Annotated in this window: 47 protein-coding genes, 1 tRNA gene, 1 pseudogene and 1 riboswitch (2 of these 50 only partly in view); of the genes and pseudogenes, 21 read left to right on the forward strand and 28 right to left on the reverse strand. The window is 62.6% G+C overall.

The window, feature by feature from the left end:
• The 4 genes from ACQZAB_RS07910 to ACQZAB_RS07925 all read left to right on the forward strand — a co-directional run.
• A protein-coding gene (locus ACQZAB_RS07910; protein ID WP_428388674.1) for an LEPR-XLL domain-containing protein crosses the window boundary here: on the forward strand, window positions 1-2,870 show its 3' portion. It extends 1,150 nt beyond the left edge of the window; 2,870 of the gene's 4,020 nt are visible here — the last part of the coding sequence; its start codon lies beyond the left edge, outside the window; the stop codon is at window positions 2,868-2,870.
• 92 nt (window positions 2,871-2,962) lie between these two features.
• Window positions 2,963-4,846, forward strand: a complete 1,884-nt coding sequence (locus ACQZAB_RS07915; protein WP_428388676.1) for an efflux RND transporter periplasmic adaptor subunit — start codon at window positions 2,963-2,965, stop codon at window positions 4,844-4,846.
• A 13-nt stretch (window positions 4,847-4,859) separates the two neighbouring features.
• Window positions 4,860-7,061 (forward strand): hypothetical protein, encoded by a 2,202-nt coding sequence (locus tag ACQZAB_RS07920; RefSeq protein ID WP_428388678.1) that lies wholly within the window; start codon window positions 4,860-4,862, stop codon window positions 7,059-7,061.
• Complete coding sequence (locus ACQZAB_RS07925; protein WP_428388679.1) at window positions 7,058-9,070, forward strand: helicase-related protein; 2,013 nt, start codon at window positions 7,058-7,060, stop codon at window positions 9,068-9,070. Before ACQZAB_RS07920 ends, ACQZAB_RS07925 begins: the two co-directional genes overlap by 4 nt.
• 12 nt (window positions 9,071-9,082) lie before the next feature.
• Here the strand turns inward: ACQZAB_RS07925 and ACQZAB_RS07930 are convergent, their stop codons facing one another.
• On the reverse strand, window positions 9,083-9,979 hold the full coding sequence (locus ACQZAB_RS07930; protein ID WP_428388681.1) for an efflux RND transporter periplasmic adaptor subunit: 897 nt from the start codon (window positions 9,977-9,979) through the stop codon (window positions 9,083-9,085).
• A 63-nt stretch (window positions 9,980-10,042) separates the two neighbouring features.
• On the opposite strand from ACQZAB_RS07930, the gene ruvA reads away from it, so the two are divergent.
• Window positions 10,043-10,675: a Holliday junction branch migration protein RuvA gene (gene ruvA, locus ACQZAB_RS07935; protein ID WP_428388682.1), complete on the forward strand. Its 633-nt coding sequence runs from the start codon at window positions 10,043-10,045 to the stop codon at window positions 10,673-10,675.
• On the opposite strand, the gene ACQZAB_RS07940 is transcribed toward ruvA, so the two are convergent.
• The 7 genes from ACQZAB_RS07940 to ACQZAB_RS07970 all read right to left on the reverse strand — a co-directional run bounded on the left by ACQZAB_RS07940 (window position 10,660) and on the right by ACQZAB_RS07970 (window position 18,409).
• Window positions 10,660-11,166: a DUF4405 domain-containing protein gene (locus ACQZAB_RS07940; RefSeq protein ID WP_428388684.1), complete on the reverse strand. Its 507-nt coding sequence runs from the start codon at window positions 11,164-11,166 to the stop codon at window positions 10,660-10,662. The two genes, ruvA and ACQZAB_RS07940, sit on opposite strands and share 16 nt — an antisense overlap.
• Window positions 11,167-11,250: 84 nt before the next feature.
• Window positions 11,251-12,249, reverse strand: coding sequence for a thioredoxin-disulfide reductase (gene trxB / locus ACQZAB_RS07945; RefSeq protein ID WP_428388686.1), 999 nt, complete (start codon window positions 12,247-12,249; stop codon window positions 11,251-11,253).
• A 62-nt stretch (window positions 12,250-12,311) separates the two neighbouring features.
• Window positions 12,312-15,215, reverse strand: coding sequence for a beta strand repeat-containing protein (locus tag ACQZAB_RS07950; protein WP_428388688.1), 2,904 nt, complete (start codon window positions 15,213-15,215; stop codon window positions 12,312-12,314).
• Between the two features lie 156 nt (window positions 15,216-15,371).
• Window positions 15,372-15,593 carry a hypothetical protein gene (locus tag ACQZAB_RS07955; protein WP_428388689.1) on the reverse strand — a complete coding sequence of 74 codons (222 nt, stop codon included), beginning with the start codon at window positions 15,591-15,593 and terminating at the stop codon, window positions 15,372-15,374.
• A 5-nt stretch (window positions 15,594-15,598) separates the two neighbouring features.
• The gene (locus tag ACQZAB_RS07960; RefSeq protein ID WP_428390147.1) at window positions 15,599-16,411 is read right to left on the reverse strand and encodes a type II secretion system protein; all 813 of its coding nucleotides are present in this window, start codon (window positions 16,409-16,411) and stop codon (window positions 15,599-15,601) included.
• Window positions 16,411-18,147, reverse strand: a complete 1,737-nt coding sequence (locus ACQZAB_RS07965; RefSeq protein WP_428388690.1) for a DUF4465 domain-containing protein — start codon at window positions 18,145-18,147, stop codon at window positions 16,411-16,413. The genes ACQZAB_RS07960 and ACQZAB_RS07965 overlap by 1 nt, the downstream gene beginning before the upstream one ends.
• Window positions 18,140-18,409 (reverse strand): hypothetical protein, encoded by a 270-nt coding sequence (locus tag ACQZAB_RS07970; RefSeq protein ID WP_428388692.1) that lies wholly within the window; start codon window positions 18,407-18,409, stop codon window positions 18,140-18,142. Before ACQZAB_RS07970 ends, ACQZAB_RS07965 begins: the two co-directional genes overlap by 8 nt.
• A gap of 206 nt (window positions 18,410-18,615) precedes the next feature.
• Window positions 18,616-18,887: riboswitch (cobalamin riboswitch) on the reverse strand.
• Between the two features lie 136 nt (window positions 18,888-19,023).
• Between ACQZAB_RS07970 and ACQZAB_RS07975 the strand changes: the two genes are divergently transcribed.
• Together ACQZAB_RS07975 and ACQZAB_RS07980 are read left to right on the forward strand one after the other, a co-directional pair.
• Window positions 19,024-19,095: transfer RNA gene (locus tag ACQZAB_RS07975), tRNA-Gly, on the forward strand.
• 235 nt (window positions 19,096-19,330) lie between these two features.
• A complete protein-coding gene (locus ACQZAB_RS07980; protein WP_428388694.1) occupies window positions 19,331-21,253 on the forward strand; it encodes a DUF4914 family protein in 1,923 nt (640 codons plus the stop codon).
• Window positions 21,254-21,352: 99 nt separating this feature from the next.
• On the opposite strand, the gene ACQZAB_RS07985 is transcribed toward ACQZAB_RS07980, so the two are convergent.
• Window positions 21,353-21,727 carry an RNA recognition motif domain-containing protein gene (locus ACQZAB_RS07985; protein ID WP_428388696.1) on the reverse strand — a complete coding sequence of 125 codons (375 nt, stop codon included), beginning with the start codon at window positions 21,725-21,727 and terminating at the stop codon, window positions 21,353-21,355.
• A 392-nt stretch (window positions 21,728-22,119) separates the two neighbouring features.
• Between ACQZAB_RS07985 and secE the strand changes: the two genes are divergently transcribed.
• The 4 genes from secE to rmuC all read left to right on the forward strand — a co-directional run bounded on the left by secE (window position 22,120) and on the right by rmuC (window position 25,316).
• Window positions 22,120-22,521 (forward strand): preprotein translocase subunit SecE, encoded by a 402-nt coding sequence (gene secE, locus ACQZAB_RS07990; RefSeq protein WP_428388698.1) that lies wholly within the window; start codon window positions 22,120-22,122, stop codon window positions 22,519-22,521.
• 52 nt (window positions 22,522-22,573) lie between these two features.
• On the forward strand, window positions 22,574-23,272 hold the full coding sequence (gene nusG / locus ACQZAB_RS07995) for a transcription termination/antitermination protein NusG (RefSeq protein ID WP_428388699.1): 699 nt from the start codon (window positions 22,574-22,576) through the stop codon (window positions 23,270-23,272).
• Window positions 23,273-23,517: 245 nt separating this feature from the next.
• Window positions 23,518-23,871, forward strand: a complete 354-nt coding sequence (locus tag ACQZAB_RS08000) for a hypothetical protein (protein WP_428388701.1) — start codon at window positions 23,518-23,520, stop codon at window positions 23,869-23,871.
• 74 nt (window positions 23,872-23,945) lie between these two features.
• The gene (rmuC, locus tag ACQZAB_RS08005; RefSeq protein WP_428388703.1) at window positions 23,946-25,316 is read left to right on the forward strand and encodes a DNA recombination protein RmuC; all 1,371 of its coding nucleotides are present in this window, start codon (window positions 23,946-23,948) and stop codon (window positions 25,314-25,316) included.
• Here the strand turns inward: rmuC and ACQZAB_RS08010 are convergent.
• Window positions 25,313-25,597 (reverse strand): hypothetical protein, encoded by a 285-nt coding sequence (locus ACQZAB_RS08010; RefSeq protein ID WP_428388704.1) that lies wholly within the window; start codon window positions 25,595-25,597, stop codon window positions 25,313-25,315. The two genes, rmuC and ACQZAB_RS08010, sit on opposite strands and share 4 nt — an antisense overlap.
• A 95-nt stretch (window positions 25,598-25,692) precedes the next feature.
• Here ACQZAB_RS08010 and ACQZAB_RS08015 point away from each other — a divergent pair, with 95 nt between their 5' ends.
• Complete coding sequence (locus ACQZAB_RS08015; protein ID WP_428388706.1) at window positions 25,693-25,929, forward strand: hypothetical protein; 237 nt, start codon at window positions 25,693-25,695, stop codon at window positions 25,927-25,929.
• A gap of 57 nt (window positions 25,930-25,986) precedes the next feature.
• Window positions 25,987-27,276: an ABC transporter permease gene (locus tag ACQZAB_RS08020; RefSeq protein WP_428388708.1), complete on the forward strand. Its 1,290-nt coding sequence runs from the start codon at window positions 25,987-25,989 to the stop codon at window positions 27,274-27,276.
• 113 nt (window positions 27,277-27,389) lie between these two features.
• Here the strand turns inward: ACQZAB_RS08020 and ACQZAB_RS08025 are convergent, their stop codons facing one another.
• The 16 genes and pseudogenes from ACQZAB_RS08025 to ACQZAB_RS08100 form a co-directional block, all read right to left on the reverse strand.
• A complete protein-coding gene (locus tag ACQZAB_RS08025; RefSeq protein WP_428388710.1) occupies window positions 27,390-27,866 on the reverse strand; it encodes a hypothetical protein in 477 nt (158 codons plus the stop codon).
• A gap of 603 nt (window positions 27,867-28,469) precedes the next feature.
• A complete protein-coding gene (locus ACQZAB_RS08030) occupies window positions 28,470-28,793 on the reverse strand; it encodes a transposase (protein WP_428388712.1) in 324 nt (107 codons plus the stop codon).
• Window positions 28,732-29,370, reverse strand: a complete 639-nt coding sequence (locus ACQZAB_RS08035; RefSeq protein WP_428388715.1) for a lamin tail domain-containing protein — start codon at window positions 29,368-29,370, stop codon at window positions 28,732-28,734. The genes ACQZAB_RS08030 and ACQZAB_RS08035 overlap by 62 nt, the downstream gene beginning before the upstream one ends.
• A 65-nt stretch (window positions 29,371-29,435) precedes the next feature.
• Window positions 29,436-30,980: an NADP-dependent phosphogluconate dehydrogenase gene (gene gndA, locus ACQZAB_RS08040; RefSeq protein WP_428388717.1), complete on the reverse strand. Its 1,545-nt coding sequence runs from the start codon at window positions 30,978-30,980 to the stop codon at window positions 29,436-29,438.
• A 169-nt stretch (window positions 30,981-31,149) separates the two neighbouring features.
• The gene (locus ACQZAB_RS08045) at window positions 31,150-33,210 is read right to left on the reverse strand and encodes a DUF5009 domain-containing protein (RefSeq protein WP_428388719.1); all 2,061 of its coding nucleotides are present in this window, start codon (window positions 33,208-33,210) and stop codon (window positions 31,150-31,152) included.
• On the reverse strand, window positions 33,194-33,889 hold the full coding sequence (locus ACQZAB_RS08050; RefSeq protein ID WP_428388721.1) for an ABC transporter ATP-binding protein: 696 nt from the start codon (window positions 33,887-33,889) through the stop codon (window positions 33,194-33,196). The genes ACQZAB_RS08045 and ACQZAB_RS08050 overlap by 17 nt, the downstream gene beginning before the upstream one ends.
• Window positions 33,882-35,624 carry an FtsX-like permease family protein gene (locus tag ACQZAB_RS08055; protein ID WP_428388723.1) on the reverse strand — a complete coding sequence of 581 codons (1,743 nt, stop codon included), beginning with the start codon at window positions 35,622-35,624 and terminating at the stop codon, window positions 33,882-33,884. Before ACQZAB_RS08055 ends, ACQZAB_RS08050 begins: the two co-directional genes overlap by 8 nt.
• A gap of 1 nt (window position 35,625) precedes the next feature.
• Complete coding sequence (gene lysS, locus ACQZAB_RS08060) at window positions 35,626-37,245, reverse strand: lysine--tRNA ligase (protein WP_428388725.1); 1,620 nt, start codon at window positions 37,243-37,245, stop codon at window positions 35,626-35,628.
• A gap of 213 nt (window positions 37,246-37,458) precedes the next feature.
• A pseudogene (gene rplS, locus ACQZAB_RS08065) lies at window positions 37,459-37,806 on the reverse strand (50S ribosomal protein L19); the annotation flags it as partial.
• Between the two features lie 103 nt (window positions 37,807-37,909).
• The gene (trmD, locus tag ACQZAB_RS08070; protein WP_428388727.1) at window positions 37,910-39,142 is read right to left on the reverse strand and encodes a tRNA (guanosine(37)-N1)-methyltransferase TrmD; all 1,233 of its coding nucleotides are present in this window, start codon (window positions 39,140-39,142) and stop codon (window positions 37,910-37,912) included.
• 187 nt (window positions 39,143-39,329) lie between these two features.
• Window positions 39,330-39,605, reverse strand: a complete 276-nt coding sequence (gene rpsP, locus ACQZAB_RS08075) for a 30S ribosomal protein S16 (RefSeq protein ID WP_428388729.1) — start codon at window positions 39,603-39,605, stop codon at window positions 39,330-39,332.
• 104 nt (window positions 39,606-39,709) lie between these two features.
• On the reverse strand, window positions 39,710-40,759 hold the full coding sequence (locus tag ACQZAB_RS08080) for an ABC transporter ATP-binding protein (protein ID WP_428388731.1): 1,050 nt from the start codon (window positions 40,757-40,759) through the stop codon (window positions 39,710-39,712).
• 234 nt (window positions 40,760-40,993) lie between these two features.
• On the reverse strand, window positions 40,994-42,565 hold the full coding sequence (locus ACQZAB_RS08085) for a trypsin-like peptidase domain-containing protein (RefSeq protein WP_428388733.1): 1,572 nt from the start codon (window positions 42,563-42,565) through the stop codon (window positions 40,994-40,996).
• Between the two features lie 76 nt (window positions 42,566-42,641).
• Window positions 42,642-43,478, reverse strand: a complete 837-nt coding sequence (locus ACQZAB_RS08090) for a 3-methyl-2-oxobutanoate hydroxymethyltransferase (protein ID WP_428388735.1) — start codon at window positions 43,476-43,478, stop codon at window positions 42,642-42,644.
• Between the two features lie 37 nt (window positions 43,479-43,515).
• Complete coding sequence (locus tag ACQZAB_RS08095) at window positions 43,516-45,369, reverse strand: ABC transporter ATP-binding protein (protein ID WP_428388737.1); 1,854 nt, start codon at window positions 45,367-45,369, stop codon at window positions 43,516-43,518.
• Window positions 45,366-47,261, reverse strand: coding sequence for an ABC transporter ATP-binding protein (locus ACQZAB_RS08100; RefSeq protein ID WP_428388739.1), 1,896 nt, complete (start codon window positions 47,259-47,261; stop codon window positions 45,366-45,368). Before ACQZAB_RS08100 ends, ACQZAB_RS08095 begins: the two co-directional genes overlap by 4 nt.
• 106 nt (window positions 47,262-47,367) lie before the next feature.
• Between ACQZAB_RS08100 and ACQZAB_RS08105 the strand changes: the two genes are divergently transcribed.
• The 3 genes from ACQZAB_RS08105 to ACQZAB_RS08115 all read left to right on the forward strand — a co-directional run bounded on the left by ACQZAB_RS08105 (window position 47,368) and on the right by ACQZAB_RS08115 (window position 49,697).
• The gene (locus tag ACQZAB_RS08105) at window positions 47,368-47,904 is read left to right on the forward strand and encodes a TIGR00730 family Rossman fold protein (RefSeq protein WP_428388741.1); all 537 of its coding nucleotides are present in this window, start codon (window positions 47,368-47,370) and stop codon (window positions 47,902-47,904) included.
• Window positions 47,905-48,041: 137 nt separating this feature from the next.
• The gene (locus ACQZAB_RS08110) at window positions 48,042-49,220 is read left to right on the forward strand and encodes a pyridoxal-phosphate-dependent aminotransferase family protein (protein ID WP_428388744.1); all 1,179 of its coding nucleotides are present in this window, start codon (window positions 48,042-48,044) and stop codon (window positions 49,218-49,220) included.
• 72 nt (window positions 49,221-49,292) lie between these two features.
• The gene (locus tag ACQZAB_RS08115) at window positions 49,293-49,697 is read left to right on the forward strand and encodes a hypothetical protein (RefSeq protein WP_428388746.1); all 405 of its coding nucleotides are present in this window, start codon (window positions 49,293-49,295) and stop codon (window positions 49,695-49,697) included.
• A gap of 182 nt (window positions 49,698-49,879) precedes the next feature.
• Here the strand turns inward: ACQZAB_RS08115 and ACQZAB_RS08120 are convergent, their stop codons facing one another.
• Both ACQZAB_RS08120 and ACQZAB_RS08125 read right to left on the reverse strand, forming a co-directional pair.
• Window positions 49,880-50,776 carry a type II secretion system protein gene (locus ACQZAB_RS08120; RefSeq protein WP_428388748.1) on the reverse strand — a complete coding sequence of 299 codons (897 nt, stop codon included), beginning with the start codon at window positions 50,774-50,776 and terminating at the stop codon, window positions 49,880-49,882.
• Between the two features lie 113 nt (window positions 50,777-50,889).
• On the reverse strand, window positions 50,890-51,336 hold the full coding sequence (locus ACQZAB_RS08125) for a nucleoside deaminase (protein ID WP_428388751.1): 447 nt from the start codon (window positions 51,334-51,336) through the stop codon (window positions 50,890-50,892).
• Window positions 51,337-51,381: 45 nt separating this feature from the next.
• On the opposite strand from ACQZAB_RS08125, the gene ACQZAB_RS08130 reads away from it, so the two are divergent.
• The 5 genes in view from ACQZAB_RS08130 to ACQZAB_RS08150 are tightly spaced (at most 52 nt apart) and all read left to right on the forward strand, a layout consistent with a single transcriptional unit that may run on beyond the window.
• Window positions 51,382-52,302 (forward strand): alpha/beta hydrolase, encoded by a 921-nt coding sequence (locus ACQZAB_RS08130; RefSeq protein ID WP_428388752.1) that lies wholly within the window; start codon window positions 51,382-51,384, stop codon window positions 52,300-52,302.
• Window positions 52,280-52,978 (forward strand): deoxyribose-phosphate aldolase, encoded by a 699-nt coding sequence (gene deoC / locus ACQZAB_RS08135; protein WP_428388754.1) that lies wholly within the window; start codon window positions 52,280-52,282, stop codon window positions 52,976-52,978. The genes ACQZAB_RS08130 and deoC overlap by 23 nt, the downstream gene beginning before the upstream one ends.
• Window positions 52,979-52,986: 8 nt before the next feature.
• Window positions 52,987-53,805, forward strand: coding sequence for a 3-deoxy-8-phosphooctulonate synthase (kdsA, locus tag ACQZAB_RS08140; protein WP_428390148.1), 819 nt, complete (start codon window positions 52,987-52,989; stop codon window positions 53,803-53,805).
• Between the two features lie 52 nt (window positions 53,806-53,857).
• The gene (locus ACQZAB_RS08145) at window positions 53,858-55,702 is read left to right on the forward strand and encodes a hypothetical protein (protein WP_428388756.1); all 1,845 of its coding nucleotides are present in this window, start codon (window positions 53,858-53,860) and stop codon (window positions 55,700-55,702) included.
• Window positions 55,699-57,671 carry the 5' portion of a VWA domain-containing protein gene (locus ACQZAB_RS08150; protein WP_428388758.1) on the forward strand. It continues 1,132 nt past the right edge of the window, so the window shows 1,973 of its 3,105 coding nt (coding positions 1-1,973); the start codon lies at window positions 55,699-55,701; its stop codon lies off the right edge, out of view. Before ACQZAB_RS08145 ends, ACQZAB_RS08150 begins: the two co-directional genes overlap by 4 nt.

The following is a 57,671-nucleotide window of genomic DNA, read 5'->3' on the forward strand; positions in this document are numbered from 1 at the left end:
ACCTCACCGGCGCCGCTATCAACGACGACTTCCAGGCCATCGGCACGCCCCAACTCGAACATCTCTGGTCTAACCGCTCCACCGATACCTTCCAGGCCAGCTTCAACTACGGCGAGATCAGCAACTTCCGCATCAACAACGAATTCGATGCCACCATCATCGAGGTCGCCTTCCACGACAACCAACTCGACACCGAGTTGCTCCGCGATCCCGAAGTCCGCCAGTGGGTTGCCCGCTCCCAGGTCCACGCCATGATCCAGTACTTCGACCAGGTCGGTACCGTCGCCAGCACCGTCGAAGCACCCGAAGCCGTAACCAACGTCGCCGCCACCACCAACAGCGCCGGCGAAGTCACCATCAGCTGGAACCAGGGACCCTCAGGCGGGGTCAACGGCGACGCTCCCACCGGCTACCTCGTCCAGACCTCCTTCGACGGTTACGGCTTCGATGGCGGCCTCTACGTCGATGGCAACGCCAACACCAGTCTCACCCTTACCAACCTCAATCCCGCCAACGGCGTCCACTACTTCCGCGTACTCGCCGTTAACGATGGCGGCGTCTCCCTCGACTCCGCCGTCGTCGCCGCCAACCCCGGCCAGACCGACGACTCCGCCATCCTCATCGTTAACGGCTTCGACCGCTACGACCGCTCCCTCAACGTCCGCGAGCAGTTCATCGGCGCCGCCGTCGTCGACCGCGTCCGTCCCCAGTGGATGAACACCTTCGACTACACCATCCAGCACGCCGACGCCGTGCACGCCTTCGACAGCACCATCGGCTTCGACACCGTCCAGAATGAAGCCGTTATCAGCGGGCAGGTCGACCTCACCCAGTACACCACCGTCATCTGGGTCCTCGGCGAAGAGTCCAGCGTCGACGCCACCTTCAACAGCACCGAGCAGACCCTCGTTACCAACTACGTCAACGCCGGCGGCAACCTCTTCCTCTCCGGCTCCGAAATCGGCTGGGACCTCGACGCGCTTGGCAACGGCAATGCCTTCTTCAACAACGTCCTCCGCGCCGATTACGTCGCCGATGACGCCAACACCCAGACCGCCTCTGGCGTCTCCGGTTCCATCTTCGCCGGCATCAGCCTCACCTTCGACGACGGCGACGTCGTCTACGACGTCAACTCGCCCGATGTCATCGCTACCACCGGCCTGTCCGAAGCCGCACTCACCTATTCAACCGGTGGCGTCGCAGCGATCACCTCAGAAGCCGTCCTCGGCGGGCAAGGCGGCATCGTTCTCCTCGCCTTCCCCTTCGAATCCATCATCGACCAGGCCGACCGACACGACATCATGGCCGCCGCACTGAACTTCCTCGGTGCCGACCCCGTCGATCGCCCAGACAGCCCAACCGGCATCGCCGCCGAGAGCTTCCCCAACGAAATCGTCCTCACCTGGACCGCCCCCGCCGATCCTACCATCGTCGGCTATCACGTCGAACGCCGCGACACCCCCGCCGGCGACTTCGTCCGCCTGACCTCAGGCCAGCCTCTGACCTACCCCGTCTACCTCGATACCAACGTCACCACCGGCGTCGATTACACCTACCGCGTCGTCGCCATCGACGCCCTCGACGTCCAGAGCCTCCCCACCGGCGAAGCCAACGCCACCCCCACCGAACTCGTTCAACTGGTTGATGACATCGAAACCGTCTTCACCAACGATCTCTTCGGCACATGGTCCGTCCTCGCAGGCGTCGGGCTCGACGGCAGCGACGCCCACATCGCCACCCCCACTGAAAACACCTTCGCCACCTGGACCTTCGACATACCCTCCCAGGCCGATTACGAGATCGAAGTCTTCATCCCCGAATCCGTAAGCGGCCTCCTCGGCACCGCCGAGTACCGCTTCCAGTCCACAGCCGGATTGCAGGTCATCAACCTCAACCAGTCCAACCCAACCCCAGGCGGTTGGACCAGCATCGGCACCCACAACATCGACGCCGGCGAACTACTCCTCATCCTCGACGCCAGCGTCAGCCTCCCGGGCGACGTCGTCCTCGCCGACGGTATCCGACTCACCGAAGTCACTGAAATCCCCTCCGAGAACCCACCCGTCATCACCGAGATCGTCGTCGGTTCAACCAGCTGGTCCAGCGCTTTCCTCAACGACATCGACCCCGGTAGGGCCCTCGGCTACAGCATGCCAACAGGCATCGATCAACTCGACGCACTCCCTTGGGACAACATGGATCAGTTCTCGCTCGTCTTTAGCGAGGATGTCTTCCTGACCGGAGACGCCTTCTTGTCTTCGCAGGACGGCTTCTTCACATCTGGCATAGTGCCAACATCATTCACCTACGACAGCGTGACGTTCACCGCCACCTGGACGCTACCCGTCAATATCGCTGACAACATCGGTGAGTTCGCGATTTCTCAGTTTGAATCGATCCTTGACACCCAAGGCGTCGAACTCGACGGTGAATGGACGTTAGCCGTCTCAGAAGTTTCCGGTGACGGAAGCCCCGGCGGCTTCTTCAATTACTTCTTCCGAACTGTTCGCGCTGACACCAACGGCGACGGCGCCGTCGACCTCATCGACCTCTCCAACCTCGCCTCCAGCTTCAACGCCTCCAACACCCAGACCGACTTCAACGGCGACAATGTCGTCGATCTCATCGACCTATCGATCCTCGCTTCCAATTTCGGCACCGACCTCTCCGAACCCGAGATGGCTCCCGCATCCGTAATTATCGAGCCCGCCAGCACACCCGAGGCCAACTCCACCGCCCAGCAATGGGCCGAGTCCCGTCGATCCACCACCACCCTCACCCTGTCCGATAACGACCTCAATCCCGATGACGACGCCGAGGACGACGCCTACGCCCCCTTCGGCCTCTGGGACGGCACAACAACCGCCTAGGGCTGCGGACTGATCGCCGATAGAATGAAGACCGAAACAGGTTTGTACGATCCAGACTTCTGCCACCGCAGCAGCCGGGAGATTTCGTTCTGATGTCGAGTTCGGTCCATGGCTTGGGGGAGTTGGCAACCGCCCAGCAGCAGCAGGTTGAAGACCCCTTCGGCCTCGACGGCCCACCCGATCAGTTCCTCGCTCGCTTCCTCGCCGCCCAGCGTGAAGCCGGCCTCTCCACCGCCGGTGCCCTCCTGCGCCCCGAGCGCGAAGGCGTCATGGAAGTCCTCGCCCTCGACCCCACACCTTCCGGACCCAAGCGCCAGCCCCCCTGGCTCAACACCGCCATGAGCGCGGTCGCCGGCGTCATGTCCGGAGGACAGGGATGCACCCTGCCCTACCGAGACCCCTCCAGCCTCTACACCGCAGGCCCCAGCTCCCACATCGCCATCCTGCCCCTCCGTGGCGAAGGCCAGGTCCGAGGCGTCGCCGCCTTCCTCGTCGATGCCAACGACCAGACCACCGCCGAAGAAGCCCTCCGCCGACTCACCCTCACCGCCTCCGCACTCAGCCTCTTCGAACTCCGACAGACCTTCAAACGCAAACAGGCCGACCTCGAACTCATGGGAGGCGCTGTCTCACTCCTCGCCTCCGTCGCCGAGCAGGAAAAATTCCGGGCCGCCGCCATGGCCGCCTGCAACGAGATCGCCGAACGCACCCGCGCCATCCGCGTCAGCCTCGGCATCCTCCGCGGCCGCTACGTCAAGGTCCTGGCCATGAGCCAGACCGAACAGATCAACCGCAAGATGCGCCTTGTCCAGGACATCGAAAGCGCCATGGAGGAGTGTCTCGACCAGGACGTCGAGGTGCTCTATCCGGCCTCTCCCGAAGCCACCTACGTCCACCGCGCCGCCGCCGAACTCGCCGACCGACACGGCCCATCACGCATCCTCACCCTGCCGATCCGACTCGCCGGCGAACCCGAAGCCGTCATCCTCGTCGAACTGCCCACCGATCAGGGACTCACCACCCGCCAGGTCGAAGCCCTCCGCCTCGCCTGCGACCTCCTCGGCCCAACGCTTGTCCGCCAAAGCCAACGCGACCGCTGGTTCGGTGCCCGCTTCGCCGTCTGGACCCGCCGACACGCCGGCGAGATCGTCGGCCCACGACACACCTGGGCCAAACTCACCGCCATCGGCCTCATCATCTTCCTGCTCGTCGCCACCCTCTACCCCGCTCGCTACCGCGTCGAGGGCACCTTCGTCGTCAAAGCCAGCGAACGCCAACTCGTCTCCGCCCCCTTTAACGGCTACCTCGCCACCGTCAACGTCGAGCCCGGCGACGAAGTCACCGCCGGGCAAACCATCCTCGCCACCCTCGACACCGCCGACCTCCAACTCGAACGAGCCTCCCTCGAAGCCCAGATCGAAGGCTTCCGCAAAGACCTCGCCGTCGCTCGACGCGATGGCGACATCGCCCAACTCCAGGTCGCCCAAGCCCAGATGGACGAAGCCGCCGCCCAGCTCGACCTCGTCACCCACCGCATCAATCAGGCCACCCTCCGAGCCAGCGTCAACGGCGTCGTCGTCGAAGGCGATCTCAAACGACAAATCGGCGTCGCCCTCGAACTCGGCCAGGCTCTCTTTGAAGTCGCCCCCCTCGACGGCCTCCACGCCGAACTCAGCGTCCCCGAATCACGCATTGTTGAAATCAACGAGGGCCAAACCGGCCTCCTCGCCTCCGTCGCCAACCCCGGTGTCTACCTGCCCTTCACCGTCGAACGTATCGACCCCGCCGCCGAGGTCGTCGAAGCCCAAAACGTCTTCAAACTCCGCATCGCCATCGACGACCCCGCCGCCGACCAGCCCATCGTCCTCCGACCCGGCATGCAAGGCGTCGGCAAGGTCGATGTCGGCCGCAGACCACTGATCTACATCTGGACCCGAGACGCCATCCGATGGCTCCGCATGCAGCTCTGGCTCTAACGAGGACCACCAGGTGTCATCCCGAAGACCCCTCTTCAGCGAATCCTGGTACCGCGTCGCCGAGATGGCACCCCGGCTCCGCCCGCACGTCCAGTCCTACCGCCAGCACTACCGCGGACGAACCTGGCACGTCCTCCGCGATCCCTCCAACAACAAATTCTTCCGACTCGACGAGCCCTCCTACCGCTTCGTCGCCATGCTCGACGGCCGCCGCACCGTCAAGCAGGCCTGGGACAGCTGCTGCCAGTCACTCGATGACAGCGCCCTCACCCAGGGCGAAGCCATCCAGATCATCGGACAGCTCTACACCTCCAACCTCCTCGACGCCGACGTCTCAGGCGACACCTCCGGCATCTTCGACCGCTACCGCGAACGACGACGCAAGGAAGTCACCGGCTACCTGATGAACCTCCTGTTCGCGCGCATCCCCCTCTACGACCCCGACAACCTCCTCGACCGCTGGGTCCACCTCTTCCGCTGGACCTTCGGCCCCATCGGCCTCGTCCTGTGGGCCCTGCTTGTCGGAGCCGGTCTCTTTGTCGCCATCAGCCGCGCCGACGACCTCGTCAACCAGGCCGCCTCCGTCATCGCCCCACGTAACCTCTTCTGGCTTTACATCGCCATCGTCGCCATCAAGCTCTGGCACGAACTCGGCCACGGGCTCGCCTGCAAGCACTTCGGCCAGAAACGCCACTCAGGCGGCGAAGTCCACACCCTCGGCATCATGCTCCTGGTCCTCGTTCCCGTGCCCTACGTCGACGCCTCCTCCGCGTGGGCACTCCGAAATAAATGGCACCGCTTCTGGGTCGGCGGCGCAGGCATGTACTACGAACTCGCCGCCGCAGCGCTCGCCACCTTCGTCTGGGCCATGACCAACCCCCAGACCTCCTTCTACGGCCTCCCCGTCCACGCCCTCGCCTACAACGTCATGTTCATCGCCGGCGTCTCCACCATCCTCTTCAACGCCAACCCGCTCATCCGCTTCGACGGCTACTACATGCTCTCCGACGCCCTCGAAGTCCCCAACCTCATGCAACGCTCGAAGGACTACTTCTACTACCTCATCAAGAAGCATCTCTACGGCGTCGCCCGCCCCTTCAACCCAGCCCACACCGTCGGCGAGCCGCCCTGGCTCCTGAGCTACGCAGCCCTCTCCAGCGTCTACCGTGTCTTCTTGATGGTCACCATCCTCCTCTTCGTCGCCGATCAGTTCTTCTTCCTCGGCGCACTCTTTGCCATCTCCGGCATCATCGGCTTCGTCATCGTCCCCCTCGGCAAGTGGGCCAAGTACCTCGCCACCAACCCAGAACTCGCCCGCACCCGATCTCGAGCCGTCGCCTGGACCGCCGCACCCATCGCCACCGTCATCCTCCTGCTCGCTGTCATCCCCGCACCCGAACACGGCCGCGCCGAAGGCGTCGTCGAAGCCGACCAACGCCTCACCATCTTCGCCGGGGCCGACGGCTTCCTCCAGCAACGCGCACCCAGCATGGCCGAGATCACCGAAGGCCAGACCCTCCTCCAGGCCAGCAACAACGAACTCCTCAGCCGTCAACAGCAACTCCAGGCACGCCTCCGCCAACTCGATGTCCAACTCGCCCAGGCACGCACCGAAAGCCCCGCCGAAGCCCTCGCCATTGCCCAGCAGATCCAGGCCCTCAGCCAACGGCTCGCCCGCATCAACACCCAGGTCGAGGCCCTCAACGTCACCGCACCCTTCACCGGCCGCTGGGACGCCGCCGCTGACCTCCTTCCCGGCCGCTACCTCCGCCAGGGCGAGGCCATCGGTACCCTCCTCAACGAACAAGCCGTCTCCGTCCGCATCAGCGCCGACCAGTCACTCGGCCCAAGACTCCGAGCCCGCTACCTGACCGGAGGCCTGCCCGTCGCCTTCCGTGTCGCCGGCCTCCCCGAACAAACCCTCGAAGGCACCGTCACCCACGTCGCCCCAGCCGGCCAGAGCATCCTCCCCAGCCCGGCACTATCCATGCAGGCAGGGGGGCTCATGCCCACCATGCCCGACGATCCCGAAGGACGCCAATCCGCCGAACCCTTCTTCGAAGTCCTCATCCAACCCGATCAGGCCGATCAGGCCACCACCTGGCTCCGACCCGGCCAACGCGTTGTCGCCCGCTTCGCCATCGGCTACCGCCCGCTCCTCTGGCAATGGTGGGATGCCGGAGCACGCCTCCTTCAGCAGAGGTTCCAGGTGTGATCTCTCCGCACGCCTCCCAGCCAGATACCGGCGAGGAGCTCTTACTACCCAGCCAGCTCTGGCGCAATCTCTCCCGACCCGCCAAGCCACCCAAGCTCCCCCGCGGACTCGACGCCGTCTGGAACTTCGCCAGCGCACGGCTCATCCAATACGTCCCCCGCACCAGGACCTACCTCAAACGCGCAGAGCAGATCCACACCATCGCCGATAAACTCAAAACCACAGGCGTCAAAGCCATGGCCGCCCGCGTCGAAGAACTCACCGAGTGCTTCCGCAGAGGCCGAGACCAGACCCACGACATCGAAGCCGCCCTCGCCGTTGTCATCGAACTCGCCGACCGCCACCTCGGCCTCCGTCCCTACCCCGTCCAGGTCGCCTCCGCCCTCGCCATGATCGACGGCTGCCTCGCCGAGGTCGCCACCGGCGAAGGCAAAACACTCATCGCCACCATGCCCGCCGTCCTCGCTGGCTGGCGCGGCCGCGGATGTCACGTCATCACCGTCAACGACTACCTCGCCGGCCGCGACGCCGAAACCATGGGCCCGCTCTACCACGCCGCCGGCCTCACCGTCGCTTCTCTCGAACAATCGATGCAGGACGCCGACCGCCGCGCCGCCTACCTCGCCGACATCACCTACCTCACCAACAAGGAAGTCGCCGCCGACTACCTCCGCGACCGCCTCAAGCTCGGCAAAAACCGCGGACTCGCCCCCACCCTCCTCGAAGGCATCACCACCGGCCGCGGATCCTCCGCCCGTGGCATGGTCCAACGCGGTCTCGCCCACGCCATCATCGACGAAGCCGACTCCGTCCTCGTCGACGAAGCCGTCACGCCCCTCATCATCTCCGCCGAAGCCCACAACGAAGAACAGGCCGCCGCCTTCGCCCAGGCCGTCGAACTCGCCGAACGTCTCCAACGCGATGAACATTACCGCGTCATCGCCCGCTACAAGGAAATCGAACTCACCCGCAAAGGCCGAATCCGCGCCGAAGAACTCACCGCCGACCTCAACCTCTCAGGCGTCTGGTCCACCGCCCGTGGCCGCGACGAACTCGTCCACCAGGCCATCACCGCCAAGGAACTGTTCCTCAAAGGTCAGCAGTACGTCATCCAGGAAGGCAAAATCGTCATCGTCGACGAAGCCACCGGACGACTTATGCCCGATCGCAGCTGGCGACACGGACTCCACCAGGCCGTCGAAGCCAAGGAAGGCCTCGAAGTCACACCTGCGAAGGAAACCCTCGCCCGCATCAGCTTCCAGCGATTCTTCCGCCTCTACGAACACCTCTCCGGCATGACCGGCACCGCCTGGGAAGAACGCCACGAGTTCTGGGAGGTCTACCAACTCCCCGTCGTCCCCTTCCCCACCCACAAACCAAAAATCCGCGAAGAACACCCCGACCGCGTCTTCGCCACCCGCGAAGCCCGCTGGCTCGCCGTCGCCGAAGAAGCCCGCCGACTCCACGCCACCGGACGCCCCGTCCTCATCGGCACCCGCTCCGTCGAAGCCAGCGAGAAACTCAGCGCCCTGCTCAACGCCCAGGGCCTCGAACACGAAGTCCTCAACGCCGTCCGCCACGAAGAGGAAGCCGCCGTCATCGCCCGTGCCGGCGAACCCAGACGCATCACCGTCGCCACCAACATGGCCGGCCGCGGAACCGACATCAAACTCGCCCGCACCGTCGCCGAGTCAGGCGGACTCGCCGTCATCGCCACCGAACGCCACGAATCAGGCCGCGTCGACCGCCAGCTCTTCGGACGCGCCGGCCGCCAAGGCGACCCAGGCTCCGCCGTCTGCTACGTCAGCCTCGAAGACGAACTCATCAAACGACACACCCGCAAAGTCGATCGCACCGTCCTCGCCGGCTACGCCGAGAACCCCGTTGCCGCCAGATATCTCTTTAATCAGGCCCAGTCCCGCGCCCAACGCATGGCCCGCGCCAACCGCAAAGCCGTCCTCCAGCACGACCACTGGCTCGAACGACACCTCGGCTTCGCCCGCGAATAGCTCAACCCCGCCTCAGCCGCCCACGCCCTCAACAACCTCGTCCACCTCTGCAGCAGCCTCCGCCGTGATAGGCGTCAGACTCTGCAACTGCACCACAAATCCAGGCGGCAAAGCCCCATCCGGATTATCAATCTCAAACACCACCCGAAACGTCTGGCTCGCCGGATCAATGATGGCATCCACCACCGTCAGCTTCCCGACCAGCCGCTCCGGCGCGGGCGTCGAACCACGAAGCTCGTAACGCTCGTTCAGCCGCATCTCCCGATACACCGACGCCGGCAGGTGAATCTCCGCCCGAATAGGCGACGCACTCACAATCTGAAGCAGATCATTCTCCGTCTGCACCGTCTCGCCCGGCTCCACCAGCTTCCGAAACACCACCCCATCAAACGGCGCATCCAGCCGGTACCGATCCAGCCGCTCCCGCTCAAGTTCATGCCGTTTCTCGGCCAACTCCTGATTATCCATCGCCAGCTTCAGATCCGCCGCCGCCTGGTCCCGATTCACCCGCGTCCGCCGCACCTCCCACTCACTCGCCGCATCGTTCGCAAACGCAGCCTCGATCCGATCCAGCAGAATGTTCGCCTCATCCAACGCATACTGCGCCCGCTCAATCTGCGCCGTGCTCTCCGCCTGCAGCTGTGCCGACTCCGCCGCCAACCGCTGCACCGCCGAATCCATCTGCAGCAACGGCTCCCCCTCCTTCACCAACTGACCCTCCCGGATCAGCACCGCCTCCACGATCCCATCCACCGGCGCCGACAGCACCGCCTGACGACTCGGCCGCGTCACCCCCTCATACCGACCGAAATCAAGCGTCACCCCAGACTCCGACTGACCCACCGCCGGCGACACCGCAGCCAGGAGCACAAACAAACCACCCAAAGACAGTGATGTGAAATACCGCATCTCAACAGTGTACCCCACCCCAACAGCCCAACGAACCCACCCGCCCCCAGTTAAGATCACACCATGATCAGCCGCATGACAGGCATCCTCGAGTCGGTCCACCCCGACCGCGTCACCCTCCAGTCCGGCCCGATGAGCCTCGAGATCCTCGTCCCCGCCAGCGAGCCGGAACAACTCAACCCCGCCACCGGCTCCGAGGTCACCCTCCACACCCTCCTCATCATCGAAAGCCAGAACCAGGGCGCCAGCCTCACCCCGCGCCTCATCGGCTTCTCCACCGCCACCGACCGCGCCTTCTTCGAGCTCTTCGTCACCTGCAAAGGCATCGGCCACCGCAAGGCCCTCCGCGCCATGGCCCTCCCCGCCGCCGTCATCGCCACCGCCATCGACACCCGCGACCTCGCCACCCTCCAGAGCCTCCCCGAAATCGGCAAACGCACCGCCGAAACCATTGTCGCCACCCTCTCCGGCAAGGTCGATCGCTTCGCCGTCCCCGACCCCGATCGCCCCGCCACCCCATCCGCAGCAAAGACCCCCGCTATCCCCGAAGGCCCCGCCGCCGAAGCCGTCGAACTCCTCGTCCGCCTAGGCGAACAGCGCAACGCTGCCGAAGCCCTCGTCGAGAAAGCCATGGCCGCCGAATCCGACCTCCAGACCTCCGAGCAGGTCCTCGCCGCCGTCTACCGCGTCCGCTGATCCCTCTCACGCCACCGACGCCCACCCCGAGACCACCCCTCCGATCCCCCAGGCTCGTGCTCCTCGACCAGCCCCACCTCGTGCCCATGACCATGCCCGCCACCCCCACCATCGATAGCCATCACCGCCGACCGCGCCCATAGTCCCAGACCCAACACCAGCGTCACCACCACCAACAGCGTTCCGAATCCCGTCACCCACCGCACACCCGCCGACGGCATTCCCTTCGCCGAGGGCCACACCACCCGCCGCGCCGTTACCAGCACCCACCCCCAATGCATCGCCAGATGTACCCCCACCAACGCCAGCACCCCGTAGCTGATCCACAGGTGCACCGACCCCCAGTCGTGCCTCGTCAGCCCCAACAAAGCCCGCGAGTGCCCAGTGCCAGCAGGCAGCACATAAGCCATCCCCAGACCCGTCACCGCCAGACCCAGCATCAAAACCGCCAGCCCAAGATCAATCAGCCCGTTCACACCATTGCGTGACATCCGTAACCCTTTCATCGAGAGACATCCGTCTAACGATAAAAAAGTCCGCTGATTGCAGCCGATCCCATAAAAAATGTCTCTCGCCTACTCGATCCCCTGATCCGCCAGCCACCGCTCCGCATCGATCGCCGCCTTGCACCCCATCCCCGCTGCGGTCACCGCCTGACGATAAATCTCATCCGACACATCCCCCGCCCCGAACACACCCGGAATGTTCGTGTGCGTCGTCGGCTCCTGCACCTTCAGATACCCGCTCTCGTTGAACTCAAGCCCCGAGTCCCGCAGAAACTTGGTCGCAGGCGTGTGCCCGATCGCGATAAACAGCCCACCCAGGTCAAGCGTCGAGTGCTCGCCCGTCACGGTGTCCTCGAGCTTCACCCCCGTGATTCGCTCCTCCCCCAGCACCTCCACCACCTGCTTGTTCCAAAGCACCTCCGTCTTCGGGTTCTGGAGCACCCTGTCCTGCATCGTCTTCGACGCACGCAGCTCATCCCGCCGATGGATGATGTAGACCTTCGAAGCAAACTTCGTCAGATACGAAGCCTCCTCCATCGCCGTGTCCCCACCTCCAACCACACCCAATGGCTGATCCCGAAACGCCGGCAGCGCCCCGTCACAAACCGCACACGCCGACACCCCGCCGCCCGCCTGCGCCAGCCGCATCTCCGAATCCAGACCCAGCCAGTTCGCCGTCGCCCCCGTCGCGATGATCACCGAGTGCGCATAAATCGTCTTGTCCCCCGACGTCAGCTTGAACGGCCGCTGAGAAAAATCCACCGTATCGATGTCCGCCGTCACAATCCGTGTCTCGAACCGCTCCGCCTGCTTCTTGAAGTCCGCCATCATCTCCGGCCCCGTCCGCCCATCCGGATACCCCGGGTAATTCTCCACCTCCGTCGTCAGCATCAGCTGCCCCCCAGGCAGCACGATCGAAGGCGACGACTTCGGAAACCCCTCATAAACAATCGGATCCAGATTCGCCCGCGCCGCATAGATCGCCGCCGTCCACCCCGACGGCCCCGACCCAATAATCACCACCTTCTCGACCGATCCGTTCCCGTTGCCTGTAGTTGCGTTGCTCATACAGGGGATACTAGCGACTCCACCAAACTGTTCCCGCCAGCCCCCGACTCACCCCTCAACCGTCACCGATTCCGCCGTCCTCCCCGCCCAACCAGCCCCAGACCAGCCAGCCCCAGCAACCCCGCCATCCCCGGCTCCGGCACCGTAAACAGCCCGATGTCATTCCCATCACCCGCCGTGTAGGTGATGAACAGATCCGCCCCGCCCAACCGATCCACAAACGCCCCCTCCGCCAACCCCGCAAACGTTCCCGACAACACCCCCTCCACCTCGATGATCGGATACACCATCCCCAACTGAGCCACGAAGTCATCATTCAGCAACCGAAGCTCACCCAGAAGCGTCAGGTTATCTGTTGTCATAAGTGGGATCGGGTTGCTGTGATTTAGGACATCACTCAGCAACAATTCCAGCACAACATCCGTATCGAGTTGGAGGTAATCATCAAAACGAGAAGAGGTCGGTCCGCCTCGCTGTCCCCCTCCACTGACCGGTGCAAGCACCCCCTGGTCATGCTCAAAGGTCCCTCGAATTTCTCTGATCTCCAAACGGTCACCATTGAAGTCAAACACACCACCGGCATCAATCACCACCCGATTCTGACGGATCAGTGAACCGTTGAATTCCAGCTCGGCACCTCCGCGAACCTCAAGACTGCCCGTGGCACTTGGTTGAACGAGATCGCCATTAGCAAACAGCTTCCCTCCCGCCGCCTCAATACCACCCGAGTTCTCAACCTCCACCTCGATCCGCCCAAACCCGCGGATGGTGCTCGTCCAGAAGTTCCTCAGCCCGCCAGTCGTGCCCGCACCCTGTAAAATCACGGCCTCGTGGTTGTTGAGCTCGACCACACCACCACCCCACAGCGTCACCTCACCCTCCAGAATCAACGCCTCCAGATTCGAGAACCCCGAGTTCTCAAATGTGATCACCCCACGATTCTCGATCGTTCCGGCCACCCGCCGATCACCCGTTCTCACCGTCAACACCCCCTCCAGCCGCACATCCTCCAGCAACCCGCCCTCCAGAAAACCACCCGGCTCCACCTCCACCACACCCCCGCTGATCGTCCCGCCCAGCCCGAGCGTCGCCCCCGACGCCACCTCGACCCGACCCTCGTTCAGCACATCCACCTCGATCCGACCCGAATTACCCGGCCCCGCCGCACGGATCACATTCCCCTGATTCACCAGCCCGCCCGTCGTACCCCCCGCCTGCAGGATCCGCGCATCCCCGTTATTCATCAGAATCTCACCGCCCCCCGACAACACCACCTGGCCATCCAACTGCAGCGCCTCCAGATTCGAGAACCCCGACGCCTCAAACGTCACCGTCCCCGTCTGCACAAGCTCCCCACGCACCGTCAGATCCCCAAGCGTGATCGCCACGTCCCCGCTCAGCTCCACATCCTCCAACCCCACCCCCTGAATCCGAGAACCCACCTGTCCGCTGACCAGACCACCAGAGACCCAGTCCGTCAGATTCAGCGTCGAACCCGCCACAATCCCGATCGTCCCATTCGCATTGTGCGTCCGCGCCAGATTCAGCGTCCCACCCTCCGCGATCACCACGTTCTCATTCACCAGCTCCGCCGCGATCGTCCCCAGCCCCGTGATGGAGTTATCAACATTCACCAGCGCACCACCCGCACCCACCTGAGCAATCCGAGCATCGTTGCTCGTCATCACCACATCGCCGCCACCCTCCAGACGCACCGGCCCGTCAAGCTCCAGCACCTCCAGATTCGAGAACCCCGAGTTCTGGAACGTGATCAGCCCCACATTCTCGATCGTCCCCCGCACCCGCCGATCCGACGTCGTCACCGTCAGCGTATCCACGTTCCTAAAGTCGGCCAGTGTCCCGCCATCCAGCACACCCGTCGCATCCACATCCACAATCCCACCCGTGAGAATCCCATCCAGCACCAGCCGCGCCCCCGGGTCCACCACCAGCGCGCCAGCGATGTTATCGACATCAGCCACGATCACACCGGAGTTCCCCGCCGATGCCCGGATCGTATGGTTCTGCTGAATCAACCCCGCCGAACCCACGCCCTGCACCACGCGCGCATCACCGTTGTTCATCACCAGTTCCCCACCACCCGTCAGCGTCACCGCATCTTCGAGTTGTAACGACTCCAGATTGGAAAAACCCGACCCCTGATACGTCAACACACCAACATTGGTAACCACACCCGACACCCCCAGATCACCGGTGCCCACCGAAACCACACCCTCCGTCCGAATCCCGGACACGCCCACGCCCTCAACCAGGGAACCCGACGCCCCGCGCAGCGTGCCACCATCCAAGACACCCGTCAGGCTCAGCGTCGACCCACTCGCAATCTCAACCACACCCAATGAATTAGCCGTCGCAGCCAGGCGCAGCGTCCCATTCTCCGCGCGGAGCAAGCCCGAGTTATCAACCACCAGATCGATGAAGCCAAACCCCCTGATCGTATGATCGCCGCCATTCACCAACGGGCCAAAACCACCGACCAACCCGATCCGCGCATCATTGCTGTTCAACACCATCTCGCCAGACCCGCTAATCGCCAGCGACCCATCCACCCCCAACAACTCGGTGTTCGAAAACCCCGAGTTCTGAAACGTAAACAACCCATCGTTCTGCAACGACCCGCCCATCGTCAGATCATTGATCGTCAGCGTGAACGACCCGCCCGCCCCAATCGACATATCGCCCGAAGCCCCGCCACCCGCCACAGCCGCCACACCCGCAGGAATCTCCACGCTGTCCAGCGCACCAGGCGACCCACTCACCACACCACCCGCCGTCAGGTTCAACCAGTTGTTCGCATCACCCCACACCGTATTCCCCGCAGCCCCCGTCCACTCGAACACATCACCACCCGCCACGCCTGCTGTTCCACCGATCCCCAAACCACCCACCAGCAAACCAGCCAACAACCAACGCGTCTCAATACGAGTCCCACAGCAACCACGCATGACATCTTCTCCATCCACTTAAGAACCAGACAAGGCAAAGCCAGTCCCTGAGAATACCACGCAACACCTGATTCCAGCACCCCAACCCGTGAAATCTACGAGTTAACCCTACTCCTGACCCACCCGCTGATACTGATATCAGCTTGACTAAATCGCCTACCCCTTCCCCTCCACCAGCAACTCCGTAAACACCACCTGCCCCGTCGCCAGCGCCTTCTCCACATAAGGCCGACACATCCCGCAACCCGCCGACGCCCCCGTGCACCCCGCCAGCTCATCCACCGACAGCCCCCGCTCCTTCGCGATCGCCACCAGCTCCTCAAACAACCGCCCCGCACAGATGCACCGATCGATCCGGATACCCGAGCCAGTCACCATTGCACTCACTCCAGATCAAACAACGAATTATCCCGCGGCCCAAACCACCCAACCCCCAGACCCCGATTCGCCGCCTCACTCACCCCGTAAAACACACTAGCCCGCGTAAACGCCAGCGACTCACCCCCCACATGCCCATCCAGCCACACCACGTTCGCCATGCCCCGATGCCGAAAGTGAATCGAAGGCGCCGCCTCAAACCCCGCTCCATGCTCAGGCGGCTCCGCAAACGAATACTCGATCAACCGAAGCTCACCACCCGCCGCCGTACTGAAAGCCGCATCAGTAAAATGCACCGTCTCGACCGGCCGCGCCACCCAGTCCACCCGCGCCGATCCCTCCGTCATCAGATCATCCACATCATCCGTCCCCAGATAACGCTGGTTGTACCCATACCCACCATTCCCCGCCTCAAACCCAACATCATCCGGTGCAAAGCTCGGACACTCCTTGATCACCGCCACCCCGAAGTAATCCCACAAAGGCGAACGCGTCGGATCAAACGCCTCATCCACCCGATCCCGCGCCCCATGCCACCGACGCAGGTTCTCCAGAAAGCGCGGGGCCCCCGCCACCAGCACCCCATCGTGCTCCACCGCATAAGCCAGATTCGCAAGCGCCAGCTGCCGCTGATTCGACGCACAAACCACCCCCGCCGCCGACTGCCGAGCCGCGCCTAGCGACGGCATCACCAGCCCAATCAACATCGCAATGATCGCAATCACCACCAGCAACTCGATCAACGTAAACCCGGCCGCCCCGGGGCGCAAACCCCGGGACCGACCGGCAACTACAAAGACACCATCCGCAGAACCCATCACGACCGAGTCCTCCTCACCGCCAGAGCACCCAAACCCAACAACACCAACGCCGACCCCGGCTCAGGCGTGATCACCAGCTCATCCAACGCCACGTAAGTCGGCGTGTTGATCCCAAACCCACCCACATCCGTCGAGAAGAACGTCAACCCGATCGAACGAGCCCCACCGAGCACCGATAGATCAACCGGCATCCACGTATCCACAATGAAATCCTGCGAGTTATCCGCAAACCGGTAGTCCGCAAGAATCACCTCCACAGCCGAACCGGTCACAGCACCACCGCCATCAACCCCGCTGTATCCCGTCAGCGTCACAGTGAACAGATCCGGATCATCACCCGTCTGCCCACCAAACGCCTTCGCGAAAGAATCGCCGGTCTGCATCGACAACGCCGCGTAGGTCGTGTTCGTGACGAACGCCGAGACAGCCGTCTGACCCTCGGGCAGATTGATGAACGACCCATCACCAAACCCAATCGCGTAGTTCCCATCACCCGAAACATCCGTCCCGGTAAACGCCGCGTACTGGTTTCCAAACCCAGGCGTCGTCACATCGTTCACGTCAGAGTACGACCAGCCGGCAAACGGACCGCCCGTAAAGTCAACGCCCTTGGAAACAAATCCCGCACTCACAAAGTAGTCCGGGCCGGGTGTTACCAGCTCATCAAAATCAACCGTGATGCCCGCATCCGCGACACCAGCCGACAAACCTATCACAAACAAACCAGCAACAGAACGCTTCATCGTTTCTTTCTCCATGAATGAACGACGGACAGAGGACCCCGCGTCACGCGACGCCGAGAAGCCCCTGCGAAAAAACAAAAGAGCACCCACACCCAGCAGCCACCCCGCCCCAGGCGACGGTACCACCGCCGCCTCAAACCCAAAACCACTCGCCAGGTTCGACAAGTCAATCAGATCAACCATCCCATCCCCGTTCGTATCCCCACCACCCCAGCCAGCATCCGTGCCAAAGCCCGTCGCTAGCGCTGACAGATCAATCAGATCCACCCGCCCATCCAGGTTCGTATCTCCAAACGCTGAACCGATCAGACCCGTCACCAGCCGCCGCAAATCCGAGACATCCGTCACCCGATCACCCGTCAGGTCCGCCTCAGCATCACCAAAGAGCCCGACATACAGATCCAGGTCATCGACACCGATCGAACCATCACCATCCACATCACCGGCAACCGCATCAGCCTCTGTCATCAACGCCACGCCCCCAATCCCAAAGTTTAAATCAAACCCGCCCGACCCAACCGTCACGTGAGCATCCAGAATCGGATGCCCAAGGCTGTCCTCAAAAAAACCACTGCCCGGAATATCAACCAGCCGCACAAAACGAATCGATGTCAGATCGACCACCCCCGACACCACCGCCGGATCATCCACCAGCTGCGCAAGATCAAAAGGCGTCCCCCAGTTCGTCGCATGCTTGCCCGCCAGGTTGTAGACATTCGTCTCATCAATGCCCGCAAACCCACCACTCCCCGAAAGATCGCTCTCCGTATTCAGCGACACACTCGCGAACCGCGCGAAGCTCTCGCCGTCGCTCGAGACTTCCACGTAAGCCAGCTCCGCAAAGAAGCCACCCGCAAACGAAACAAACCCGTTCTCATAAACCGCCAGATCAAAACCCAGCCCATCCACCACAGGATGTGCCAGTTCGATCGTCGCCGAGCCAGGCGCGTCAATCCCTACAAAGCCATAATCATCCGCCGTGTCATTCACATCCCCAGAAAAGGGAGACCCAATCCCCGAGAAGGGGGGGGGTCTCACCCACCGCAGGCGGCTCCGCCGGATCGTAAAGATCACCCAGCGAACCAAAACCGTTTACCGGATCCGTAAACGTCGGATTCACACCCGGCGCCGGCGAGTAATCAACCAGCCTCCCGTTCCACGCCGTGATCCGCGCATCCGTCCGCGCCACAGGCGGGTCAAACCCATTCCCAGGATCATTCGACGACGCCGAGTACGGACCCGCCCAAGCCATGGTTGAAGTGATCGTGAAGAGCCCAAGACCCATCGCGCAAGCAACGGCCTTCCGTGCACACCGCTGGTGCTCAAACATGAGGAACCTTCCTCGGTCTCTCGCGCAGACCGATCTCCCGAAGCGAAGGGAGTCCTCACTGGTCCGGGTGCACCTGTATCGCGGGAGTACGAGACAGAAAATCGCCCGAGCCGTCCTGATCGCGAGGACAAAAGCCCATGCCTCGGGCAGGTCTTCCGGCTCCGGGTGTCAGTCTGGATTCGCCTTCCCGCCAGGGTCCGTTGCAGACCCGAGCAGTGGCAGTGAATCCGACCCGCTCCTCAACACCCGCTGTCGCGAGTCATCGAAGAGCCACCCGTTACGGCGGCGCGTCCGCGGAGGCTTTGTCAGAGCCGAAGGGGTCTCTGACGCACCTCGCTTCCCTTTTCAGAACACGACGCGGAAAGCCGCGACGTGTTGCACCTGAGGCAGCCGAACCTTAACCCCGCCCAGCTTGCCCAGTCAATACGGGACATCCCTATCCGCAAAAGAAAAACGCTTCACACCAACTCCCGCTTGCATCAGACCCCGCCGCTGGTAATCTACGTGGCTCGACGGCTGCAACGCAGCCACCTCACGCGGGTGTAGCTCAGTGGTAGAGCGTCACGTTGCCAACGTGAATGTCGTGAGTTCGAATCTCATCACCCGCTTTTCTCCCCTCAATCAACAGCCGGGACCACCCAAGACCCGATCCCAGCCTCCGGCCGGATCTGGCTGTTAATTCGATTCGATCAAACCCACCCCTCAATTGCATAATATCTAACCACAGACGCTTAACATTGAACTTTCCGCGGGATTCACTACTATCAGTGGACTGATCGGTCTGCTGTTCCGCTCGCCGACCACCTAAACCACTTATTCACGCCTAGCAGGGAAACAAGAAGCATGACGACCATTACCGCCCAAGCCGACTGGCGACGACTCAACCTCCCCGCCGAAGCCGCAGCCGTCCTCGAAAAAGCACCGAGCGTCACCGTTGCTTCCACCGTCGACGAACTCATCGCCCTCGCTACCCGCGACGCCGACGCCGCCGGCTGGCACGAAGTCGCCTACGACGTCCCCGGAAAAGGCCGCCACGTCGAAGCCAAAGCCTGCAAAATCCGCAATGGCGTCGCCGCCAACTACACCGAAACCTACATGCGCCGACGAGACCCAGACTGCATGGTCATCGGCGACGACCACGCCACCAACAAACAAACCTTCGAAGACCGCTTCGGCAAGCCCTTCGCACCACTCCGCGAAGACAGCTTCGAATGGCTCTCAAAACAGAACCTCGCACTCTTCGCCTTCACCGCTGGCGTCGGACGAAAAGGACTCGACGCCGTCGTCATCGCTCCCGATAACGCCGGCTTCTTCGCGCTCGGCCTCGCCCTCCTCCAGGGCATCCGACCGCTCGACGAAATCACCGACAAGTTCAAACCCTCCGTCATGATCTACGTCGCACCTCCCTTCCGCCATACCCACTTCGACGGCAAACAGGTCGTCGTCCATAACCGCACCGACCACCTCTACGAACTCTTCAGCTACAACCTCTACCCCGGACCCAGCGCCAAAAAAGGCATCTATGGCGTCCTCATCGACCTCGGCGAAAAGGAAGGCTGGGTCACCGCCCACTGCTCAACCGTCCAGGTCGTCACCCCCTACGACAACAGCATCACCATCATGCACGAAGGAGCGTCAGGCGGCGGCAAGAGCGAAATGCTCGAACACGCCCACCGCGGTGCCGACGGACGACTACGCATCGGTAAGCACATCCAGACCGGTGAGAAACGAAAACTCACCCTCCCCCATGCCTGCAAACTCCATCCCGTCACCGACGACATGGCCCTCTGCCCCAGCTACCTCCAGGACCCCGAACTCGGCAAACTCCGACTCCGCGACGCCGAAGACGCATGGTTCGTCCGCGTCAACCACATCGAACGCTATGGCGTCGATCCACACCTCGAAAGACTCACCATCGAAGCCAGGCAGCCGCTCCTGTTCCTCAACATCGACGCCCAGCCCAACAGCACCGCGCTCATCTGGGAACACATCGAAGACGAACCCGGGCAGCCCTGCCCCAACCCACGCGTCGTCGTGCCCCGCAGCCTCGTCCCCCGAATCGTCGACGGCCCCGTCACCGTCGATGTCCGCAGCTTCGGCGTACGAACCCCTCCGTGCACCCGCGAAAACCCAAGCTACGGCATCCTCGGGCTCTTCCACATCCTCCCCCCCGCACTCGCATGGCTCTGGCGCCTCACCGCACCCCGCGGACACGCCAACCCAAGCATCGTCGATACCCAGGGCATGACCTCCGAAGGCGTCGGATCCTACTGGCCATTCGCCTCCGGCAGACGCGTCGATCAGGCCAACCTCCTGCTCCGACAGATCTTCGCCTCCAACAAGACCCTCTTCGTGCTCTGCCCCAATCAGCACGTAGGCGTCTGGGCCGTCAGCTTTATGCCCCAGTGGATCACCCGCGAATACCTCGCCCGACGTGGCGACACACCCTTCCGCCCCGAACAGCTGACACCGGCAAGGTCCAACCTCCTCGGCTATACCCTCAAGCAGCTCCAGGTCGAAGGAACACCTATCGACGAAGGTATGCTCCGAGTCGAGACCCAGCCTGAAGTCGGAACCGAGGCCTACGACGCCGGCGACATGGAACTCCGCAACTTCTTCCGTGAACAACTCGAGCAGTTCCTAGAACCGGACCTCCATCCCCATGGCCGCCGGATCATCGAGGCATGCCTTAACGGAGCCACAGCCGCCGATTACGAAGAACTCTCTATCGAGCTCGACGAACCCATGTTCGCCGCCACGGTCTGATCCGAAATCACCCACAAAAAAAGCACGCTCCCCAAACGGGGAGCGTGCTTTCTTATTAAGTCAATGGACTGATGGGCAGCCGCCGAAGCAGCCGACGGTTTACCAGCGACCGCCGCCGCCACCACCGCCACCACCGCCGCCGCCGCCGTAGCCGCCACGGCCACCACCGCCGCCGCCACCACGGCCACCGCCGTAGCCGCCGCGACCACCGCCGCCACCGCCAGTACGCTCGCCGCGAGGACGAGCCTCATTCACGGTCAGCGTGCGACCCTCGAACTCCTTGCCGTCGAGTTCTTCGATGGCCTGACGACCGGAGTCATCACTCTCCATGGTCACAAAAGCGAAACCGCGCGGACGACCCGTCTCGCGATCGGTCACCACAGCAACTTCGGTCACCTGACCGAATTCGCCGAAAAGCTCCTCAAGAGCCTGCTCCGAAGTATTAAAGGACATGTTTCCAACGTAGATGCGCATCACGAAGCTCCAAAAAGTGCGGCAGGGAGCTTCGTCCAGACGTAAGTTTTCAACGACACGAGTGGGACCTGCAAACCTGCTAAGCGAAAATGGCCGAGCACACGCTCAGCCCGAATCAAGTCTCTAGCGTGACCACCAGAGACCTCTCAATCTCTATATAGCCTATCCAGCCATCACCCCTGCTGTCAAGGCCCTTGAACCGCCCTCATCAGAAACCGACAACCAACAATCGCCCCACACACAAACCCGACTCCGGGTATATTGCTCAGATAAATCACAGTGCCTGATACGAGGGGAATCAGGTCGGGCAACCGCCCGAACCGCTGTAACATGAAACCCGCTGGCCGACCCAGCGACCGCCAGCAAAACCAACCGACCCCTGGAGCTACCCGATGGCCTTCAGCCTCTACAAACCCGGACAGGGCTACTACACCAGACTCCTCAGCGCCATCGGCGCAGGCACCCTCGTCCTCTGCGGCATCGCCTGGATCTGGAACAAGATGACCGGCATCCCCTCCGAAACCAGAATCTTCTGGCAGGCAGGCATGGCCGTCGTCGTCATCACCATCTTCGGAACACTCCTCTACTGGATCTTCAACAAGCCCGCCGTCGCCGAATTCATGATCGCCACCGAAGCCGAAATGAAGAAGGTCAACTGGCCCACCCGACGGGAAATCGTCGGCTCCACCATCGTCGTCATCACCGGAACCGTGATCTTCGCCGCCTTCCTACTCACCGCCGACGTCGGCTTCTCCTGGCTCTTCCGCCAGATTGGCGTCCTCCAGACCTCCTGAGCCACCAAACAGCAAACCAACCAAGCGGACAACACGCCGCTGGAGAAACAACATGACCGAAGAAAACCTCCAGACCGAAGCCGCCGAAACGCTCGAAGAAACACAGGCCCCCGAGCCGACCGAGCAGCCCCAGACCGAAGCGCCCGCCCCGCCCGCCGAGTCAGGCATGATCGGCGACGAGCCCATGGTCACACCAGGCATGAACTGGTTCGTCCTCCGAGTCGCCTCCAACAAGGAAGACTCCGTCCGACAGACACTCCTCCGCAAAATCAAGATCGAGGACTTCACCCACATCGTGAACCGAATCCTCGTACCCACCGAAAAAGAAAAAACCATCAAGGCCGGCAAGCAGAAGGTCATCGAGAAGAAGCTCTACCCCGGCTACGTCTTCGTCGAAATGGCCCTCGAAGACGACGGACGCATCCCCCAGGACGTCTTCTTCCTCATCAAAGAAACCACAGGTGTCGGCGACTTCATCGGCACCGCCGGACGTCCCACACCCATGGACGAACCCGAAATCGAAAAAATGCTCATGGCCTCCAAGCCCGCCGAAGAGCAGCCACAGGTCAAGATGGAGTTCCAGAAAGGCGACCACATCAAGATCATGGACGGCCCCTTCGAGAACATGGAAGGCACCGTCGACGAAACCATGCCCGACCAGGGCAAGGTCAAGGTCATCGTCACCATCTTTGGCCGCTCCACCCCCCTCGAACTCGAATACTGGCTCATCGAACGACTCGAAGAAGCCTGATCCCAACCCACACGAAATCCCACCACACACCAGCACGCTTGAGCACAAACCCGCTCAGGCGTGCTTTCCTGCGCACCGACCCCCTCTCCGAACCTCCCAATCCCAGTTATGGGAACCTCAAAAGGCCTATAACCGCCTATACAGGTATGGCTTAAACCGGTTGTCACGATCATCGATGAACGCCGATCTGGTCGATAAAACCTTATAGCGAAAGGTGATTGTCTGTCAGCAACCGGAGCCAAACCATGAACATCATCCAACAAGGTCTGGCCGCCTCAGCGCTCCAATCCGCCCAGCAAGCCACCGAAACCGCCCGCGAACGCGATAAACGTGCCCGCGACGCCAAAGGCGTCCGCCAGGGCGAAACCGATCAACTCGACCTCTCCACGCGCATCCAGGACGACGCCGTCGAACTCGACGCACCCCCCAGCGCCGTCCGCGAGGAAGAAACCGCACCTTCCACCACACCCCAGGTCCTCGACGAAACCGCCCAGCCCGACGCCGATCACCCCAGGATCGAAGAACGCGTCGAAGCCATCGACGCCACCGAACCCAACACGACCCGTCCCGCCTACCGACACCTCGACCTCGAAGCCTGAACCCGCCACGCCAGCCTTGCTTTGCATAGCAGGCAGCTAGCGGCAGGGGGGATGCCGCGGGTGGGAGGGGTATCATGCCCCTCATGAACACCTTCCTCATCGCCGCCGCCTCAGCCGCCGGCCTCCTCGCCCTCATCCTCGCCGCCACCACCCTCCTCCTCTGGCGAGACCGCACCCGCACCCAAGCCGCCCACCAACAACAGCTCGAAGACCACGAAGCCCAACTCACCGCCGAACGCAACCGCACCGCCTCCCTCGAAACCGCCCTGAACGAAGCCAAGGTCGACCGCGCCCGCCTCGAAACCGAAATCGCCAGCTTCCAGCAGCGCCTCACCGACCAGAAAAAAGCCCTCGACGAAGCCCGCCTCGAAGCCCAGAACGCCTTCAAAGCCCTCGCCAGCGACGCCCTCAAACAAAACACCGACCAGTTCCTCAAACTCGCTGCCGACAAACTCAAAGCCGAACAAAAAGCCGGCGCACTCGACCTCGACCAACGCAAACAAGCCGTCGAACAGCTCGTCACACCCGTTAGGGAAGCCCTCGACAAACAGGCCAAAGCCGTCACCGAGATGGAGAAGCAGCGCGAAGCCGCCTACCACGCCCTCCGACAGCAACTCACCTCCCTCAACGAAACCCAGCAGACCCTCAAGGACGAAACCGGCAACCTCGTCAAAGCCCTCCGCCGACCCGAAGTCCGTGGCCGCTGGGGCGAAATCCAGCTCCGACGCGTCGCCGAACTCGCCGGCATGATCGACCACTGCGACTTCGCCGAACAACCCTCCTTCGAAAACCCCGAAGCCGGCAAACAACGACCCGACATGGCCGTCGCCCTCCCAGGCGGACGACGCATCGTCATCGACGCCAAAACCCCCCTCGATGCCTACCTCGACGCCATGCAGGCCCCCGACGAAAACACCCAGCAATCCCAGCTCGACCGCCACGCCTCACAGATCATGGCACAGGTCAACAACCTCGCCTCCAAGGCTTACCAGCAGAACTTCGACCGCACCCCCGACTTCGTCGTCCTATTCATCCCCTCCGAAGCCTTCCTCGAACCCGCCCTCCGAAGAAAACCCACCCTCATCGAAGACGCCATGGCCAAAGGCATCGTCATCGCCACACCCGGCACTCTCATGGCCCTCCTCAAAGCCGTCGCCATCGGCTGGCGCGAAGAACGCGTCGCCGAATCCGCCCGCGAAATCGCCGAACACGGCCGCGAACTCCACAAACGCGTCGCCACCGCCATCGAACACCTCACCAAACTCGGCAAGAGCATCGACGCCACCATCACCACCTACAACAAACTCGTCGGCTCCATCGACCGCCAGGTCCTCCCCCAGGCCCGACGCTTCGAAAACCTCGGCGCCAACTCCGAAAAATCACTCCCCGCCGACGGCCAGATCAAGCTCATCGAGCAAACCGTCCGCACCACCGACCACGCCTAAACCCGCTTCGGCAACGCCTCATCCACCTCCGGGAAATACCGCCGGATCACCGAGCAATCAAACTTCCCCATGATCTCATCCGCCCCCTCACGCTCCAGCAGAAACTCAAACGCCGCCCGCACCACCTTCGACGGCGCCGCCCGACCCCGTGACCACAAATCGTAATCCGCAAAGCCAAGCGTCACCTCATACCGATACGCCCGACCCCCCTCATAAACCGTCACCGGATAATGCCAGCGCGTCCCTTCCTCCGTCTCGCTGCCGATCTCGATCTCAGCCATAGGCGTCCTGCCTTCACATCAAAGAACCACACAAGCACACCCCACCCTACCATCGGTTGTCGCCAATCCACCCCCGTTGTCAAGAAAAACCGCCGATGATCGACCCCCAGCACCAGTCACGCCTCAACGACGCCGGCATCGACCTCGACGCCCTCCCCGATGACCACCCCGGCCTCGCCATCCGCCGCGCCGCCGACCGCTGCTTCCACGAAGTCGAAGAACTCGCCCCCCAGGGCTACATCGTCCAGGGCTTCCTCATCCCCTTCCACGAAGTCGTCGCCATCACCCGCACCTCCCCAGACCAGCCCCCGCCCGCCTGCGATACCCCCTGACCGCCACCGCAGGCTATCCTTTACCCGAGACTTTCACCCCAACGCCCGCGGCCTCCCATGACGTTCCTACTCGAAACCCTACGCCTGGGGCTCACCAACCTCCTCCTGCACAAGCTCAGGTCCTTCCTGACCATGCTCGGCATCATCTTTGGCGTCGCCGCCGTCATCGGCATGGTCGCCATCGGCGAAGGCTCCAAACGAAAAGCCCTCGAGGAAATCGCCCAGCTCGGCGCCCGCAACATCATCCTCCAAAGCCGAAAGCCACCCGACGACGTCGGCGGGACCTCCGAACGACAACGCATGGTTGACTACGGCATCCTCCGAAGAGACCTCCAACGCATCAACGAATCCGTCCAGGGACTCGAATACATCGTCCCCCTCAAACGCGTCGGCAACCGCGTCCTCCGAGGCATCAACGGAGCACCCGCAGAAGTCTTCGGCACCACCCCCGACCTACTCAAAGTCACCTCCCTCCAACTCCAACGCGGCCGCTACCTCGAACCCGACGACCTCACCCAACGACGACGCGTCGCCGTCCTCGGAGCCGACGTCGCCGAACAACTCTTTCCCCTCGACGACCCCATCGACAAAGTCTTCACCGTCGATAACGCCCCATTCCGCGTCGTCGGCGTTCTCCAGCCAACCGGCGTCCTCGGCGGCAACATCACCTCCGACGTCGGACGCAACCTCAACTACGACATCCACATCTCTCTCACCGCCGCCGAGGAACAATTCGGCGACCTCCTCGTCCGAAGACGCTCCGGCTCCTTCGAAGCCACCAAGGTCGAACTCCAGGAACTCATCCTCGTCGCCAGAGAACAAAACCAGGTCCAGTCCATCTCCGACCGCATCCGCGCCATCATCGACCTCGAACACGCCACCAAACAGGACGTCGCCATCGTCGTACCCCTCGAACTCCTCGCCCAGGCCGAACGCACCCAACGACTCTTCAACTACCTCATGGTCGCCATCGCCTCCATCAGCCTCCTCGTCGGCGGCATCGGCATCATGAACATCATGCTCGCCACCGTCACCGAACGAACCCGCGAAATCGGCATCCGCCGCGCCCTCGGAGCCACCCGCGGACACATCGTCGCCCAGTTCCTCGTCGAAACCACAGCCCTCTCCGGCCTGGGCGGACTCCTCGGCGTCCTCCTCGGACTCTCCCTCGCCGGCATCCTCGCCCTCCTCCACACCCAGATCGCCGGCCTCGAAATGCCCGTCGTCACCCTCTGGTCCGTCCTCGTCAGCTTCTCCGTCGCCACCCTCGTCGGCATCATCTTCGGCCTCTACCCCGCCGTACAGGCCTCCCGACAAGACCCCATCGTCGCCCTCCGACACGATTGATCCACTTGCCTTTCATTCAGCAACAGCATCGTCACTGAAAATTAATCAGTCAGTCAATCACTACAAGATAAAAGTCACAGGCTGCTTGTGATCTAAAGCTCACTAATGCCGGTTCATCTCTCAAGAGACTGAATCCATTCGCCATAGGTGCGTACCCAGTAATCGGGAATAGGGAGAGATCTTTCTACGTAATAGAGAAGATCTTCAGGAGCATATGCGTGCAGTACCAAGGCATCATCAGGCGTAGAAAAATGGTCGTCAGTATGAGTGCCAATCACATCACCGGATGAGGTGACGGCGTATGCTTTATGCCAGTTTTGAAATGCGTCAGCAGGCCCATACGCCCTGCCTTCAAAATCAACAATAAAGACGGCGTCATAATCACGATATTTCTCGTCATCCAGATCAACGTCTGGGGTATCAACCAGATAGACAGGTCCATTGAAGCCGTCAGGAAGAATAAAAAGTATCTTACTAGTAGAGTTAAAATTCCTAAGTGTATAGACAAAGTTAAAAACAACTAGTAAAAATATAATAATGACAGAAATGATAGTATATGAGACAAAGGTATTTATGTTGAGCCTAGACACTCAAGCCTCAATTCTCAGATTTTCTGTACACCGATGCCTCAATTAATCATCACTTCTCTGTTCGTATAAGAGTCTACAGGAATGCGAGCGCCTCAGGGTGCCATGGTTTCTTCCACTGCAGGCGGAAAAACTGTGCCGAGAACCAAGAACACTGCCTACTCAACTCCACCCCAAAGAACTCCACCGATAATCAGGCGCAATCCGCACCAGCCCCCGTCGAACCGGATTCTGATGCACATACTCACAGCAGCACCTTAGTCGTCCCTCACTCAGAATCACCCTGTCATAACCCCCGCCCGGCAGCAGAACCTCCGCAGACCATCATGCTTCTCAGGTAGCCCTCCCCCTCCGGGTGCCACGACTTTGTCCGCCGCAGGCGGATAAGTCGTGACGAGCACCTCCCATCTAAGCCCTCCAAGCTGAACCCCAAGGATATCGACCAGCCCGAGCAACCAGCCCCCGCCTCACCGGGTTCTGCTCGATGTATTTAATGGCCAGGGCGAACGCAGCCTCCGAGTAGATCACACGGTCATACCCACCACCCATCTGTCAGCAGTGCCTCCGGCCTCGTGAATTAACAAGCAATGCCAGCATGCAAGGGCATTATCTCCTCAGTCTCTCAATCAGCTCGACCGAACGCCACCGCTTGATCGAACCAAGCACCCTGCCGACATCCCCCTCTTTTCGGGTAGTCACCAGCAAGTGCACATGCTCAGGCATCACCACCCAGGCATGCAGGCACGCACCGTAATGCCGTGTCGACTGCAAAAACTGCCTGCCGACAATATCTCTGCGATCCGCTGCGTCCAGAAGAGGCTGTCTGCGAAAACACGAAAACGTCAAAAATCGCCCACACCCCGCAACCTCAATCCGCCTCACCCCCTCCCTCCTCCGCTGCAACCACCACCACCCCAGGCGACCCCACATCCTTCTCCGAATACCCACCCCGATTCATCGCATGACGAGCCCCATCAACCCCACCCTCCGATAGCGCCCAGCTCTCGCCCCGATCATTCAACGCCGGATCGATCGCATCCGGCTTGAGATAAATGCTCCCACCCTCCGGGCTGTCCTCCGGCCAAGGCGGCGCATCATCAAAATTCACCACATCCGCCACCGACCCGTCCCCCCGATGCAGCGCCAGAATCTCATTCGTCGCACTCGGCTGATTCGCCAGCCCGCCAAACCCGCCTCGACGCCAACCATCCAGCGGCGCCACATCAAACCGCTCCGACCGCCGCTTCACCGGCCACCCCGCCGCAAAGTTCCGCGGATGCTGAGCCTCCGGGATCAGCACCAACGCAGCCCCGCCCTCCAACACCGTCCCCTCAGCCAGCGCCGAGCTCTCGCCATCCTCATCCGCCAGATACCACCCACTCAGGTCTACCCGCACGTCTGAACGGTTGTACACCTCCACCCACTCCACACGCACCGGCTGCTTCTCGCTGCTCGCCGGGTTGTACCTGATCTCCGTAATCACCATCGCGACAGCTGCATCAATCACGGCCGGCTCCTTACCCAGGGACAGGAAGCAAGATAGCCGCAATCAATAGATATGTCAAGCGGTAACTAAACCTTGCTCATCGGCCGCCCCGGCTCCGGCCAGTCCACATGGAAGAACTGGCCCCGCGCCGAATCCGTCCGCTCAAACGTATGCGCCCCGAAGTAATCCCGCTGCGCCTGCAGCAGGTTCGCCGGCAGCACCGCCGTCCGATACCCGTCGTAATAACTCAGGGCACTCGCAAACGCCGGGATCGGCACGCCCGCGTTCGTCGCCATCGACACCACCGCCCGCCAGTTCGCCTGACCGCCATGCAGCGCCTTCTTGAAATACGGATCAAGCATCAGGTTCTGCAGCTTCCGATCCGCCTTATACGCCTCCGTGATCTTCTGCAGGAACCGCGCCCGAATGATGCACCCGCCCCGGAAAATCTTCGCGATCGCCCCAAAGTCCAGCTTCCAGTCGTACTCGACCTGAGCCTCCGCCATCAGCTGGAAGCCTTGGGCATAGGCGCAGATCTTCGAACAGTACAACGCATCACGGATCGCCTCGATCGCCTTCGCCTTGCTCATCGGCAGACGAGGCGGCTTCGGCCCACGCAGCTGCTTCGACGCCGTCACCCGCTCATCCTTGATCGCAGAGATACACCGCGCGAACACCGCCTCCGCGATCGCATTCGCCGGGATCCCCAGATCCAGCGCATTCGCCGCCGTCCACTTGCCCGTCCCCTTCTGACCCGCCGTGTCCAGCACCTTGTCGACCAGGAAGCTCCGCTTATACTTCGGATCACGCTGCTGCAGAATGTCCGCCGTGATCTCAATCAGAAACGAATCCAGATCCCCGCTGTTCCACTCCTCAAACACCTCACTCATCGCATCCGGCTTCATGCCCAATAGCGACTTCATCAACATGTAAGCCTCGCAGATCAGCTGCATGTCGATGTACTCGATCCCGTTGTGCACCATCTTCACGTAGTGCCCCGCCCCATTTGCCCCGATATGCACCGTGCACGGCTCTCCCCGCTTCACCACCTTGCCCGGCACATTCAGCTCGATCGGCTTACCCGTCTTCCGATCCACCTTCGCCGCGATCGCCTTCCAGATCGGCTCCAGCTGCTTCCACGCCTTCTTCGAACCCCCAGGCATCAGCGACGGCCCAAACCTAGCCCCCGTCTCCCCACCCGAAACCCCCGACCCAATAAACTCCAGCCCCTTCGCCGTCAGCTCCTTCTCCCGACGAATCGTATCCGTCCACAGCGCATTGCCCCCATCAATGATGATGTCCCCCTTATCCAGATGAGGCACCACCGAATCGATCGTCGCATCCGTCGCAAACCCCGCCTGCACCAGCAGCACAATCTTCCGCGGCCGCTTGATCGACTTCACAAACGTCTTCAAACTCTTCGCCCCGATCAACCGATCCGCCGAAGGCTCATTCGCCTTCGCATAAGCAATGAAGTCATCCACCTTCGACGTCGTCCGGTTGAACACCGCCACCGTATACCCGTGATCCGCCATGTTCAGGATCAGGTTCTGACCCATCACCGCCAACCCGATCAGCCCGATATCCGCCCGACCCTCGTTCCGACCCGTCGTCTTCTTTTTACGTGCCAAAGTGCTGCTCCATGCTCTGATGCCCAGCCAAAGCGCCAGGCAGGTGGTCATAAAAGTAGTGGCTCACCGGCGACCCGTCCTCAGCCGCAACACACGCCACAAGCACATCCTAACCTCCCCGCCAGACAACAACCCGCCAACCCCGCATCAACGCAACACAACCCGGCACTCAACTCCGCCAGACCAGCTTCGCCCGCGTAAAGAAGCACACCGCCAAAGCCAGCAAGAACGTCTGACCCACCGACCACAGGAACAACATCCACGGCCCACCCTCCGCTAGCCACGACCGCATCAGAATGTTCGGGCTCGCATGAAACGGATCCGCCACAAACGGCAGCAGAATCGGAAGCGCCACCAGCGGAGCCAGCAGATTCCGAATCCCCACATACGCCAGCATCGGATTCTGACCATTCGCAATCAGCAGACCCGCCGGCCAACGCACACCCCTCGCGTCCAGCCACATCGTCCACCACGCCACCGTCAGAATCCCCAGCCCCAGGCTCACGCAGTACCAACTCAGCGTGCTAGGCGGACCCTTCTTGATCCCACCCTCGAAAAACGCAAACGTCGTCTCGCCCGCCGGCCCAGGCAGCACCGCCAGCACCAAACCCGCCACCAGCCACACACTCCCCCACCACGTCAGCACCCGCACATGCCGATCCCACAAATCACTCGCCGACTGCACCAACGCCAGAATCCCCGCCAACGGCACCAACACCAGCAACGCCGCATAAGGCGTCGAAATTGTCACAAAACCCAGGTCCGCAAACGTCGTCGCGTAATCCTTCAAACCCACAAACACCCCCACCACCGTGACGAAATACAACAACGACAGCAACAACACCCGCCCCCATCCCCAGCCCGCAATCGTCCGCTCCGGCTCCAACGCCGCCTTCCGACCCCGACTCACAATCACATCCCCAATCACCGTCCCCGCTACCACAATCCAAACAAACTTGAAATACCCAAACGCATAAAGCGGGCTCATGTCCAACACCGACTCAGGCAGCGACCCCGGCAGATAATCATTCACCCACCGAAGATCCAGCCACGCATTCGATATGACAGGAGCGGTCAAAGCCTCGATCCGCTGGCCAAGCCCACCCTCCACATCCGAAGAAAACAGCCGCCACTCCTCACGCATCGAGACATGATGAGCCACAAACGCAAACGGCAACCCCACCAATAGCCGCAGCCAGGGCACGCCCCGCGTCACGTACCAAAGCAGCGACGTCACCAGCGATGACCACGCCAACAACAAAATAATGATGTCCACATTCGGACCGCCCCAGTCCGCCTGCCAGGTAAACGACCGCCCGTCCCGACTGTTTACCCACACCACCAGCGACCACGCCGCCGCAATCCCCAAAAGCCGCAGACTCAGCCGCGCCGAAGCCGACGTCCCCTTCGGTAAGCGCACCAGCACCGCAAACGGAATCACAAACGCCACCAGCGCAATACACCACGTCGAAAACGTCGACGGACTATCTATCACCCCTGGCGTCACCGTATGCACATATAACGCAAACGCCACCAGCACCACAAAACGCCACACACACTGGAACGGATACCCCCACCACGAACCACCCTTCGCACGACGGGCCGCATACGCCAGCGGGATCGCCACACCCATCGCAAACAAAAACAACGGGAACACCCAGTCCACCCACGTAAACGACGGCCACCCCAGATAAAACGTCCCCGGATCCGACACCGCCGGCCAAACCTCACTCGCCGCCGAATCGGCCACCGGACCATCCAACGCAGCATCAAGCGCCGAAACGTCCGTCGCCTCCGCATCCGGCTGCGCATCATGATGCAACTCAGCCGGCAAAAACCACGGGTAGTACCCGTGATACATCCCGTTCCACAAACCACCCGGCACAATCCCCGACAGACACATCCCCAGAATCGCCAGACCCCGCAGCGCATCCACCGCATACGACCGCGCCAGCCCAGGCTTCTCGACCCGGCTGGGCACCGCCTCCGCATGCTCCTCCTCCGAACCCACCGCCACCCCCGCCGTCGATGCCTCCTCCAACGGCTCCGGGTCCTTCAGCAGGTACTCACTCGGCAGCTCCCGCTGAACCTCCTCCTGATAAGTCTCCTCCGGCACCTCTTGCTGAGAAGAGTCACCAGACGGTTCCTCGGACTGCCCAGGCGGCGAAAGCGGATCGTAAGACTCAGGGGCCCGCTCGCCGTCACGCTCTCTGTCACGTGGTTCGTTCATGGCTATCCATCAGGGTACCGGCTTCAAGCCGCAACTGCCTGTCCGCCGCATCCGCCACCCCATGATCGTGGGTGACCAACACGATGGTCTGACCCTCCCCGTGAAGCTTGCGCAGCAGATCGATAATCTCCCGGCTCGTCTGCACATCCAGATTCCCCGTCGGCTCGTCCGCCAGCAGCAACGCCGGCCGATTGATCAGCGCCCGCGCAATCGCCACCCGCTGACGCTCTCCCCCCGACAACCGCTCCACCCGATGATTCAGCCGATCCCCCAGCCCCATCAGCTCCAGCAGACGCGTCGCCTCCCGACGAGCCTCACCCCGCACCCGACCCCACCCAAACGGCCCCGGCTCGATCATCGCCGCCAGCAGCACGTTCTCAATCGCACTCAACTCCGACAAAAGGTGGTAAGCCTGAAACACAAAACCCACATGCCGATTCCGATACCGGTTGATCCCGATCTTCCGAATGTCACGGTCGTCAAACCTGATCTCACCCGCATCCGGCCGATCCAGCCCCCCCAGCAGATGCAGCAGCGTGCTCTTGCCCGAACCCGACCGCCCCAGAATCGTCACCCACTCACCCGCCTCGATCGACACCGCCGCGTCCGCCAGCACCTCCAGCCGACGCGGGCCCGACCGAAACGTCTTCGATAAACCCGTCGCCTCCAGCCTACTCATGACGAAGCGCCTCCACCGGGTCCAGACGCGCTGCCATGATCGCCGGCAACGCAGCCCCGATCACCGAAGACAACACCGCCCCCAACACAATCGCTAGCGCCTCCATCGGATTCACCTGATTCGGGATCCGATCAAAGAAATACGTCTGCGGGTCCCACATCCGCCAACCCGAAAGCCGGTAGATCACATCCTGCAACTCATTCAGGTAGATCACCGTCGACCCACCCAAAGCCAACCCCAGCAGACTACCCACCGCTCCGATCGCCAACCCATACCCCAGAAAAATACTCAGGATCCCCGCCCGCGAACCACCCACCGCCCGAATCACACCAATATCCCGGATGTTCGACAGCACCGTCATATAAAAAGTCACAGCCACCATCACCACCGCCACAATCGAGATGATCACAAACAAAAACGTGACCATCCCCTTCTCGTTCTGTACCGCCGTCAACACTCGCCGATGCACCTGCTCCCAGGTCATCACGTACAGAGGCGTCGCCATCTCCATCTCACGCTGAAACGCCGCCACCTCCGCCCGCACCGCCTCGCTCGTCTCGTCAGGCGAATAACCCTCCGCCGAACGAATCAGCACCTGCGACGCCCGCGACGCAATCACCTCACCCGTCGGCTCCCCCGTCTCCGGGTCCACCCGCTCCGCCTCATCCATCCTCAGCATCGCCTGCACCAGCTCAAACGGCGCATACACCCGGTTCGCATCCACGTCGTACAAACCGCTCTTAAACTCATTCACCACCACCATCCGACGCACCGCCGGATCCAGCAAAGCCCCCGACCGCGTGATCGGCACCACCGTCAGCGTCACCTCACGCTCCAGCGACCGATCCTCAAACACATACGCACCCTCCGGGTCACGCTGGCTGAACGGATTCACCTCGATCCCCATCACCAGCCCCCGAAGCTCCGCCCCATCCTCCGGCTGCCACGCCGCAGGCGGGTCCATCGCCATCCCATACCCCGCCACGTCAAACGCCTCCAGATCCTCCCGCTGACGCTCCACCAGCGCCCGACCCTCCGCCGATAGCTCCCCGAAACTCTCGACATACCGATCAAACGCTTCGAGATAATCCTCCGTCCCCCAGTAAAGCGTTGCCCGAAACCCCAGCACCCGATCCAGCCGCTCCGGGTCCACCCCCTGCACCTGGACCGTCAGCGTCTGACCCCGAAAACGCACCAGCCCATACGCCTCAATCATCGGCGCACCCGCCGCCACCTCCGGCAGCGCCTCGATCCGCTCGATCATCGCGTCGTAATGCGGAAACCCGTTCTGCCCGTAATTCGTGATCACCACATCGCCCGTCAACCGACGTGCCGACTCACCCAGAAGATCCAGAAAACCGCCCATCACCGAGATCACCACGATCACCATCGCCGTGCACAACATCACCGTCAGCGCCGCGAACAGAGGCGGTAACCGCCGCCGCAGATACCGACGAACCATCACGTGCTGATACACCCCACCCCGAAGCGATAACAACAAAAACAACCCCAACGCCGCCACCGGACCACCCCAAAGCAGCCACGCACCCTGCTGCGCCCCAAGCAGAAACACCCCCGCAATCAGCCCGATCAGAATCAGCACCCCCACCGTCAGCAGCATCAGCTTGCCAACCGTCACCACCACATCCGTTACCAACGCACGCACCAACCCGCCAAGCCCCGACGAGCCATCACCACGATCCGCCTTGTCATCGACCGCGTCAGAGTCACTCACGTCAGTTGCCGGCCTCAGTCCCAGCCGCAGAACCCGCAGCCGCCATCGCCTCACCACCCTGAGGACGCATCAGCGGGAACAGAATCACATCCCGGATCGACCGCTGATTCGTCAGCAGCATCACCAGCCGATCAATCCCAACCCCAAGCCCCCCAGCAGGCGGCATCCCCACCCGCAGCGCCTCCAGGAAATCCTCGTCCACATTCCTGAACGTCGACTCCTCATCGTCCAACCCCGAAATCTGCTGACGGAAGTTCGCCTCCTGCACATCCGGATCATTCAACTCCGTATACGCATTCGCCAGCTCCATCCCCGCGATGTAAAGCTCAAACCGCTCCGCGATCTCCGGCAGATCCGCCTTCCGCTTCGTCAACGGACAAAGCGACGCCGGATAGTCCATCACAAACGTCGGCTGGATCAGGTGCTCCTCCACCGTCTCCTCCCACACCTCCGACAGCACCAGGTCATCCGCCTTCCCATCCGGCTCCAGCCCGAGCTGCTTCGCCTTCGCACGAACCAGCTCCATGTTCGTCGCCGGGAAGTCGTGATGCTCCTCAAACAATTCGTGATACGTCGCCCGCCTAAATGGCAACTCGTAACTGATCTCCCGATCACCAAACGGCAGCGTCTCCGCACCGATGATGTCCTTCGCCAGCGTATGAATCAGCGTCTCCGTCAACGCCATCATCGACCGGTAATCCCCATACGCCTGATACAACTCAAGCATCGTGAACTCAGGGTTGTGCCGAGGCGACAAACCTTCATTACGAAAGTTCCGGTTGATCTCAAACACCCGCGGCATCCCACCCACCAGCAAGCGCTTCAGATACAACTCCGGTGCAATCCGCAGATACAGATCCAGATCCAGCGCGTTGTGATGCGTGATGAACGGCCGCGCCGCCGCACCACCCGCGATCGGCTGCATCATCGGCGTCTCAACCTCCAGATACCCATCACCCAGATGAGCAGGGGGGTCCGACAAAAACGTACGCACCCGATTGATGATCCGACTCCGCTTCTGGAACACACCCATCACAGGCGGGTTGTCATACAGATCCACGTACCGCTTCCGGTAACGCTGCTCCGGGTCCGTCAGCCCCTGATACTTGTTAGGCGGCAGCGCCAAACTCTTCGTCGTCACCGCGAACCCGCCCTCAGCATCCTCATGCTGCTTCGTCGCCCAAAGCGTCACCTCCCCCGTCTTCGTCGTCGCCAACGGACCCTCCGCCATCACCAGATCGGCCAGGTCCGTCCCCTTCGCCATCTTGAACGTCTCGGTCCCCACCGCCTTCTTACTCACCGCCACCTGCAGATCACCCGACGCATCACGCAGCAGCATGAAGATCAGGTTCCCCATCACACGATGCTGAATCACCCGACCCGCCACCCGCGCAATCGGACGACGATCGTCATCCGCGTTCGCCTTGTGCGCCTCATCCGCTGCCGGGTCATAACGATCCCGAGCCGTCGCCAGCGGGACCAGCCCATCCACCCGATGACCAAAAGGATCGCGACCAAAATCATCCCGCAACCGTTCCAGCTTCTTCCGCCGGTCGGCCAGAAGTTCAGCGGTCGTCGATTCGGGCTTACCGGAAGCTGGAGGATCTTGGCGTTCTGACATGACCAGATCGTATCAGCCCGCGCATCATCAACCCAAACCACCACGCCTAAAAAAACAGCGGCCGCCTCATCGAGACGGCCGCCGCCAAAGCTTCATCAAAACAAAAGATCAGGATTCGTCAGAATCGCCCTCGGCCGCAGCCGCCGCGGCAGCCGCCGCCTTCGCCTTCTTGCCAGCCGGTGCCGGAATCACACCCGCCACGTTCTTCAGACCGCGACGGCGATCCGGAAGACGACGAGCCTTACCAACACGGTCACGCAGGAAGTAAAGCCGCGAGCGACGGGTATGCCCGTGACGCACAACCTCAATCAGCGACACACGCGGCGAGTGCAGCGGGAACGTACGCTCCACGCCCTCGTTCGCCACAATCCGTCGAACCGTCATGGTCTGCTCAAGGCCCGAGCCCTGCATCTTCAGCACCACACCGCTGAAAACCTGAATACGCTCCTTCGAACCCTCAATGATCCGCACGTGCACGTTCACCGTGTCACCCACAGAAACCTTGGGAAGGTCGGACTTCAGTTGACCGGCTTGAACAGCCTGGATAATCGCGTCGCTCATGGCGTAAACCTCTGGGGCTTCCTCTAAATCAGTCGAGCCGAACAATGTACCGCAGTTTTAATCCATCAACAAACGGGCCACTTTTGAACAAAATCCCCCGTTTTCATCCAAAATCCGGCCAAATCACTCCGCCACGAAGCGTTTCCAGCTTCCCCGACCGAAGCGGGTAAATCCACAAATCTTTGTCATCATTGTCTTTACATTCAAGGCCATAAGACCCACCCCCCTCAAAACCCCTCTCCGCCGCCTCCCCCCGATCCAAGACCCCCGCCGCCCCCGCCTCCCGAGCCGCCTCCACCAGCTCCGCCACCAGCACCGACCGCAGCCCAGAACCCCCGCCAAAAACCACCAGCGGCTCCACCGCCAGCAGCCCCCGCAAACTCGGCTGATCCGCCAGCCCCACCCCGATCAGCCCCCCAAACCCCACCGGCCGCTCCCCGACCACCGCGATTCGCGCATCGATCAGCTCATCCTCCCGGACCAGCCGCTCCAGCCCGGCCCGCAGCGCGTCATCCGCCACCAGCGACAGCAGATCCGGCCAGTCCGCCTCCCGCGGGGCCCGGATCACCACCGGCTCCGAGCTGCCAGCGGCCCCCGCATCCGAGCCGCCCAGCAGATCGGGCCGCCGATCACGGGTCCGTGCCAGAGACTGCTCCCGCCGCCAGGCCGCGATCTTCGCATGATCCCCGGACAGCAGCACCTCCGGCACCTCACGCTCCCGCCAGACCCGCGGCCGGGTATAGGCCGGGCCTTCGAGCAGCCCGGTGTTTTCCTCCGTGAAGCTGTCCTGGCTGGCCGAGTCCTCGTGCCCGAGGGCCCCGGGCAATCGGCGGACGACGGCGTCGATCAGCACCATCGCCGGGAGTTCGCCGCCGGAGAGGACGTAATCGCCCAGGCTGATCTCCTCGACCGGCGACAGCTCCTCGATCACCCGTTCGTCGATCCCCTCGTAGTGCCCGGCGAGGATCAGCAGACGGGGTTCCTGGGCGAGTTCATCCACGAGTTTCTGCGTCAGTGGCCGGCCCTGAGGCGTCATCAGGATCCGCCGGGCCGGCCGCGGGTCCTGGGATTCCGCAGCTTTCACGGCGTCAAAGACCGGCTGGCATTGGATCACCATCCCCGGCCCGCCGCCAAAGGGCGGCTGATCGACCTTCTGGTGCTTGTCGTCGGTGTGATCCCGGATGTTGGTGAGGTGGTAGCTGACCACCGGCTCGCGGACGAGGGAGGGGTCGGCCGGATTGGCGATCGGTTCGGCGGCACGCTTGAGGATGCTCGAACCCAGCACGCTGGCGAACATCTCCGGGAAGAGCGTCAGGATGTCGATGCGCTGGGCCATAGTTATCCCGATTCTCTCAGCGATCCGAGTTTTCGAATCATCACTCGCTGCCATACCTGTCACCGCCAGAATAGAGGGTTGATGCCGGCTGGCAGGTGGGGGGGGGGCGCAAGAAAAAGCCCCGCACAGAAACCGGGGCTCGGGGGGGCGATCGGATGTCAGCTTCCCGACGAGCGGGAAGGTTGGATCAGGCCGACTCGACGGGCTTGCCGGGGGTCGGGTCGATGCCGGCTTTCTTGAGCAGGTTGGCGACCGTCTCGCTGGGCTGGGCGCCGACGCTGAGCCAGTACTTGACCCGCTCTGCCTGGACGGAAAACTGCTTCTCCTCGTCCTTGTTGCAGGGGTCATAGAAGCCAAGCTGCTCGATCTCGCGCCCGTCGCGGCGGGTGCGGATATCCATGGCGTTGAGCCGGTAGAACGGGTGATGCCGTCTGCCGAAGCGTTTCAGTCGAAGTCGAACCACGGGCGTCTCCTTGGGGTCGGTCGAGCCGCGTAGTGTAACCAAACCACGATCACAATCAAAGCCGGTGGGCCCATCTGGCGGGTATCGGCTGTGGAATCAGGCTGTCAGACAGCGGTAAGCTCTTGCCTGGTCGAGACATAGTGGCCGGGTTCGCCGGGGACTTGTTGGAGGGGGGGTCGGTCGAGGAGGGCGTCGCGGGAGAGGAAGGTGACGCCGTCTTCGGTGCGTTCGGCTTCGTCGGGGCTGAGGGAGCGTTGCTCGTCGTCGCCGAGCATGACGATGGGGGAGGGGACGTCGCCTTCGAGCATGATGCGGTTGCGGACCCGGGAGGGGTCGGGGACCGGGGCGGCGGAGAGGAGGGCTCGGGTGTAGGGGTGGAGGGGGTTGCGGTAGAGGGTGTCGCGGTCGGCGATTTCGACGATGCGGCCGAGGTACATGACGGCGACGCGGTTGGCGAAGTGCTCGACGACGGCGAGGTTGTGGGCGATGAAGAGGTAGGAGAGGCCGAACTCTTCCTGGAGGTCGTTGAGCAGGTTGAGGATCTGGGCCTGGATGGAGACGTCGAGGGCGGAGACGGGCTCGTCGCAGACGATGAGCTTGGGCTTGAGGGCGAGGGCCCGGGCGATGCCGATGCGTTGGCGTTGCCCGCCTGAGAATTCGTGGGGGTATCGGCGGCCGTGGTCTGCGGTGAGGCCGACGTGCTTGAGGAGGTCGGCGACGCGGTCGTCGAGCTCGGAGCCGGAGGCGAGGCCGTGGACCTTGATGGGCTCGCCGATGATGCTTGAGACCCGCATGCGTGGGTTCAGGGAGCCGACGGGGTCCTGGAAGATGATCTGCATCTCTCGGCGGAGTCGGAGCATTTCGGCGTTGGAGGCGGCGAAGACGTCCTGGCCCTGGTAGATGACCTGGCCTGAGGTGGCGGGGATGAGCCGGAGGATGGAGCGGCCGACGGTGGATTTGCCGCAGCCTGATTCGCCGACGAGGCCGAGGGTTTCGCCCTGGGCGAGGTCGAAGGAGACGCCATCGACGGCGCGGACGTGTCCGACGGTTTTTTTGAGGAGTCCTCGTTTGACGGGGAAGTGGGTTTTGAGGTCTCGGACGCTGAGGAGGGGGGTGGGGGCGTCCGTGTGGTTATGGCCGTTGGTTTCGGTCATGTGGGGGATGATAACGGGTGGGGTGTGGGGGCGTCGAGGGTTGGGGCTGGGTTGGTCTCTGGGTTGCTTGGTTGAGGGTGGTCGAGCACGCGGGAGTTTTTTGGTTCTGTGGTTGTTGGTGGTCGTGTCACGGCCGGGTTAGGGGTGGGGTGGGCGACCGGGGCCGCGTCGCGGCCCGGCTCAGGAGCGTGCATTCAGTGGTGGTCTAGCTGGGGCTCTTTGGGTCGAGGCGGTTTACTCGTCTTCGGGGATTTCGAGGAAGACGAAGATGGGTTCGTCGAGGTTTCTGGGGGTGACGACGCGTAGGCGGATGATGTCGCCTGGGTTGAGGTCCTGGAGGGCCTGGTCGAGGGAGTCCATGTCGCTGACGGGCTGGCCCTGCATCTCGGTGATGATGAAGCCGGGCTGGATGCCCTCGACGGCGGCAGCAGAGCCGGGTCGGACCTCTTCGATGGTGAGGCCTTCGATGGTCTCTTCGGGGTTGACGCCCTGGAAGATATCGAGGCCTTCGATGCCGACGCGTTCGAGGAGTTCGATGCTGGCCGGCATGTTGGGGGTTTCGGGGTCGGGCATGCGTCGGTTGGCGAGCTGCGGGCTGTCGGGGAGTTCGCCAAGGGTGATGGTGAGTCGTCGGGTGCGATCGACGCGCCAGACGGTGACCTCGACCTCGGTGCCGGGTCCCATGCGGGCGATCCGGAAGCGGAGCTGGTCGGCGGTTTCGACCGGCCGGCCGTTGATTTCGAGGATGATGTCTTCGGCTCGGAGTCCGGCCTCGTCGGCGGGGCTGCCGGGGACGGGCCTTTGGACGAAGACGCCGTCGGTCGAATCGAGGCCGTAGGCTCGGGCCATGCGGTCGTCGACGTCGCGGATCATGACGCCTAAGTAACCCCGGGAGACGCGGCCGGTTTCGAGGAGCTGGTCGACGACTTCGACGATCATTTCGGAGGGGATGGCGAAGCCGAGCCCGTTGCTGCCGCCCGATCGTGAGGCGATGGCGGTGTTCATGCCGACGACCTCGCCGTAGACGTTGGTGAGGGGCCCGCCTGAGTTGCCGCGGTTGATGGCGGCGTCGGTCTGGATGAAGTCTTCGTAGCCGGAATTAAAGCCGCCTCGGCGGTCGCGGAGGATGCCGAGCTGGCGTCCGGTCGCTGAGACGATGCCCTGGCTCATGGAGAAGTCGAAGCCCAGTGGCGAGCCGAAGGCGAAGACGATCTCGCCCTGTCGGAGTTCGCCGGTGTTGATGGCGGCGGGGTGGAGGTAGTCGGAGTCGACTTTGAGGACGGCGATGTCGGTGCGGGGGTCGGTGCCGATGATTTCGGCGTCGACCATCTCGCCGTTGGCGAATTCGAGTCGGACCTGTTCGGCGTTTTCGATGACGTGGTTGTTGGTGATCACGTGTCCCTGGTCGTCGTAGACCCAGCCGGAGCCGGAGCCGATCTGGACGCGTTCGTTGAAGCGTGAGTTATCGTCCTCATTGTTGCGGTTGGGGTTTTGTCGTTCGGATTCGGGGCCGAAGAACCATTCACGCAGATTGGGCTGCTGACCCTGCATGCGTCGGCGGACATCGGCGCGGGCGAAGACGGCGACCTTGACGACGCTTGGCTCGACGACCTGGGAGACGTTGGTGAAGGCCTCGGAGAGCTCGGTGAGGACGCTGGAGCCTACGAGGTTTTCGCGGGCGAGGACGATGCGTTCGGCCTCGTGGGCGTGGACGATCTGGCGGGCGGCGGTGGGGCCGAGGAGCATGACGCTCAGGGCGGCGACGATGAGGACGAGGGAGGGACCGTACCAGCGAAGTTGACCCATCGGGTGGGGCTCCTTGATCGGGTGCGTGGGGTAAAACTTGTTGGAACGATACGCCCGGGTTGGCGGTCTGGTTCGCTCAGGGGCCGTAGGGCCCACCATCTTTGGTGTAATCGCCTGAATTCACGGCGTGGGCCCAGTCCGAGGCGGCCTTCTGGATTTGCGGACCGAGGTTGGCCATGGGTTTAGCGAAGCTGGGTTGTTGGTCGGAGAGGCCGAGCAGGTCTTGCAGGACGACGACGTAGCCGTGGCAGCCGGGTCCGGCTCCGCAGCCGATGACAGGGACGGGTCGTCCGGTGTGGGGCTGGATGGCTTTTTCGACGATGCGGGTGGTGACACTGTCGGGCACGGCCTCGACAAGCAGCGCGACGGCACCGGCCTGGATCATGGCGTGTGCGGTCTGGATCAGGATTTCGGCGACACGATCGTCGCGGCCGGCGACGATGGGTGTGCCGAAGCTGCGGTAGGTCTGAGGCCTGGAGCCGATGTGGGCAACGACGGGGATGCCGGCGCGTGTCATGCGGTCGACGAGGGGTGCGTAGGTTTCGTCGACTTCGAGTTTGACGAGGTCGGCGTCGCCTAGCTTGAGGAAGTCGGCGGCGTTGGCGAGGGCGAGGTCATCTCCGGCCTGGTAGGAGCCGAAGGGCATGTCGGCCATGAGGCAGACGTTGGGGGCTCCGCGTCGGACGGCGCGGGTGATCTCGATCATGAAGGGCATGGAGGCGGGGAGGGTGGAGTCGTGTCCGAGGATGGTTTGTGCGGCGGTGTCGCCGACGAGCATGGCCCGGATCCCGCCCCGGTAGAGCCATCGTGCGGTGGTGGCGTCGTAGCAGGTGAGCATCGGGAAGGTTTGGCCTTCGCGGGCCCATCGGCGGAGGTGTCGGATGGTGGTGCGTTCGTCGGGGGTGGGAGCCATGACTTTGATTGTAGGTGAGTCGGTGAAATCGAGGTTTCTAGTCTTCGGCGCGGACGAACTGGCGGTAGAGGTTGGCGTAGATCCCGCCTTGGGTCAGTAGTTCGTTGTGGCTGCCTTCTTCGACGAGGTTGCCTTGGTCGAGGACGAGGACGCGGTCGGCGTGTCGGATGGTGCTGAGCCGGTGTGCGACGACGAAGCTGGTTCTGCCGGCGATGAGTCTGGCGAGGCTGCGCTGGATGCGGGCTTCGGTGAGGGTGTCGACGGAGGAGGTGGCCTCGTCGAGGATGAGGATGGAGGGGTCGGCGAGCATGGCTCTGGCGAAGCAGACGAGTTGCCGTTGTCCGAGGGAGAGGTTGCCGCCTCGCTCGCCGACATCGGTGTGGAGGCCCTGGGGCAGTGCTTCGAGGAGGTCGAGGCAGTCGAGTTTGCGGACGGCTTCGGTCACCTCCTCGTCGCTGGCGTCCTCCCGGCCGATGCGGATGTTGTCCATCACGGTGCCGGTAAAGAGGAAGTTGTTCTGGAGGACGATGCCGAGGTGTTTGGCGACGGACTCGGTGGTGAGTTTTGGGGTGGGGATGTTGTCGAGTCGGACTTGTCCTGAGGTTGGGAGATAGAACTTGCTGATGAGTTTGATGATGGTGCTTTTGCCGGAGCCGGTTTCTCCGACGAGGGCGATCATCTGCCCGGGCTGGACGGTGAAGTTGATGCCGTGGAGGACGGGGCGTCCTGGTTCGTAAGCGAAGTGGACGTCGTCGAAGGTGACGGCGCCCTTGAGTTGTTTGGCGGGTTGGGCGTCTTCGTCGTCGAGTTTTCCGGGAGGGGTATCGAGGACGCTGAAGACGCGTTCGGCGCCGGCCATGGCGGCGAGGGCGAGGTTGTACTGGCGTCCGATGGCGGTGACGGGTCCGAAGAAGAGGGGGGTCAGGAAGAAGAAGTAGACGACGGCGTCGTAGGCGGCTTCGGGCGTGGGGGGTGCGAGGAATTCGCCTCGGAGGACCTGGAAGGCACCGAGCGCGAGGATCAGGGCGATGAAGAACTGGTTGTTGAGTTCGAGGAGCGGGAGGAAGACGCCTCGGAGTCGGGCTTCGCGGTTGTGGTGGAGGGAGTGGTCCTCGACGAGTTCGGAGAAGAGTTCGGCGTTGACGTCCTGGCGGACGAAGCTCTGGGTTACGCGGATGCCGTTGACGGACTCGGCGAGGGTGGCGGTGACGCGGCTGAAGGATTCCTGGATTTCGCGGTAGATGCCGGAGAGTTTTTTGCGGAAGTACTGGACGATGAACCAGAGGATGGGTGCCATGATGGCGAGGGCGATGAAGAGGCCGATATCGATGGAGGCCATGATGATGGCGGCGACGACCATCTGACCGAGCTGGACGAGGGTGACGAAGAGCACGTCCTGGACGCCTTGGCGCATGGATTCGGCGTCGGAGGTCATCCGGCTGATGATGCGGCCGAGCTTGGTGGTGTCGTAGAAGCGCATGGGGAGCTTCTGGAGGTGGTCGAAGATGTGGTTGCGGAGGTCGTGGACGACGCGTTCGCCGAGTTGGAGGGCGAGGAGCATGCGGTAGCGGAAGACGATGGCGGTGAAGGCGGCGAACGCGGCGAATTCGAGGGATCCCCAGATGATGCCCTGGACGTCTTTGCTCTGGACGGGTCCGAGGAGGACGGCGGAGAGCAGCCAGGCGACGAGGGGGATGGTGAGGGCGCGGACAAGGACAAGGACGAGGAGGGTGTTGCGGAGTTTGGCGTAGGGCTGGGTGTAGGCCCAGAGTCGGCGGATGAGGGTGAGGTCGAGGGGGCGTTGCTGGGCTTCTCGTTCGCGTTCTTTGGCGGCTTTGCGGGTGAGGGCGCGTTCGGCGGTTTCGATGTCGAGTCCGGGGCGGCGTCTCATGCGTCCCCCGATTCTGTGGTTTGGGGTGCGGTGGCGAGGAGTCGTCGGGATTCATCGTCGACGAGTTGGAGGTTGGCGGCTTCGTAGTAGTGTCCGTCCTGGGACATGAGTTCCTGGTGGGTTCCGCATTGGACGATCCGGCCTTTGTCGAGGACGACGACGAGGTCGGCCTGTTTGAGGGTGCTGAGTCGGTGGGCGACGATGAAGGTGGTGCGGCCCTCCATGGCGCGGTGCATGGCGGAGAGGATTTCGTGTTCGGTTTCGGGGTCGATGGCGGAGGTGGGGTCGTCGAGGATGAGGATGGCGGGGTCGAGGAGGACGGCTCTGGCGATGGCGAGTCGTTGGCGTTGCCCGCCTGAGAGGTTGGACCCGGATTCGGCGAGGATGGTTCGGTAGTCGTTGTCGAGTTCGTTGATGAAGGTATCGGCCTGGGCGACCTGGGCGGCGCGGATGATCTGTTCGTTGGTGGCGGTGGGATGACCGAAGGCGATGTTCTCGGCGACGGTGGTGCTGAAGAGGAAGGATTCCTGGAAGACGACGCCTATGGATCGTCGGAGGTGGTCGAGGTCGAGGTCGCGGAGGTCGTGTCCGTCGAGGGTGATCTGTCCGGCGGTGGGGTCGTAGAAGCGTGGGATGAGGCTGAGGAGGGTGCTCTTGCCGGAGCCGGTGGCTCCGACGATGGCGACGGTGGCTCCGGGTTCGGCGATGAGGTTGATCTGGTTCAGGACTGGCTCGGCGTCGGGGCTGTAGCGGTAGGAGACATCTTCGAAGTGGATAAGGCCTTTGGGTCGGGGTAGGGGGGTGGCGTCTGGTTGGGATTGGATGTCGACGGGTTCGTCGAGGACCTCGAAGACGCGTTGTGCGCCGGTGAGTGATTGCTGCATGGCGTTTGCGACCTGGGCGATGTTGCCGACCTGGCCTGAGAACTGTTCGAGGAGTTTGGAGAAGACGACGAGTCCGGCCCCGAAGGCGATTTCGCCCTGGGCGAAGAGGTACCCGCCGAAGCCGAGGAGGACGACGAGGTTGAGTTGTGGGATAAAGCTGATGAGGGGGACGAAGAAGCCGACCTGGGAGAAGATCCATTCTTTTTGTGTGAGGACTTTGTGGTTGGCGTTGCGGAACTTTTCGGTTTCCTGGTTTTGTGTCCAGAAGCCCTTGATGACGTGGACGCCTTGTACGTTTTCGGAGAGGACGGAGACGGTGTTGTCGAAGAGTCGTCGGTTTTCGCGGTAGGCGGGTTTAACGCGTCGGGAGAAGACGCCGGTGATGACCCAGAGTGCGGGCGTGGTGGCGAGGCAGGCGATTGTGAGCCAGACGTGGATCTGGAGCATGTAGACGAGGAAGAAGGTGAGGGTGAGGACCATCAGCATGACTTCGATGAGGACGCCATCGATGAATCTGCGGACGGACTGGACGTCGCCTGTGACGCGGTTGATGATCGAGCCGGAGGGGTGTTTGCTGAAGAACTGGAAGCTGAGTCGCTGGATCTTGTTGTAGACCTCTGACCGGAGGTCGACGATGATCTGCTGGACGAGCAGTGATTTCTGGACCGTGACCAGGTGTTCGAGGATGAAGCGGAGCACGGCGATCACGAAGACGCCTGTGGCCAGGATCAGCATCAGTTGGAGGGTGGTCCAGCCTTCGGGGGGTGACCAGTCGAAGGGCCATTCGGGAGCGGCGTCGAGGACGCCGATGGCGTGGCCCATGGTGTCGAGTCCGAGTCCGACGAGTCCGAGGCCGCTGAGGGTCATGGCGAGGAGCAGGATCTCGAGCAGGATGACGGCGAGCGACCCCAGTTTGTAGCGCCAGGCGAGTCCGAGGAGTCTGCGGATGAGATGGAGATTCCCCGCGGGTTGGTCGGGCTCCGTGCTGGGCGGGTTGTTCGCGGTCATGGGGTAAGGGCGACTTTATCGCTGTTGTGTGGTTCTGGCCACGGATCGGGGCATCTGCGATGGATTAAGCTGGGCGGTCCTGTTCGGGGGGCAAAGGAGTTTGGTTGTGAAGATCTGTGTGTACTGCGCTTCTTCGGCGGATGTTGACCGGTCGTTTCTGGAGCTTGCCCGGGATACGGGTCGTCGGCTGGCGGAGGGGGGTCACGTGCTGGTTTATGGGGGTGGTGGGATCGGGTTGATGGGTGAGGTGGCTCGCGGGGTGCATGACCGGGGCGGGCGGGTGGAGGGTGTGATTCCGGAGTCCATGCGCGTCACCGAAGTCGCCTACGAGGAGGCGGATGAGCTGATCTGGACAGATCACATGCGTCCCCGGAAGGCGGAGATGGAGCGTCGGGCGGATGCGTTTCTGACGTTGCCTGGGGGGCTGGGGACGCTGGAGGAGTTGTCGGAGATTCTGGTGCTTCGGTATCTGGGGTATCACGAGAAGCCGATTGTGCTGCTGAATCACGAGGGTTTTTACACGCCGTTGGTGGACTTTTTTGATCATCTGCTGGAGACGCGTTTCGCGCGGGCTCGGGCGTTGGCTGATCTGGCGGTGGTTGAGACGCTGGATGAGGCGATGTCGGCTTTGGAGCGGGCGTGAATGGGGTTCGGCCGGTTCGGTTTGGGGGTGGTATGATGTGTGGCTCGGGCGGGGGAGCTGCTGTCCTGGCTGGGCGGCGGTCCTTCTTTCGGGTTCCCTCGCCAGTGTGATCCGCACCTTTTATTTGTGAGTCTGTTATGTCGACTGCGGTTGCTCCGAAACAGCGTCTGTTAACTCCCGGTCCTACGGCTGTTCCGCCTGAGGTGCTGGCTGAGATGGCCAAGCCGATCATTCATCACCGGACAAAGGCTTTTCAGGCGATCTTTGCTGAGTTGTCCGAGATGCTGCAGAAGCTTTTCGTGACCTCGGGCCCGGTGTTGTCGATCGCGGGTTCGGGGACGACCTCGTATGAGGCGGCGCAGGTCTCGCTGGTGAAGCCGGGGAGCAAGGCGTTGACGATTGCGGGTGGGAAGTTTGGCGAGCGCTGGCAGGATGTCTACGACACGTATGCCAAGGCACTGTGCGTGGAGCAGGTGCGGATCAATGTGGACTGGGGTCATGCGGTGGACCCGGCGCAGGTTGAGCAGGCGCTGAAGGATCATCCTGAGATTTCGGTGGTGACGCTGGTGCACAGCGAGACGTCGACGGCGACGGTTTCGGATGCGAAGCGGATTGCGGAGGTTGTTCAGAAGACGGATGCGTTGCTGTTGGTTGACGGGATCACGTCGGTGGGGGCGATGCCGGTTGAGCAGGATGCGTGGGGGATTGACGTGTTGGTGACGGGTTCGCAGAAGGCGATGATGTTGCCGCCCGGGTTGGGTTTTGTGGGCCTGGGCGAGCGGGCGCTGCGGCGGCTGGATGAGGTTCAGCCGGGGCCTTATTACAATCTTGATTTGCGGAAGTGGGTGAAGAGTCATGCGAAGAACGATGTGCCGTTTACGCCTCCGGTGTCTTTGATTCGGGCGCAGAAGGTGGCGTGCGAGATGATTCTGGGCGTGGGGTTGGAGGCGACGCATCGGCGGACGCGGTTGCTGGCGGAGGGGACGCGGGCTGCGTTGAAGGCGATGGGTTTGTCGCTGGTGAGTCACAGTCCTTCGGATTCGGTGACGGGGGCTTACTATCCGTCTGGGGTTGATGATTCTGCCTTGCGTGCGGCGGTGCGTGACAAGCATGGCGTGCATCTGGCGGGTGGGCAGGATGGGCGTGGGGATAAGTGGAAGGGTCGGGTTTTCCGGTTGTCGCATATGGGTTACGTGGATGCGGAGGACACGCGGGTGGCTTTGGGTGCGCTGGAGGCGGAGTTGTCATTGTTGGGGGATGACTTCAAGCCTGAGGCGGGGACGGCGGTGCGGGTGTTTGATGAGGTGGTGGGGTAAGGTCGTTGATTTTACGCAAGTACTATATGGCCTGAGATCTTTCCCATGCTTCTAGTTCAAGGCTTCTGAGAGATGAATCCAATCACACGCTTTTTTTTACCTAAATCTGTCAAGGCGGCAATTGGAATCTTGGATGAATTGGAGTATCAGTTTGACACAGAGGCCTTTCGTATTATTCGTCCCATCGTAGAACAGAGAATCATCAAGAATCAGGGACAGTACAACAAAGTATTGAACGAAGGCACGCCCGTCAGGTTTGTAGTCATGGGCATGTTGGCAGATCTTGCGGCAGACCATGTTGAGAGTGGTCAGTATCACGTCTACAGAGGTGTTTTAGATCCGATGGGCCCCGGTCAGGATTTTCTGAATATATTTGATAAAATCTTGAGAGAAGGCGAGAAGTTGGGCTACAACGATAAAGAAACAGTCGATACTCAGATGGCTGCTATCCGTAAAAACATCAAATCCGTTGGATAGGGTATATCGATTTGAGTTTACGTACGAGAGCTATCCTTAATCATAACTAGCCTCTCTAATTGTTTGGTTCTGTGGGCACGGGGCGTGCCCACAGCCACCCTTGTTTATTGGTTATGAGAAAGCCGGGCCGACACGGCCCGGCTCGCTGATTGCCGTGGGCTGGGGAGGATGTACTAGGCTCGTTAGCCGCGTTGTCCGCCGGCTCGGCCGTTGGTGGGTGCTTCGCCGTCGAAGCAGACTTCGATGGATTGATCGGCGGGGACGCCTTCGACGTGTCCATCGAGGAAGGCGACGTGTCCGACGCCGTTGTTGAGTCCTTCTCCGACTTCGCCGGCTCTGGGGTTGTAGCCGCTGGATGAGTAGCGGCCGGGGCTCTGTGAGCCGTGGAAGGTGGCGAGGGTGTCGACGTTGGGCCACTTGAGGGTTTCTCTGGCGTAGGGGACAAAGGCTCCGTCGTTGATGTAGCCGAAGAAGCCGGCGAGTCGCGGGTGTCGCCAGGGGTTTTCTTCGGTGAAGACGGCCATGCCTGAGGCGTCGGCGACCTGGGAGACGCGGCTGATGGACTCGCCTTCGTAGCCGCCTGTGGCGTCGGGGTTGGAGAGGACGCGGTCCATGTTGAAGTTGTAGGTGTAGCTGAAGTACATTTGTCCGGGGTTGGAGATGTTGGAGCCTTCGATGCCGCCATCGACCATGCGTTCGTAGAAGGGGCAGACGAGGTCGGAGAGGTCGGCGAGGTAGGGGGCGAGGGCGGATCTTTCGATCATGGGGCTGTTGACGGCTCGCTGGCCGAGTTCGTCGCGCGTGAGTTCTTCGCTCCAGTAGCCCGGGAAGACGCCCATTTCCAGGCCTGACTCAGCGGTGGCGTAGGTGAACCTGCCGTAGCGTGGTGTGAAGTCGTTGTTGTCGGTGGTGTAGGCGGCGTAGGCCTGCATCATGCTGCGGCCATTGACCTTACACTTGACTTCGAGGGCGGTGTTTCGGGCGGCTCCGAGGGCGGGGAGGAGGATGCCGATAAGCAGGGCGATGATGCTGATGACGACCAGCAGTTCGATGAGGGTGAAGGCTCGGCGCGGGTGCATGTATGTTCCTTGTGGCTTACAGATATGGGTCTTCCGGCAGGCGAATCTTCTAAAAGATACGGCCTTGAGGCAGGGGATGCCAAGATTTATGAGGTTGGCTGGCGTTTTCGTTTTCAGACGGCAATGTCTTCATTCCAGAGATCGGGTTGTTCGGCGATGAAGGTTTTCATGAGTTGGATGCAGCGGGGGTCGTGGAGGTGGATGAGTTCGACGCCTTTCCAGCGCATGAGTTCTTCGGCGCCGGTGAAGGTGTCGTTTTCGCCGATGACGACTCTGGGGATTTTGAAGAGGAGGGTGGTTCCGGTGCACATGATGCAGGGGCTCAGGGTTGAGACGAGGGTGAGTTGTTTCCAGTCGGTTCGTCGTCCGGCGTTGCGGATGCAGACGACTTCGGCGTGGGCGGTGGGGTCGTTGTCCTGGACGCGGCGGTTGTGTCCGCGGGCGATGATCTGGCCTTGGGCGTCGACTAGGACGGATCCGATGGGGATGCCGCCCTGGTCGCGGCCGGTTTCGGCTTCGGCGATGGCGTGGTCGAGCCATTGGGCGTAGGGGGCGGTCATGGTTGGTGATCCTGTGGGGTGGTTGTGAATCTCTATGCTAGTGGGATGGTCGGTCTTGGGATTCTGCTGGTTGTGGGCCTGCTGGTGCTGTGGGGTGCGACCTCGGGCTTTTTGTATTGGCGGCTGCGTCACCCGCCTCGGGTGCGTCGAGCGTGGGCGGTGGGTCGTGGTCATCCGGCCGAGCCTGCGGATCTGGGTTTGGCGGGGGAGGAGGTGGTGTTTCGGTACGAGCGGGGGACGGAGACGCCTGGGTGGGTGATCCGGGGTGATTGTCCGGAGCGGCCGGTGGTGGTTATGAGTCACGGGTTTGGGGATGGTCGGCTGCGGATGTTGCAGTTGGCGACATTTGTGGCTCGTCATGCTTCGGCGGTGGTGGTGTATGACGTTTCGGCGCACGGGGACTCGACGGATCGGAAGCTGACGTTTGCGATGCGTGAGCCTTTTGATCTGGTGGAGATCGTGGATCAGCTGCCAGAGGGTTTGCGGGATCGAGGGGTGGTGCTTTACGGGTGTTCGATGGGTGCGGTGATTAGTGTGCGGGCGGCGGTGCTGCCGGCGATGAAGGACCGGGTGCGGGGTGTGATTCTGGATGGTTCGTATCGGCTGTGGTGGGAGCCGATCGATGGGATCGTGAGGCATATTGGGTGTCCGGAGAAGCCGATCGTGGGGTTGGTGCGGTGGTTGCAGCCTTGGATCTGGCCGGTCGTGGATGACATCGATACAGCGCGGGATGTGGGGAAGCTGGATTTGCCTGTGCTGGTGCTGCATGGGGATGAGGATCCGGTGTGTCCTGTGGCATCGGCTCGGGCGATTGCGGCTGCGGCGGCGGATTCGGAGCTGGTGGTGTTTGAGGGCGGGACGCATCTGGATTTGGCCGGGGTGGATGGGGCTCGATACGATGCGGCGGTGGAGCGTTTTATGACTGCTTTTGAGGAGACTGCCGTTGTCGCTGGCCTCGCTGATTGACCATACGAATCTGACGCCTGAAGCCGAACCCGAAGCGATTGATCGTTTGATCAATGAGACTTTGGAGCATGGTTTTGCTTCGGCGTGTGTGTCGGGTCGTTATGTGGCTCGGGTGGCGGAGCGGCTGGCGGGGAGTTCGTCGCTGACGTGTTCGGTGGTGAATTTTCCGAGTGGGTTGTGCAAGATCGGGGCGGCGGCGATTGAGGCGACGATTGCGGCGAAGGACGGGGCGGATGAGATCGACATCGTGGCGTATCTGCCTGATCTGATGAAGGCGGATGCGGAGGCGGCGCGGGCGGAGTTTGCGGAGGTGATCGCAGCGGCGCGGGCGGTGCGGTCGTCGGTGGTGGTGAAGGTGATTGTGGAGTCGGCGTATCTGATGAAGGATGCGGATGAGGCCCTGGCGGAGAAGCGGATCGCGGCGGCGTGTCTGGCGTGCCGGGAGTCGGGGGCGGACTTTATTAAGACGTCGACGGGCAAGCATCCGGCGGGGGGTGCGAGTGTGGAGGCGCTTCGGCTGATGAAGAAACATGGGGGGACGCTGAAGATCAAGGCGGCGGGTGGGATTCGGACGTATGAGGATGCGCAGCGGATGCTGGAGGCGGGTGCGGATCGGCTGGGTTGTTCGGCGTCGGTGGCGATTCTGGGTCAGGCGGAAGCGGCGGCGAAGTCGTGAGTGGGGTGATGCGTCTGGATGGTGTGGAAGTGGGTGCGGGTCGGCCGTTGACGGTGATCTCCGGGCCGTGCATGGCTGAGAGTCTTGAGCTTTGTATGGCGGTGGGGCGGGCGATGAAGGCTCGGTGCGAGGAGCTCGGGCTTTCGTATGTGTTCAAGGCGTCGTTTGACAAGGCGAATCGGTCTTCGATTCATACGCCTCGGGGGCCAGGGTTGGAAAAGGGGCTGGAGATGCTGGCGGCGGCGCGGGCGGAGCTGGGGGTGCCGGTGACGACGGACATTCACGAGCCGGGTCAGGCGGAGGCGGTGGCGGGCGTGGTGGATCTGCTGCAGATTCCGGCGTTTTTGTGTCGACAGACGGATTTGCTGGTGGCGGCGGCGGGGACGGGGAAGGCGGTGAATGCGAAGAAGGGTCAGTTCATGTCGCCTGGCGAGATGGTGAATGTGGTGACGAAGCTGAAGGAGTCGGGGGCGGGTGAGGACAAAATCCTGTTGACGGAGCGGGGGACGTTTTTTGGGTATCACCGGTTGGTGAATGACATCGCGGGGTTTGCGGATTTGATGGAGCTGGGGGTGCCGGTGTGTTTTGATGCGACGCATTCGACGCAGCAGCCTGGGGGTCAGGGTCAGGCGTCGGGCGGGCGGCCGGAGCGGGCGGCGACGTTGGCGAAGGCAGCGGTGGCGGCGGGTGCGGATGCGGTGTTTATTGAGGCGCATCCTGAGCCTTCGGCGGCGATGTCGGATGGGTCATCGATGCTGACGGTGGAGGCTGCGGTGGCGCTTTTGGGGGTGCTCAAGCGGGTTCGTGAGGCGGTGGCGGGGGATTAGGGCGAACCTGTGGGGGCGGGGTGGCATACCATGGAGAGAGGAGTCCGTGGGTATGTCGCGAGTCGGTCGCTTACTGGCAAGAGCTCAACGTCGTGCAGTGGTGGTGGAGGCGTTGGTGCGTCTGGGTTTTTTGCTGGGGGCGGCGGTGTTGGTGGGGTTGGGGTTGTTGTTGCTGGAGCGTCGAGCGGGTTATGTGATCGAGCCGTGGTTGTACGGGGTGATGCCTGGGTTGGCGTTGGTGGCGGCGGTGGTGTGGGCGTGGGCGGTTCGTCCGTCGGGGGCGCGGCTGGCGGCGGTGCTGGATGATCGGTTGGGTTTGCGGGATCGGTTGTCGACGGCGTTGTATGTGTCGGCGGGTGTGGAGGGGGAGACGGATTTTGGTCGGCGGGTATTAGCGGAGGCGGAGGAGGCTTCGGGTGGGCGGCCGGTGTCGGGGGCGATCCCGCTACGGTTTGGGTGGGGGTGGCGGCTGGTGGGTGTGGGGCTGGTGGTGTTCGCGGCGGGTTGGTGGCTGATCCCTGCGGTGGAGGTGGAAGCTGATGATTCGCTGGGGGGTGTGGCTGGGGTGGAGCCGGAGCAGACGGAGGCGGAGCGGGCGGCGGAGGAGGAGGCGGTGCGGCTGTTGCGTGAGCTGCGGGAGGAGGAGCGGGATCTGGCGGATGCGGCGGCGCGGGAGGAGATGTTGGCTCGGATGGCGGAGTTGGCGGAGGCGGGGACGGCGCGGCCTGAGCTTCGGGATGAGGCGGAGGCGGTGGTTTCGGAGCTGGAGCAGGATCTGGCGGCGGCGCAGGAGCAGTCGGTGGAGCAGGCGGAGTCGCTGGCGAACGATCTGTCGCGGCTCGATCTGCCGGAGCCGGGTCGGGCGCAGGAGTTGACGGAGGCGCTTCGTCGGGGGGATTTTGATTCGGCGGTGGAGGCGCTTCGTGAGATGGAGGAGCAGCTGGCGAGCGAGGAGATGACGGACGCGGAGCGTCAGGCCTTGGCCGAGCAGTTTGATGATCTGGCGGAGCAGCTGCAGGAGATATCAGATCAGCAGCAGGAGCGGTCGGAGGTGGCCGAGTCGGAGCTAGAGCAGATGCTGCAGGAGGCGGGGATGTCGGAGGAGCAGATTCAGGAATTGCGGGATCAGAACTTCGATCCCGAGGCGATGCGGGAGATGGCGGTGGACGAGCTGGCCCGGCAGATGCGTCGGGAGGGCGAGTCGATGGAGGAGGCGCGGGAGCGGGCGGAACAGATGGCGGAGCAGATGGCTCAGGCTGCGCAGGAGGCGATGGAGCAGTCGGAGCAGCAGGGGCAGAACAGTGAGAGCACCGAGGGGTTGTCTCAGGCGCTGGAGCGTTTGAGTCGTGCGATCGAGCAGGGGCAGGGCGAGGGTGGTGCGGCGGCGGGTGCGCAGGAGCGGATGCGTCAGATGGGTGGGGCGCAGCGGAGCGCGGAGGAGTTGGCGGAGGGTCGGCAGCGGGCGCTGGAGGCGCTGGATCGGATGGCGTCGGCAGAGGGCGGTCAGGAGGGTGGTCGGGAAGGTGAGGGGATGGGCGAGGGTGGCGAAGGGGGCATGGGGGGTCGGGAGGGTGGGTATGGCGAGGGGAATGAGGTGTTGGGAGATACGCCGACGGAGGTGACGGGGTACACGCCTGAGACGACGGATGATCTGCGGGAGAGTCAGCCGGGTCGGGTGATTACGTCGTGGGGTCCGAATGGGGGTCCGACGGAGGCGACGTCGCGGATGCGTTTTGACCAGACGGTCCAGGAGGCTCGGGATTCGGCGGAGCGAGCGGTGTCGGAGGATCGTGTTCCGCGTCGGTATCACCGGGCGATTCAGCGTTATTTCGAGCAGTTGCCGGAGGCGGGTGGTGGTGGTGCGGGTTCTTCGGGTGAGGGATCTGAAGCGCCTTGAGTTTCGACCACCCCGAGCGTCTGTTGCTGTTGTTGTTGGCGTTGCCGATTGTATGGCTGGGTCTGGTGGGGATGACGGGGTTTGATCCCGTGCGGCGGTGGGTGTCGATCGGTTTGCGGCTGGTGGTGCTGGTGTTGCTGGTAGGGGCGTTGTCGGGGATGCGGTCGGTTTGGGGTGAGGACACGCTGACGGTGGTGGCGGTGGTGGATCAATCGGAATCGGTGCGGACGTTTGCGGCGCGGGCGTCGGACGATGGTTCGGGGCCGGTGACGTATGAGGGCTGGGTGGTGGAGGCGCTGAGTCGGTTGTCGGGGGATCGTCGGACGGATGATCGTTTGGCGGTGGTGGCGTTTGACCGTCGGCCGACGGTGCGGCGGATTCCTGCGGCGGTGCGTCCGGTGGATGCGGATGTGTTTTCGGTGACGGAGTCGGGGAGTGATCTGGCGGCGGCGCTGCGTTCGGCGGTGGCGTTGTTTCCGGCTGACAGTGGTCGTCGGATTGTGCTGGTGAGTGATGGGAATCACACGGCGGATGCGGGTCTGGATGCGGTGACGTCTTCGGCGGCGGTGCTGGCGGCGGCGCGGGAGGCGCGGGGGCTTGGGATTCCGATTGATGTGCTGCCGGTGCGGTATCGGGTGGACGATGAGGTTCGGGTGGATGCGGTGGTCACGCCTGCTGAGGCTCGGCGGGGTCAGACGGTGCCGGTGCGTGTGGTGCTGCGGGCGACGCGGCCGTCGGCGGGTGAGATCGTGCTGCGTCAGGCGGGCCGGAGTCTGGATCTGAATGGTGCGGCGGAGGGGGTGGGGCTGGCGGTTCGTCGTGAGCAGTGGACGACGGAGACGTCGGTCGCGGAGGGTGTGGATGAGGCGGCGCGATTTTTGTTGGTGCGTCAGGTGGATGTGCCGTTGGAGGATGTGGGGGCGGCGCGGTTCGAGGCGGTGTTTGAGCCGGAGTCGGGTCGGGACACGGTGGTGACGAACAATCGTGCGGAAGCGGTGACGCTGGTGCAGGGTCAGGGGCGGATTCTGATTGTGGATCGGGTGGGTTTGCCTTACGGGCTGATTCTGCCTGAGGCGTTGGCGGAGCATGGGATCGAGACGGAGGTGATTCCGCCTCGAGCGATGCCGTCGCGGCTGGATGATATTCAGCGTTTTGACGCGGTGGTGCTTCAAGATGTGCCGGCGAGTGATGTGAGTGTTGCGCAGCAGCAGACCTTGGCGCGGTATGTGCACGACACGGGTGGGGGTCTGATCATGATCGGTGGGCCGAACAGTTTTGGCGCGGGTGGTTGGACGCATTCGATTCTGGACCGGAACATTTTGCCGGTGCGTTGTGAGATTCCCTCGCAGACGGTGCTGCCGACGGGTGCGCTGGTGATTGTGATTGACCGGTCGGGGTCGATGGGCAGTCAGGTGGGGAACACGGGGTACACGCAGCAGGAGTTGGCGAACGAGGCGTCGGTGCTGGCGATCTCGACGCTTTACCCGCAGGACATGGTGGGTGTGGTGGCGTTTGACGGCACGGCGACGGCGGTGGTGCCGTTGCAGGTGAATGTGGATTCGGAGGTCACGACGAATCGGGTGCGGAGCATTACGTCGGGTGGGGGGACGAACATCTACAGCGGTTTGGAGCTGGCGTATCGGCAGCTGGCGCCGTTGACGGTGCAGGACACGTCGATCAAGCACGTGATTCTGCTGACGGACGGTCAGTCGACGCCGCCTGTGGGCGGGAGTTATCGCGGGCTGGTGGAGCGGATGTCGGCGGCGGGGATCACGATGTCGACGATCGGTGTGGGGGATGGGCACGATGCGGAGTTGCTGCAGACGCTGGCGGATGCGGGGTCGGGGTCTTACTACCCGGTGGTGGATGCGAATCGGCTGCCGGAGATTTTCATCAAGGAGGCGACGACGATTCGTCGGAACCTGATCAAGGAGGAGCCGTTTGTGCCGGCGGTGGTTTCGGCGTCGTC

The organism is Mucisphaera sp. (assembly GCF_965279675.1).
Lineage (GTDB): Bacteria > Planctomycetota > Phycisphaerae > Phycisphaerales > Phycisphaeraceae > Mucisphaera.

What these genes read in the sequence shown, in the direction of transcription:
- nusG (WP_428388699.1), top strand. Translation starts at nt 22,574, where the DNA reads ATGACCGAAGAAAACCTCCAGACCGAAGCCGCCGAAACGCTCGAAGAA.
- ACQZAB_RS08020 (WP_428388708.1), top strand. Translation starts at nt 25,987, where the DNA reads ATGACGTTCCTACTCGAAACCCTACGCCTGGGGCTCACCAACCTCCTC.
- ACQZAB_RS08125 (WP_428388751.1), bottom strand. Translation starts at nt 51,336, where the DNA reads ATGACCGCCCCCTACGCCCAATGGCTCGACCACGCCATCGCCGAAGCC.
- ACQZAB_RS07980 (WP_428388694.1), top strand. Translation starts at nt 19,331, where the DNA reads ATGACGACCATTACCGCCCAAGCCGACTGGCGACGACTCAACCTCCCC.
- trmD (WP_428388727.1), bottom strand. Translation starts at nt 39,142, where the DNA reads ATGGCCCAGCGCATCGACATCCTGACGCTCTTCCCGGAGATGTTCGCC.
- ACQZAB_RS07970 (WP_428388692.1), bottom strand. Translation starts at nt 18,409, where the DNA reads ATGGCTTGGGCGGGTCCGTACTCGGCGTCGTCGAATGATCCTGGGAAT.
- ACQZAB_RS07930 (WP_428388681.1), bottom strand. Translation starts at nt 9,979, where the DNA reads ATGCGGTATTTCACATCACTGTCTTTGGGTGGTTTGTTTGTGCTCCTG.
- lysS (WP_428388725.1), bottom strand. Translation starts at nt 37,245, where the DNA reads ATGTCAGAACGCCAAGATCCTCCAGCTTCCGGTAAGCCCGAATCGACG.
- secE (WP_428388698.1), top strand. Translation starts at nt 22,120, where the DNA reads ATGGCCTTCAGCCTCTACAAACCCGGACAGGGCTACTACACCAGACTC.
- ACQZAB_RS07915 (WP_428388676.1), top strand. Translation starts at nt 2,963, where the DNA reads ATGTCGAGTTCGGTCCATGGCTTGGGGGAGTTGGCAACCGCCCAGCAG.
- ACQZAB_RS08095 (WP_428388737.1), bottom strand. Translation starts at nt 45,369, where the DNA reads ATGAGACGCCGCCCCGGACTCGACATCGAAACCGCCGAACGCGCCCTC.
- ACQZAB_RS08080 (WP_428388731.1), bottom strand. Translation starts at nt 40,759, where the DNA reads ATGACCGAAACCAACGGCCATAACCACACGGACGCCCCCACCCCCCTC.
- ACQZAB_RS08085 (WP_428388733.1), bottom strand. Translation starts at nt 42,565, where the DNA reads ATGGGTCAACTTCGCTGGTACGGTCCCTCCCTCGTCCTCATCGTCGCC.
- ACQZAB_RS08100 (WP_428388739.1), bottom strand. Translation starts at nt 47,261, where the DNA reads ATGACCGCGAACAACCCGCCCAGCACGGAGCCCGACCAACCCGCGGGG.
- ACQZAB_RS08110 (WP_428388744.1), top strand. Translation starts at nt 48,042, where the DNA reads ATGTCGACTGCGGTTGCTCCGAAACAGCGTCTGTTAACTCCCGGTCCT.
- kdsA (WP_428390148.1), top strand. Translation starts at nt 52,987, where the DNA reads ATGCGTCTGGATGGTGTGGAAGTGGGTGCGGGTCGGCCGTTGACGGTG.
- ACQZAB_RS08090 (WP_428388735.1), bottom strand. Translation starts at nt 43,478, where the DNA reads ATGGCTCCCACCCCCGACGAACGCACCACCATCCGACACCTCCGCCGA.
- trxB (WP_428388686.1), bottom strand. Translation starts at nt 12,249, where the DNA reads ATGAGCAACGCAACTACAGGCAACGGGAACGGATCGGTCGAGAAGGTG.
- ACQZAB_RS08050 (WP_428388721.1), bottom strand. Translation starts at nt 33,889, where the DNA reads ATGAGTAGGCTGGAGGCGACGGGTTTATCGAAGACGTTTCGGTCGGGC.
- ACQZAB_RS08145 (WP_428388756.1), top strand. Translation starts at nt 53,858, where the DNA reads ATGTCGCGAGTCGGTCGCTTACTGGCAAGAGCTCAACGTCGTGCAGTG.
- ACQZAB_RS08015 (WP_428388706.1), top strand. Translation starts at nt 25,693, where the DNA reads ATGATCGACCCCCAGCACCAGTCACGCCTCAACGACGCCGGCATCGAC.
- ACQZAB_RS08115 (WP_428388746.1), top strand. Translation starts at nt 49,293, where the DNA reads ATGAATCCAATCACACGCTTTTTTTTACCTAAATCTGTCAAGGCGGCA.
- ACQZAB_RS08130 (WP_428388752.1), top strand. Translation starts at nt 51,382, where the DNA reads ATGGTCGGTCTTGGGATTCTGCTGGTTGTGGGCCTGCTGGTGCTGTGG.
- ACQZAB_RS08045 (WP_428388719.1), bottom strand. Translation starts at nt 33,210, where the DNA reads ATGAACGAACCACGTGACAGAGAGCGTGACGGCGAGCGGGCCCCTGAG.
- ruvA (WP_428388682.1), top strand. Translation starts at nt 10,043, where the DNA reads ATGATCAGCCGCATGACAGGCATCCTCGAGTCGGTCCACCCCGACCGC.
- ACQZAB_RS07955 (WP_428388689.1), bottom strand. Translation starts at nt 15,593, where the DNA reads ATGGTGACTGGCTCGGGTATCCGGATCGATCGGTGCATCTGTGCGGGG.
- ACQZAB_RS08010 (WP_428388704.1), bottom strand. Translation starts at nt 25,597, where the DNA reads ATGGCTGAGATCGAGATCGGCAGCGAGACGGAGGAAGGGACGCGCTGG.
- ACQZAB_RS07950 (WP_428388688.1), bottom strand. Translation starts at nt 15,215, where the DNA reads ATGCGTGGTTGCTGTGGGACTCGTATTGAGACGCGTTGGTTGTTGGCT.
- ACQZAB_RS07940 (WP_428388684.1), bottom strand. Translation starts at nt 11,166, where the DNA reads ATGTCACGCAATGGTGTGAACGGGCTGATTGATCTTGGGCTGGCGGTT.
- ACQZAB_RS08000 (WP_428388701.1), top strand. Translation starts at nt 23,518, where the DNA reads ATGAACATCATCCAACAAGGTCTGGCCGCCTCAGCGCTCCAATCCGCC.
- ACQZAB_RS07985 (WP_428388696.1), bottom strand. Translation starts at nt 21,727, where the DNA reads ATGCGCATCTACGTTGGAAACATGTCCTTTAATACTTCGGAGCAGGCT.
- ACQZAB_RS07960 (WP_428390147.1), bottom strand. Translation starts at nt 16,411, where the DNA reads ATGGGTTCTGCGGATGGTGTCTTTGTAGTTGCCGGTCGGTCCCGGGGT.
- ACQZAB_RS08030 (WP_428388712.1), bottom strand. Translation starts at nt 28,793, where the DNA reads ATGTGGGGTCGCCTGGGGTGGTGGTGGTTGCAGCGGAGGAGGGAGGGG.
- ACQZAB_RS08120 (WP_428388748.1), bottom strand. Translation starts at nt 50,776, where the DNA reads ATGCACCCGCGCCGAGCCTTCACCCTCATCGAACTGCTGGTCGTCATC.
- rmuC (WP_428388703.1), top strand. Translation starts at nt 23,946, where the DNA reads ATGCCCCTCATGAACACCTTCCTCATCGCCGCCGCCTCAGCCGCCGGC.